The sequence below is a fragment of the Scytonema sp. NUACC21 genome (assembly GCF_054684315.1).
In genome coordinates this window covers 173,015-230,685 of the sequence record NZ_BAAFZH010000101.1, presented here as the reverse complement: position 1 = coordinate 230,685, position 57,671 = coordinate 173,015, and the positions used below count along the sequence as shown (strand labels likewise).

Genomic DNA, 57,671 nt, shown 5'->3' with positions numbered 1-57,671 from the left:
CAAACCTAATAATAAAAAAATTGCTATGGCGACTACTGGTGTTTGGGTGAGTGCAACGCCAATAGCTGTTGCCATAAATGGTGCTGTGCAAGGTGTAGCAACGACTGTGGCAAAAACCCCAGTGAAAAATTCGCCCACATAACCGTGACTTGCAGCCAAACCTTGCCCCAATCCCATTAAGGAGGCACCAAAAACAAAGACCCCTGACAAACTTAAGCCGACGGCAAACAGTAAATATGCTAATAACGTCACAAACACGGGTGACTGAAGTTGGAAGCCCCAACCAATTTGCTGTCCTAAACTACGTAGTATTAGGAGTATTGCCGCAAGGACTGTAAAACTTACGAGTACACCCGCTGTAAATACAAGCCCTCTCAGGCGGACTTCTTGTTTGCTAAAATTCGATTTTTGAAGAATATTTAATGCCTTGAGCGATAACACGGGAAAAACGCAAGGCATGAGGTTGAGGACAATTCCACCTAGTAATGCCAACCCCAAGACTTGCCACAATGCTAGGGAAGTTGTGGTAGCCGTTTGTACCGTTGCGGATACACCTACTTGGGTTGCGATTGCAAATGCTTGATTTGCAATTTGTCCATCCAAGACTTCTTGCAGGACGAGGACACCACTGACTTGGTTGACATCACTGCGATTTCCTCGTTCTAATTGGATAGTTAAACCATCTTTGTCAAAACTAGCCCTCTGGGGGGCATAGTTACTAATAATACCATCTTCATAAGGGAAAAACGCAACTTCTTTGATTTGATTTGCTTGCAGTTGCCCTGCATTCACCCTGAGTATCAAAGTTTCTCCATCGATCCGAGCATGGCTTTGCCACGGAGAATCTTGAGGTAGAGAAGCCCGCGTCTTCTCAAAAACCTTTGCCCATTGGGTATTAGTGACAGGCGTATCTGTTGTTACTTTTAAGTTGAGATTAAAATTCCCATTTTCTGGAATACATTCTTGTTCGCATACCAGCCAATCAGCTTTAGCACTGAGTTGAATGGAATTGTTGGTACTGAGATTTGCCGGAGTTGTAATTTTGCTCAACAGCATGACCTCATTTTTGTAACCAAAATTCATCAACCCACTAGCAGGTAGCCTCTCTGGATAGGGATACACCAGTTCTCCCGCCGAAAATCCCGGTGGTAAAGCCCAGGCAATACTGGGTGCAGCACCAGAGTCACCTGGATTTTTCCAATAAGTATGCCATCCTTGCTTGATTTGGAAATGCAATCCCACCCAAAAAGGTTTCCCTGGTTGAATACCGCTAACTTCACTCACCAATTGTGCTTGCACGTGTTCCGTCTTTACTGGATTCGCCCAAGCCGTCAGAGGGACGAGAGTGAGGAAACAGAGGACGAATGTAATTATTTTGATGACTATTTGTGTCAGTTTAGGCATATATTTCGCCCAGATCTGAGTTTAAGTTTAGTAGAGAAATGTGACAAAAAAATGTCATTGTATCAAATCCCAGTCATGAAGTTATCCTTCGCGATCGCCAATTAGTACAAAAAGTTACATTTCTAGTGCGTAAACTCTCGAAATCAGAGTCCAAGCGGTATAGATGCTATAAGACTATTATGACAATTTCACAAACTATACCGACAAAGAAGTAAGTACATGTTTCAACAAGAAAATAATATATCTTCACTAGGTTGGTCGCTAGAAGAGCGAGACCCAAAATTTATTGAGTCACTAATGCCAATATGGGAGTGGTTTTATCGGTACTACTTTCGAGTGAAAACTGATGGGTGGCACCACATTCCAGCGCAAAAGAAGGTATTGCTGGTCGGTTCCCACAATGGTGGGATAGCTTCTCCCGATCTACACATGATGGCCTATGATTGGTTCCGCCGATTTGGAACTGAACGTTTGGTATATGGTTTAATGCATCCATACGCTTGGAAGGTAATGCCTGACATAGCCAAACTAGCTCAAAAGGCTGGAGCTATTATAGCTCATCCAAAAATGGCTAACGCAGCCTTTGATACAAATGCTAGTGTTTTGGTTTATCCGGGAGCGCAATATGATATGTTTCGTCCTCACAGTCTGCGGTATAAAATTCTCTTAGCTGGTCATAAAGGTTTTGTCAAACTGGCTTTAAAAAAAGAGGTTCCAATTATTCCCGTTATATCTGTGGGGGCTCATGATACTTTAATTATTTTAGATGATTGGTATGATTTGGCAAAACAGTTAAATCAGTGGGGATTCCCGTGGTTGTTGGGCATAGACCCAAAGGTGTTTCCCATATACTTGGGTTTACCTTGGGGTTTGTCTGTCGGTCCTTTACCTAATTTTCCTTTACCCGTACAAATTCATACTCGCATCTGTGCCCCGATTATTTTTAAACAGTATGGTAAAGAAGCGGCTAAAAATCGTGATTATGTGGATGAGTGTTATAATTTGGTTCACACGCAAATGCAGCAAGAATTGGATAATTTAGTTAAGGACGCCAAAGTTGACGTGACACGATCGTCTCTGCACTAAACTGTCGATCGCCTGAATTAACACCACGGGTTCCACAGGTTTGGAAATATGCATTTGAAACCCAGCAGCTTGCGCTCGCTGCTGGTCATATTCTCCAGCATAAGCTGTCAGGGCAATTGCAGGTATCTGTCTTCCTTGTTCTGATAACACAATACGCACCTGACGCATGAGCATATATCCATCTGTATTTGGCATACCAATATCAGAAAGCAGAATATCTGGCACCTGTTGCCGCAAAACTGCAAGTGCCTCAGTAGCTGATTTCGTTACAGTAACATTAGCTCCTAAATCCTCTAATAAGCGGGCTAACAATTCCCGCATATCTGCTTCATCGTCTACAACTAAAACACGCACCCCGCTAAAATTCACTCGTGTCTTAGGTTTTTCTTCTTGGCTAATTACAGCAGATTCTGCAAGGTGCAAAGGCAACCTCACTGTAAATGTTGCCCCTAAGTTGTCTCCCGGACTTTCTGCATATACGGAACCATCATGTAGCTTTATCAAATGGCGAACAATAGATAGTCCCAGCCCCAATCCGCCAAACTCCCTAGTAGTAGACCTACTTTCTTGACGGAAGCGTTCAAAAACGTGGGGAAGAAAATCTTTGCTGATGCCTTTTCCTGTATCGCTGACTTGAATTTGGGCATAAGAGTCAAAGTACTCTAGCTTGACAGTAACCTGTCCTCCAGATGGAGTAAACTTAATCGCGTTTGAGAGCAAATTCCAAACCACTTGTTGTAAACGGGTTGAATCTCCTTTTATTTGCAATGGTGTGGAATCCAATATCGTTTGAATTTGAATTGCTTTGGATTGGGCTGCTACACGAATTGTTTCAACTGCACTCTTAATAACGAAAACTAAATTGACGGATTTCACATTCAAAATCAGCTTGCCTTGGAGGATACGAGACATATCTAGTAAGTCTTCGATCAGTTGAGTCTGTAATTTAGCATTCCGCTCAATGGCTTCTAAAGCACGATCCGTCGTTGCAGGATCGTATTTCCGCGATCGCAAAAGCTGTGCCCAAGCTAGAATTGGATTCAGTGGAGATCGGAGTTCGTGAGAAAGAATTGCCAAAAAATCGTCCTTTATGCGGCTTGCTGTTTCTGCTGCTTCTTTAGCCTGCTGCAATGCCAATTCTGTCTGTTTGCGATCGGTGATATCCATTGATGTTCCAATCAGTTTTATCACTTGTCCCGCCTCATTGAACAGAGGTTCTCCACGAGAATCGAGATATCGAATTGAACCATCAGGTCGTAAAATCCTCAGGTCGAAAGCGTAAGGAACTCCCTCGACAATTACTCGTTCCACAGCTTGGCGCAAAAGCTCTCGATCGTCCGGATAAACCCTCTCAAGTAGTTCCCCATAACTCGGTTCAAGTTGAGTTGGGTCGATGCCCCAATGGTTGAACGTAGTCTCTGACCAGATAATTTTTTGCTTTTCTAAATCAAATTCCCAACTACCGACTTGGGCAACCCGTTGAGCCATTGCTAAATGAGCTTCATTCTGGCGCAGCGCATCCTCTACGTGCTTGATGGCAGTAATATCCAACACTGCACCTACCATGCGAATGGGTTTGCCATTCTCATCTCGATAAGCACGTCCCCTGGATGCCACCCAATGAACTGTTCCGTCTGGCCAGAGGGTTCGGAATTCCATTTTGTAGTCATTCCCACCTGTAATTACCAGCTGCACCGAACGATCGACCCGTTCGCGATCGCTCGGATGCAGGGCATTGAGAAAAAGCTCATAGGTTATGGTATCATCGGATACTGCCCCAAACATGGCTTTACAGCGCTCAGACCATACGAGATCCCCCGATTGCAGGTCATAATCCCACATTCCCAAGTCCGATCCTTCAACAGCCAAACGCAATCGCTCTTCACTTTCAAGCAATAATACTTCCATACGCTTGCGATCGCTAATATCTCGTAAAAAGATATTCAACCCATCTTCTGATGGATAAGCATGGATTTCCAACCAAATATCAAGGGGATCGTAGAAAATTTCCAAATGGACTGCAACTTGCTCGGTAACCGCACGGCGAAATTCTCTTTCTACTTCCGTACCTATCAACCAGGGCCACTGCTCCCAGATCCTTTTGCCAACGAGATGGTCAAGTGGTTGCCTGCTTGTCCTAGCAACCTTTTGATTCACATAGCAAATTCGCCAATCTTTGTCTAATGCTATGAAGGCATCTGTAATGCTTTCCAGGATAGTGCGAAGCTTGCCATGTGCCCTTTCGCTGACCATCCTTAACTGTTGCTCATAATTTTCCTCCATCAGACGGTGGGTATCCCCCACCGTTTTGGTATCACTGCCTCTGACTGCCAAATTCTGTATTGTGTTCGGGCGACGTTGCCTAATGACAGTTTGTATTGTCTCGGTACAGGCAACAAAAATACCTACCACTCTTGCATTTTCATCACGGATAGCACTGTAGGAGAAAGTCATGTAAATCTCCTCCAGATATCCATTGCGGTTCACAAACAATTGTATATCTTTCGATTCAGCAGGTTCACCAGTTTCCATAACTGATTGAAGCACGGGTTCGGTAATAGACCAAAGTTCTGGCAAAACTTGGGGCATACTTTGCCCGAGGGCTTGGGGATGTTTTTCTGTGAGGATGGGTATATAAGCATCATTGTAAAACTGGATGAACTTGAACCCCCAAAAAATGGCAGTGGGATATGGGGAGTTGAGTAGAATACTAACGGCTGTACGCAAGCTTTGAGACCAGGTTTCCACAGAACCAAGGGGGGTACTTGCCCAATCAAAGCAACGCATCAAAGTCCCCATCTGTCCACCACCAGCAAATATACCCTCAAGGGAATTCGCTTGCTTCTGGCTCATCTCAAACACTCCTAATTAAGAAATCCGTAAGAGGAAGACTGTTAGCGCCATTTTTTTCCTGGTGTGATATAATGACCATTCTCTTTCTTGCCCAACCTGAAAAACTAACGTACCCGTTTTCCCTTTTCTAACATACGTTAGAAAATTTACAGCAATGAAAGCAGAAAAGCCACAAAGTATTATTCATGAATTCGTAATTCATGAATTTTTCATTTTTAACCGGACTTAATATCACGTGCTATTTCAAGGGTTGGCGTAGTGGAGAAAGTTAGGAGGGATGAGGTAGAAACTTCGTCTCCATTCCCCGCGTCATTGCGTTTTCCCATCTCTGCGTTTTTCTCCTCTACTCCCCCTAATTCAGCCAACCTCTGCACTGTTTGGAGAGTGTCAATTTCTTCAGAAGGTTTATCGTTTCTTATTCTGAGAATGCGGGGAAAGCGTAGGGCGTAACCACTGTTGTGCCTTTCTGATGGTTGTATTCGGTCAAAAGTCACTTCCAACACAATTTTTGGTTCTACCAGACATACCCTACCATGCTCTAATTCTTGCAAGGTATGGGCGCGAAACCATTGACTGAGTTCGGTGACTTCCGCATCGGTTAGCCCTGAGTATGCTTTACCCACATTTAAAAGTGTTGGGTCATTTTCACTCTTGCGTACTGCAAAGGTAAAATCAGAAAGAAAACGACTGCGTTTGCCAGTACCGACTTCCGCTGCTGTAACAACAACATCAAGGGTTGCGATCGCACGTTTCACTTTCAGCCATTCACGTCCCCGACGACCTGGTTTATAAGTGGAATTGAGGTCTTTCACCATCAATCCCTCATTTCCCCGCCTGCGAGCTGCTGTAAATTCTTCATCTAAGTTGGAAATAAAAGTAATCACCCAACAATGCTGCTTTTTCTGTGCGCTTTGAAGTGGCAGCAATCCTCTGTGCAACTTCAGCAAAATGGGTTAGTGAATTCATCTGTAGAGTTGAGTTGTTGCTAGCAGTTATTTTTTCAGACACAGCATATTTAGCTTGTAGAATACTTTATAATAGGTGCTACTACAAGTGTAGTTCATCTCTCTAAAAGAGTAAGCAAGCGATCGCTGGTTGCATGAGTAGTGATATCAACATTTGCTAATTACGGCATACCCAACCAATTGCTCAATGTATCTGAGATATTCTGAGGTGTTGAGAGATTAAAAACTTAAATGACTTTAAAACTCTCCGAGTCTCCTCAATCAAGCCTAACACTTCAACCAGATGCCCTTCGTCGGTTACTGAACATTAAAGAGATTTATTACGAACCCCATGTTAAGGACTACGCCCGAGGACAAGAAATCTTAGCACAGTATCCTGATGCCAAGTTAATTGAAGTAGCAACTCATTGGAAGATTCCAGAACTACACGGCAATTCTGAATCAGTGGAAGACTGGAACCGCATTAAGCGTAACGTTTTGGTGTTGGGCGTGAAGAAGTCCATCCAAAGCCGTCCTAACTGTCGTAGTTCAGATTTCGTTGCTCCTTCCCACGCCAACGGCTGTGCAATGGCTTGCGCGTACTGCTTTGTTGCTCGTCGCAAAGGATACGCAAACCCTATCACCACCTTTGTGAACATTGAGCAAATTACCCGATACCTAGAACGACACGCCACTAAACAGGGCATAAAACAAGAGGCAAATCAGGTAGACCCAAAATACTGGGTGTATGAAATAGGAGAGAATAGCGATTGCTCTGTGGATGCTGCTGTTTGCAACAACGTCAAAGACCTAATTGCACTGTTTCAACGTCTACCTAATGCTAAAGCAACCTTCGCAACCAAAAGGGTCAATCGAGATTTGCTTAACTACGATCCGCAAGGTAAGACGCGTATTCGCTTTAGTCTAATGCCTCACTCAATGGCTCAAGTTGTAGATATTCGGACTTCGGGTATTTCAGAACGCATTGCGGCAGTGAATGATTTTGTTGAGGCAGGATATGAAGTTCACCTCAATTTTGCGCCTGTCATCTATTACGACGGATGGTTAGCAGAATACGAACAGCTTTTTAAAGAGGTTGATGGTACCCTTTCACCTAAAACCAAGCAGCAACTACAAGCAGAGGTTATTTTTCTAACACACAATGAGGAGCTACATCAAGTGAATATGGGTTGGCATCCTCAAGGGGAGGAGATTTTGTGGCGACCCGAAGTACAAGAGGAAAAGTATTCCCAAACAGGGGGTAAAAATGTACGTTACAAACGCGGTCTTAAAGGGAAATTAGTTGAGCAATTTTGCCATCAACTGGGACAGCAGTTACCCTATTGCAACATCCGCTATGCTTTTTAATATGGCGACACAATAGGAACATATGGCTTCTTGTTTGCTAACGAAGGTGAAAACAACATGGATGCAGATGAACTGAAGCGGCGTTACGCAGCTGGGGAGAGAGATTTTCCCACAGTTAAGCTTGCTGGAGCTAATTTTATTGGAAGTCATTTAGTTGGAGTCAATTTATTTGCAGCAGACTTAACTGCAGCTAACTTCGCTAAAGCCAAGTTATGGGGAGCAAACCTAGGAGGAGCAAATTTAGCCAAAGCAAATTTAACGAGAGCGAACCTAAGTGGAGCAAACTTGAGCGAAGCAAATCTCAGGGGCGCTAGGTTAAATTATGCAAAGCTTTATGGAGCAAATTTAACTGGGGCTTGCTATGATGATAGCACTCGCTTTTCTAAAGGTTTTGACCCTATTAGTAGAAATATGCGAAAAATGTAATTTCGTTATTATTGCCAGTCGTTTAAGCATAATAGAAATGCGTTGTGGAACTAGCTCATGCGATCGTATGACAGATATTAGCGGTACTTGGCTTGGAACCTACTGGCAACAAGGTATTCCTACGCGTTTTGAAGTCACACTCATACAGAGTGGCAATACTTTGACTGGTAGTGTTTTGGATGATAATTCTTTAGGCGAAGCCCAGCTTACTGGTGAGGTAGTTGGGCGTCGTATCACTTTTATCAAGCGCTATCTCACCACTTCACCCGACCCAGTGACTTATGTTGGGACAATTTCAGAGAAGGAAGATTATATGCAAGGGCAGTGGAGCATAAAACTTTGGGATTTCGGTCCTTGGGAAGCCCGACGTAGTGGGGAATCGCTGGTAGCAGATTTACAAAATCTTCTGGAAAAACGGGTTTCCTTGACCAAAGGATGATACAAATCGGTAATGCCCAGACGCGCTGTTTGAAGCGTCTGGACAGAATTTAAATGTATTGCAATTAAAGTTTTATATCAAGTCCGGTTAATTAGTTATGATTAAACAATCTGTACAAAAACCAGAAAACTCGCTCCCCCTCTCCCTCTCCCCCCCTCTCCCCCTCTGCCTTAATGATAAGTCTTTACCCGGACATGATATTAGATGGTGTCCAATAATCTAAGTTGGCTGGTTACAGCATTTAAATATCCTCCATCGCTCAGAGCATTGGGTGACACTTTACCCGCAGTAATGCCAGCCTTGACCAAAGATTCAGCACTGATGTTACCAAAACTATAATTGGAAAGCAGCAGACTGTAGCCTGGAATGCCTTGCTGCTCAAGTGACCCTCTATAAGCAAAATGGACGAGTTCAAAAGGTGTAAAACTGCGGATTGAAGTGGCAGTTACCATTGTTTGTTGAGAGGGCGCGGCAGAATTGAGTGTTTCAGCACGAACGCTGCTAGCAGCACTGGTGTAGAAAAGTACGAGAGATAAGCTACCAACAATTAGACGTTTCATTACATCAACTCCTGAAAAAATCAGTTTCACCGTTCATAACGAATAGGATGCAACCAAGACCTGAGGTATGTCTGAGGACTGAGTAATAAGGAGTTGAAAAATTCATGAGTGTTCTGAAATCGAAATGAGAATTAGATGAAAAGGCTTGATTTTCCTTTCTTCATGATGGTTTCCGTGCAAGAAATGCTGCACGAGCTGGAGGCAAATCATATTCCCCATAACTTCGCATTATTTGAACCTCAAAGCCCACTTCTGTGAGTTCTCTTGCAACGTCTTTAGCCTTATATAATTGCAGACAGTGGATTTCATCATCCCGCCTGTAATGTTCCCCTATTTTGCGAAAGGTAATAATCCGACGCGTCAACGTCTCTTGCTCTGGATCTTCCTCCTTTTCGACTAGCACAACCCAATCCTCTGTTTCTGTAAAGCCCTTAGTTATGGTTCCTGGCGTAACCTGTCCTGGCTCTGCAATATCGAAGATGAATGCACCCCCTGGAGTTAAGGCATTATATATGCGATGGAAGAGATGAACCAACATTTTTCTATTGTTGTCTGGGTCAAACAGATAGTTGAGGCATTCACCGATAGATGTGACCGCATTGCAAGGTGGGATATCGGTTTTAAAGAGCGAACCAACTCGAAATTCGGCATTTGGTACTCTCGCTCGCGCAATATCGATCGCAGACGCAGAGATATCAATTCCAAGGACGTGATAATTTGCTTTGACAAACTCTTGTGCCGATAATCCGCCTCCGCAACCCAAATCCACGATGAGACCTTGAGTTATTTGGCATTGCTCCAAAATTCCCAAGATGCCAGGTGCAGATTTGAGAGCAAAGTCACTAAAACCGACATCGTGAATAAACGCTAGGTCTTCTTTGTACCACATCTTGCAATCAAGCCCTCAAAACATCAATTCACCACGCATAACAGTCAGTGCCTGTCCTGATAAATAAACACGAGAACCTCCGTCATAGCGAATCTTCAATACTCCCCCGCGACTTGATGCTTGATATGCCAAAAACTCATTTTTATCCAAGCGATCGCGCCAGAAGGGAGCAAGGCAACAATGAGCAGCACCAGTTACGGGATCTTCATTAATTCCCAATCCTGGTGCAAAGAAGCGAGAAATAAAATCGTATTCCGAACCTGCATTTGCCGAGCTAGTTACAATAATCTTGGCAATAGGTAAAGTTTTCAATAGCTCAAAATTAGGCTGTAGCTGCCGCACTGATTCTTCCAATTCTAACTCTACCAGATAACCTAAGGAATTTTGCATCACTGTTTTGAGGGGAACCCCCAAAGCTTCCTGCAGTTCTTTTGGGGCAGTTGTCATTTCTGAAGGATTTGCTGGAAAATCTAATTCAATCCAATTTCCCAACTTTTTGGCAATTAACAGTCCACTTTTTGTATGAAAACGAGCCACTTCATCCGGTAACAGATGGGCTTCTGACCAAAGAACATGAGCGCTTGCTAAGGTTGCATGACCGCACAACGGGACTTCTGTTGTAGGTGTAAACCAACGCAGATGAAAACCGTCTTCTTGCCTAACCAAAAATGCTGTCTCAGATAAATTCATTTCCTGCGCCACCTTTTGCATCCAGTCTTCCGACTGGGGTGCGGGCAAAACGCAGACAGCCGCAGGATTACCTGCAAACGGTGTGTTGGTGAATGCGTCTACTTGAGTAATAATCTGTCCCATATGTTGAATGAGTTATTGAGTTAGAATTTATCTTTTGATACAAATTACGATTCCAGCATTATATTCAAATCTAATGCCTCTATTTATGAGTTATCAGTAAATTTTCGTAAATAATAAGTAGTTGACTGTTAATAAATCACTTTTAATTCGTAGTTTTGCTGTTTGTGCTGACGCAGGAGGCACAGCACAATGACAGGCTAATTTCAAGAATTTTACATTTCTTCATTTTACAAAGGAATCGGGTTTTTGGGATGAGTGTACCGATGCTCGCTAATTTCTTGAGCGTGTAAAGGTTTGTATATTTTCGCTATTATGTACTAGTATAAATGCAGATAAATTTATTCAAATTGCTCTTGAGTTTATACTAAAAAACTTAAAACAAAGGGTTTGTTTGAATTCATAAATTATTGTTATGCGAATGCGTACCTCCTAGCTCTATGAATCTATGAATCGGCAGAAGCCAAAACGGAGTCGTGGCGTTATACTTACACTTAAAGGCTGGGAAAAATTTCAGAAGGCAAAACTCGAATCAGAATTTCGAGAAAATTCTGGTTCTAGGTACACTCTGGAAGAAATCAGTGAACGCGCTGGATTAGCTCCAAATACAGTCGCGAAAATACTCGTTCGCGAAGAAGGGGTTGACAAACAGACGCTTGTTCGTTTGTTTGTAGCATTTAAATTAGAATTAAACAAAAGCGACTATTCAAAAAGCAATCCGAATTTGGAGCGTCTTGAAGGCTTAAACACCCCCAAGCGCATTGATTCAGAAGAAGTTTGTCTCTCAATTTTTTATGGACGCACAACAGAACTGGGTGTGTTGGAGCAATGGCTCACTCAGGAGCACTGCCGAGTTGTAGCCCTATTGGGTACGCCCCACCTGCGGGAACTGCGTGTTCGTCAGCTTTGGAGATGACTACAGAACCGAGTTGGCGCAATTCTTCATGCAATAGCCCCGTCGCACGGTCAGTTGCCATTGCCCCAAAGGAATTACTACAGACTAATTCCGCCAAATGTTCGGTATGGTGGGCACCACTGATGAGTTTTGGGCGCATTTCCCAAAGAATGACTGGTATCCCCGCTTGGGCTATTTGCCAAGCTGCTTCTGTTCCAGCTAGCCCACCTCCAATAACTTGAATCGGTTGCTTTTCCATATTCACCCAAACTACGACAAATTGCGGGAATCTATACACCCATATCAATGATACCGCGAGCAACTAAAGCGCTAGCAACTGAATCTCTTCTCTTGACAAAGATTAGTTACTTATTGCGATCGCGATATATACGCAGCACAAAAGCTCCTGCTAAAGTTTCACGAAATTCCTTAATTTCAGACAACATTTTAGTTGGTAGTTGCTCTAAGCCCTCGCGTCTTTTTGGATGTTCGGGCGGCATCACTGTAGGAGCAGCAAGTGCTGCAAAGGTGAGGTCAGCAGCCGAAAATTTATCTCCCACTAAATAATTGCGTCCATCAGCAAGCAATTCATTCACTTTCTCAAAAATACTCTTAATTTGTTCGTATGCCTGTGTACTAGAATCAGGTGTAATATTCAGACTTTGTTGAGCAATTGGGCGAAATATAGGAAAAACAATTGGAAATGATAACTGCTCAAGCACGGGCACTCCATTACACCAACTGCGTTTCATTAAATGATGGTCGTTCATCACATGAAAATAACCCCAACGACGTGTTGCAACACCAAGCTGTTTGTTAAATAAGTCTTCTAGTTCTTCTACCTGTTGGCGTAACTCAGGGTTAATGGGGTAAAGTTTAGCATCACTAGGCACAATTTTGTCTAAATAATGCAGGATATCAGTTGAATCAGTAAAAACGCCTGTTTCCGCTATCAAAACCGGAGTTGTTTTCCCACCAACTCGACCAGTTGCAAATCTATGAAACGGTGGCATATGAGATTCTTCAACATAAGGAACTTTTAGCCTTGTTAGAGCCCATCTTGCTTTTTCACAATAATGACTGATAGGAATTGTAATCAGACGTAAGGGTTTTTTTTGGCTGGAAAAATAACTGTTCATGTGGATTTTGGATTGTAGGTTATTGGAGTGTTACAGCATTTTTTAAGTAAATAAAATACACCAGTAGGGGCGAACGGTTGTTCGCCCTTACAACAATCTGTGCTTCATTCACCTGCTCTTCCTTGGCACCATCAAGAATGCCCGAATCTCGCTCAGCATACTGTAAATTCGGAGCGACGAGGGCACCTAAATTACTCATAATTTAACTTTTCTGGAAATAATACCATTTTCATAGTAGTTACTTTAGCTGTAACTGAGACAAGCTTGAGATAGTCATGAAAGTCTTCCTAGAAACAGAAAGATTAATTTTGCGTCAATTGACGACAGAAGATGCTGAAAACCTCTTTAAACTAGATAGCGATCCTCAGGTTATGCGTTTTATTAATGGGGGAAAGCCCACAGAATACAACGTTATCACAGAAGATACCTTGCCTAGATTGTTAGGATACTATCAGAAATACGATCGCTTTGGATTTTGGGCAACTGTTGAAAAATCAACTAATGATTTTCTTGGATGGTTTCATGTCTATCCTGCTATTGAAAATAAATTTGCTGCTGAATTACAAATAGTTCAAAACCATGAAATTGCTCTTGGTTACCGATTGCGTCAATCAAGCTGGGGCAAGGGATATGCAACTGAAGTTTCCAAAGTGTTGGTGAATAAGGGCTTTAGGGAATGGAACGTTCAACGAGTTGTTGCATGGGCATTGGCAGTAAACAAAGCATCAATTCGGGTTATGGAAAAAGTAGGTTTGAAGTTAGAAAAAGAGTTTACCTGTACAGAAGCTCAGCTTCCAGGTCTGGAATCGTCGGAACGCAAGATAGCTTTTTATGCTTTAGATAAGAATGAGTTTTCAGTTAAATAAAATTGTACTTTTATGGGTAAGGTCAATAGCAATTCTGTTCCTTGCCCAGTTTTTATGCGATCGCTTTCTCATTCTTGAAATATACCTTCGGTAGTTTTATCTACTGAAATTGTAATTTTCATTGACAAAACAATGCTTTTCTGATATTAGTTCTCCAAATATCAAAGAATTTTTCAGCTCTCGCAAAGCCAGCGCAATCAAAAAGTCAGTTTTTTGAAACAACTCTGTATCGGAAGATAGCTGATAGGAGATTATGCTCAAATACACACAAAAAAGCTCATTCCAAAAAATCAATCACTTACCTCAACATACTTTGCTGTTGGAAGCCAAAACAGTGGAGGCATCTGAAAACAGTGTTTGTTACTTTCCCCTTGAAAAAGGACGATACGAAGTCAAGCCCGGTTTTATTCCTCTAGGCGCGTCCTTGGGTAATGGTGAGGCTGACAAACGAGTTTTTCAATTTGACGGAAATTTTACTCACTACCGTCATATCAAGCTTCTATGTCGTGCAGAACGATTGGGCAAATATTACCAAACCTGCAATTATTCTAATGCTGTAGCAGGTGCGATCGCCCGTCTCATTGTTGAGCGACTCTCTCAAGAATACCCCCACTGGTTCTGTTGTCAAACTACGATTAATGGCACAGCCTTCCACAACCAACTTACTGGAGAAACTCTTTATCTAGACTCAAACTGGCAGTTAGAAAAAGTTCAAACTCAAGGCGAACCAGTCTTTCCTCCTTACATCTCGACCCTTGATGCTTTAGCTACACAAGTTCAGGAAGACATGACTGTAATGAGTCGTAGTGTGGATGGTCGTCACTGGTTGAGTGCGGTTCATCTGTGTTACCCGAATCACTGGTCGGCTGAAGAGAAAATTGGTCAGGATTTCACCACAATTCATGCACCTGTAGCAGGTATGGAGAAAATCAATCATCGGGCAAATGCGATCGTCAACACAATGATTGTCCGCAAACCAATGATACGTTTTGCATGGGGCTTAAGTACCGACACCCGCCTCAATCACCATCCCGAACCACCTCTGGGTGTACCACTAGATGAATGGCATGGCAGAAGCTTTAATCGAAATAATCCCCAATTGCTTCTGAGAATAGAACGGCAGGTGATTTGGGGGTTGCCAGAACATGACGCTTCACTATTTACCATCCGCACCTATTTTAGGGATTGTACTGTTATTAAACAAGACCCTATGTTGCGATCGAAGCTATCCGCTGCTCTTGGGTCTATGACACCAGAGTCTCTGTTATATAAAGGTTTGGCAGAGAGTAGGGAGGAAATTCTTGCATGGTTAGAAGAAGATTGAGGTATCAAATATATCTAATGACCTCTCCCTTCTAAAAGGGCGAGACGCCCGGATCACAAGAAATAATTAATCACTGTAAAGCGGCTAGGCAGCAAAGATGAGCACTCAATAATCTGGCAAACTATTTCATTCTATGCGGTAATCAATAACTTTCCGGAAATTGCTTGCCACAATCTTTGCAGATATAACGTTGTTTGCCATAACCGTGACCGTTTTTAGATACGGCGCTTGAATTGCAATGGGGGCATTTCATTACTATCATTACCTTCATAGCCTATGGAGGCTTTGAGCCAAAAATTCCAGTCATGACGAATGACTAAGTCCACTCGCTTACTAGACATTCATAATATGTCAAGTGAAGCGGTGGACAAATATAATTTAGGTTACTTTGACACAAGTTCAGGAGTTACTAAGGGTTCTATTCCTGCTTGATCGACTAAGGAGACAACTTTAATGACTTGACCTTGTGGATCTGTGAGTATTATTTCTCCGTTAGAGTAGTAACCAATTTCAATGTCTTCTGTGAATTCCTTAGTAAGTGGAAGCCCAGCAGCTGACATAACGGAGTTAATAGGAAGAGCCCAAAAATGGTGATCCCTGTAGGGTGGATCGTAATTAACAGCAGTAACTCCTAGTAGAGATGCTTTGTAAACTATTCTGACCTTCATACTACCCCTGCTTGCTGAAAGTGCCGCCCGCACGGATTGCCCAGGTTGCAAAGTAACTTCGACTCCTGAACTGGAGCCAACCGTAACGCTTAGACTTTTAGTCTCATTTTGACCCCATGACAATCCATAAGAAAAACTTGTTGTTCCACCACCACCAGTTCCTAGAAACCCGATTTGATATTCTATTTCTTGACCAACAGTGATTGTGTGTTGCACATTCCATTGATGCTCTACGGTATTGGTCACTTGTTCAGTAATATCAACCTTAAATATAGCTTCAACACTACTATTATTTGTGAAAGTCCTAGTAGATACATTTGAAGGTTGTGAGGTAATCCCTGTTATTGTGGCACTTTTAACAGCCAATACTGTTTGAACTTGTTCCCAACCATATGTTTTGTACAGGTCATTCCACGGCGTAGGGCTATGAAGAAAAGCATCATTAGGTTTTCTTCCAAAATACTTTTCAACAGCATTTTTGAGACCATAATCTTCAATACCAAATGTCTTTTTTTCTGCATCAGTTATGATATGTTGAATACTTCCATACGCTGACACACGTGAAGTTGCTTCATTTTGTCCAGCTACAACATTAATTGTTATTCCCATTTTTTCCTTACCTTTTTGAACACGATCTGTAGATAACCTAGATAAACAAAAAAGTTTTGAAAATCCACGCGATTATAAAGGTGCCAGCCGTTGTTTTTGTGGCTGGAAAGAGTGAGCACTTGCAATCGCTTGTACTAATTGAGCTTTTGGGAAAACTTTTTAGTCTGTGTTAATTATTATCAATATCACCGTATCAAAAAAAAGTAAGAGTTTTGTGAATTTTATATAAATATATATTAATATTTAATGAATTTTCTATGAAGATTATGTAATTTTACATCCACGAAGCAAGGTAGAACATTTGTATACCCTCTTCCGTGCCCCAACTGTCACAAACGGTAATTGCTTACCTGTTAAAAACAGTCGTGACCAAGTGATAATTGTGGAAGTCATGGGCAGAAATGTCGGTCATTTAGCTTTACACCCAGGTGTTGCAGGTGGGGCAGATGTTATCTTGATTCCGGAAATCCCTTATTTTGTTAAGAGTATTTGCAAGCATATCAATCAATTACGCTATAGCTTCGCTCCTGCCCGCAGGGCAGATCGCTGAATAATCTTGCTATGTCATTCTATACACTAATTAATAAGTTTCCGGGAATTGCTTGCCACAATCTTTGCAGATATAACGCTGCTTGCCATGACGGTGACCGTTTTTAGATACGGCGCTTGAATTGCAATGTGAACATTTCATTACTTTCATTACCTTCATGACCTTGTTTGAAGATACGTCATCCCCTACATAAGGGCGTAAGTAAGCAGCTAACAACTCCTGGATTTGTTCAAACATCCGGTCGCGATAAGTTTCATTACTGCGTAGTGCCACAAGTACGAGAGCATTACCAGCATGGACGCAAACTTCTGCTATGGTGTGGCATTGTTCGGAAATTAATGCTGGATTGCGCTGTTGCAGTAGTTTTGCCGTGAAATCAATTGCTTCCTGAGTAAAACTTTCATCAATGTTTTGAAATATTGCTGGGGATGTAAAATATTGCATAAAGACAATGCGGCAAGTAGGCTCCTCAAACAGTTCCTTATAAAATGTGCCTATAGTCCGGATAAATGCTTCAAAAGGTAGTTTAATAACTTCTGCCTTACTTAACTTTGCCCATGCAGCATAGACTTTTTCTCTATGACGCAGTTCCAATGCATGGAAAATTGCCAATTTATCTGGAAAAAATTGATATAGAGAACCTATAGCTGTCTGGGCACGAGTTGCGATCGCATGAGTTGTTGCTGCCTCAAAACCCACTTCATCAAAAACCTCAGCTGCTGCATCGAGAATGCGTTCAACGCGTTGCTGGCTGCGTCTTTGCTTTGGTTGACGGCGCATGGATAAGGGAGTGGGTTGTAAGTCAGCCATAAGAATAATTCTCTTGACAAATGTGAATAATATGTCACAATTCTTAAATAAGACATGAGTTATTCGTCACAATTTTACAGAAAACCAAGGGCTGATACCAGGAACTCAGCCCTGTCATAAGTTGCAATTCATTAGGAGGAAAACATGAAACCCATCCTACCAGGAGCTCCGTGGCTGATTGCTCACAAATCCATGTTGGGTGTGAACAAACCTGTAAAAATTACGCTCAACGGTAATGATTATGCCTTATGGCAAAACCAAAAAGGCGAAGTCTTTGCTCTTGATAATGTCTGTCCCCACATGCAAGCTCCTTTATCAAATGGATGGATTTGTAAAGAGAGAAACACAATTGCCTGTCCGTTTCACGCATTAGAGTTTGATGGAGAAGGCAGACTGTACCGAGAAGGAAAAGCCAACGGTCAAGCTATCGCCAAACCTTTAGAACTGATTATTGTAGATGATTGTATCTGGACATATGGAGGTTTCGAGCCAAAAATTCCAGTCCCCGATTTAATTTCCAAACAAAAAGCAGGGCTCAATTTTCTGGGAGTTGCTGGAATTAAGAGTATAAAAGGCAGCTTTTTAGACAATCTTTTAATAAACTATGATTACAACCACCAAAATGGCACCCATCGCGAGTTATTTAGAATCAAAGCCAACCATATTCCTAGCTTTGAACATTATGGCTATTGGGCGAGGGTTGTACAAGAACTCTATCGAGATGACAATACATTAGGCGAAATTTTGAGTAATCCAGGTTTACTCATTGTACCTAAAATATACAAAAGCGTTCTAGAATACGCTTTTCCTGCCATTACCACTTTTCAAGCTCAGCTGCCAGTTATGCAACTGCTACAAACTCACGTGCTTTATCCCGAAACAGAGAACAGTACCAAAACTTTTGTTCTTATCTATACTAAAGAGAACTTACCCGGATTGAACTTTTTATTAAAAAACTCAATTCTTAAAGCTGTAGATACTGTAGTTGAACAAGATACAACAGCAGTTGAAAACTTATACCCCAGACAAAAATCTAAAATTAAACTCCCGAACGAAGAGATTATGTTCCATGCGGAAAAACTTTATCGGGATTGGTGAAGATTCAAGTCAGAAGTCTGAAGTATGAAGGATAAAAAAATAAGTCCGCGTAGGTTGGATTGAGGAACGAAACCCAACAGATAATCAAGTCAGAAGTCTGAAGTATGAAGGATAAAAAAACAAGTCCGCGTAGGTTGGGTTGAAAAACAAAATCCAATATTATTAAAGCATCTTTTTCAACATCAGTAAAAATACTATAGTAGTTCCCAGCAATAATGTGTATATTATTATCAGCAATCTCTTTTCAATCTAAACACTAAATTGATGCAAAAATTTGAATTGACACCTATTGTAGATAGAGATGAAGAACGACTAGAAATTAACATATTAGATTCTTTTATAGTTATTTTCTGGCAATTATTTAATCATTGGGAAGAAATTCCTGAAAATCTCAAAATCGAAATAACTAACTTGATAACTTCAAAATTCACCGATATTTTTTCCCAATACTATAAATACGATAGAAAAATCTTCAAGACAGTAAAAATAAATAATTTAGAAGAATTCTGGTTTGGAGATTCTTGGCAAAAATCTTCAACTTTAAGTAAAGCCCTCAGTTTAGGTGTAATAAAAACCTCTATAGCTATTGGGATTCAAGAAATTACATCACCTATTGCCACTTTAATATTTGGCTGTAACAATACACAAGTTAAGGTAAAACAATTTAGCAAGGAAATTGCTAATTATGTGACAAGTGAGGATGTTATTTCTAGCTTAAGTAAACAGATAGATAAGCCAAAGAGGCGTGAAACTAAAGAACAATTTGTAGAAAGAGCAAGCAGAGTACTCGTAGGGATTTTACAAGAAAAGTTATTGAGTCTTTAAAACTTCCGACCAATAAATTATCTCAAGTCGTCTCAAAAACTTGTTAAGAGGTAAGGTTAACATAGGTAGTGAAAAGCAAAAATTAACTGATAGCTGACAATGAAACGGCTTTTTCAGCTTGTACTAGTTGCTAGCTTAGGGCTGATTTTCAGCCTTGGCGTCCAAGTACTACCCCAAGTTACGGCAAAGCAACTTATCTCAACTCAAGAGTCTGCATTGACTTTGGTGCAAACAGGTAAAAAATACTACGATGCAGGAAATTTCTCAAACGCCATGCAGCGATTGCAACAGGCGGCACAAATTTATAAATCTAAAGGGAATGTACTCCAGCAAGCACAGACGCTGAGTCTGATATCGTTGGCTTATCAGCAACTGGGACTTTGGCAGGAGGCAGAAGCGGCAATTAACGCTAGTCTGTCTTTAATAGATACATTACAAAAGGGCAGTACGTGGAGAGTCCGCGCTCAGATTTTGAACAATCAAGGTCGTTTGCAATTGGCAAAGGGAAAAACCCAAGAAGCTTTGGTAAGCTTTCAAGAAAGCGAGTTACTCTATACTAAAGCTGCCGATAAAGTTGGTGTCATCGGCAGTCAGATTAATCAAGCCGAGGCTCTGCAAACTTTGGGGTTATATCGTCGCGCATATAATATACTTACTGAGGTAGAACGAAAGCTGAAGACACAGCCAGACTCTATTAAGGTAGCAGGCTTATATAATCTCGGTAATACCCTACAGCAAAGAGGAGATTTAGAGCGTTCTCAAGAAATTTTAGAGCAGTGTTTAGCTGTAGTAAGAAGATTAGATGCTGCTCGGCAATCTCTACAAGAATCTTCCCAAGAAGAAAGTAAAATCTTGCTCAGTTTGGGTAATACTAAGCAAGCTTTAGCCTCAAGAGCACAAGAGTTAAAAAATACGGAAGACGCAAAGCAGTATACTGAAGAGGCTTTAAGTTACTATCAAAAAGCAGGAGAAACGCCACATAGCATTATTCAGGTTCAAGCACAGCTAAATCTATTAAGTCTTTTCATTACAACCGAACAGTTTACATCTGCTCAAACTTTATTACCTAAAGTCTCTGAATTATTGAAGGAACTGCCAGCCAGTCGTGCATCTGTTTACGCTCATGTGAACTTAGCAGAAAGTCTGATGAAATTGTCATTAATAAGTGACCAAGAACAAAGGACAAATGACAACGGACAAATAACGCTGGATATTACTCAAATCTTGGATACGGCTGTTCGACAAGCAAGAAGTTTGGCAGATAAAAGAGCAGAATCTTACGCTCTCGGTACTCTTGGTAAGTTGTATGAAAAGGTTGAAGACACATCAACAGCTATACAGTTTACTCAGTCTGCACTCGCGATCGCTGAAACAATTATTGCACCAGAAATTGTTTATCAATGGCAATGGCAAATGGGACGAATTCTGCAAACTCAAGCGGAAAAAAAACTGCACAAGCAGGATGCTTTCCCTGAGGCAATAGCTTATTATACCCATGCATTTAACATTCTTAATAAACTACGTAGTGATTTGGTTGCCCTTAATCCAGAAGTTCAGTTTTCCTTCCGCGAGAGTGTAGAACCTGTATACAGGCAGTTAGTTGATTTGTTGTTACGTTCTCCTGTACCTAGTAAAGATAACTTAATAAAAGCTCGTGATGTCATTGAAGCACTTCAGCTAGCAGAATTAGATAATTTCTTCCGAGATGCCTGTGCTCAACCGAAACCGGCTAACATTGACAATTTAGATCCTAACGCAGCGGTTATTTATCCAATTGTCTTAGAAAATCGTCTGGAAGTTATACTCAAATTGCCAGGTTCAAATAACCTGCGTCGCTATACAAATAGAGGTATATCTGAAACTCAAGTTGATGAAGCTGTCAAAAAGATGCAAGATGATTTGAGGAAGAGAAGTACAGCTTTGAGTGAAATTAAACAATTCTCCAAACAACTCTATGACTGGTTAATTAAACCTTTTGAAAATGATTTAGAAATTGGAATAAATCAAGAGAAGAATCAAATAAAAACATTGGTATTTGTGCTAGATAAATTTTTACAAAATGTTCCTGTATCGGTTTTATATGATGGCAAAAAATATCTGATAGAAAGATATGCTGTTGCTGTCACTCCTGGATTACAGTTATTAGCTCCCGAACCTTTACTAAAAGAACATTTAAATGCTTTGCTTGCTGGAGCAACTAGTGCTCCTAGTTTTGAAAGAGAAAGGTTGAGCCCATTAGAAAATGTTAAAGTAGAATTGTCTGGAATTGGTAAGGAAGTTAACCACGTTCAGAAGCTAGAAGGTAAACATTTTCTTCAAGAAAATCTTCAAAACCAGATAAATTCACTTTCGTTTAACGTTGTTCATATAGCAACCCACGCGAAGTTTAGTTCTAATCCACAGCAAACCTTCATTTTAGATTGGAATAAACGCATCACTGTTAAAGATTGGGATACTTTTTTACGGGTGAAAAACCAAAAAATCGTGAGCCCTGTCAAGTTATTAGTTCTTAGTGCGTGTGAGACAGCCATAGGAGATAAACGAGCAGCTTTGGGACTAGCAGGAGTTGCGGTTCGCGCTGGTGCAAGCAGTACTCTGGCTACTCTTTGGCAGGTTAACGATGCTTCAACAGCTCGATTCATGATTCAGTTTTATCAACAACTTCAGAACCCACAAATTACAAAAGCGGAAGCGCTACGAAATGTTCAACTCGCTTTTCTAAATGAAGATTCAGATAAGGACTACAATCGTCCTTATCACTGGGCACCTTTTATTTTGGTAGGGAACTGGTTGTAATATCTCCGATAATCGGCTCTTGAGCAATCTTTTCTAAACCAACTTGAGGCTGGCTTAGTAACTCAATCCAAGCCTTACTATAAGTATCATTTTGAGGTTCTTTCAGTCTCAGTTGTGCTAGCTCCGTCAGAGTCTCAAACCAAATATTATATTTGGCATAAATGTTAACACGCTCTAGAGGAGTTTTTGCTGCCTTTAAGTCAGTCTCCAGTGCTAAAGATGGAGCCACCCTCTGTACCAGCCCTGTTAGGGAAGCAGGTGTTGCCAATTCCCCAAGTGCTTTAGAACTGGAACAGTTGATGTCAAAATACCATCGATATTTTTTACCTGCGACCAAAGGTGGGGCTGTAGACGGCAGACTTATACTAATAATTCCTGGTGTTGGAGGTAATTGAAAGCGAGTCCGATAGACTTCATTGTCTCCATCCTGTAAGGAAAACTCTCCTGACGGGGCGTCTTGTCGAGTGTAAGGTACATACGCCCATATACTGGGGTGCTGATTGACTGTTAATTTTAGGCGATCGCTACCTACCAAGCGAGTGAGTGGTGATTTATTTTGCTTGTCAAAACAGCCGCCTCGGCTTCCCGTTCCTTCATTGGCTGGAGGAGTTCCTCTGTCAGGGGGATCTGGTTTCGTTGATGTTGACTGTAATTTTCCCTGGTGAAAGCTATTTCTTGCGGGATTGTTAGATTGCGCCAGTACAAGTATGGGAGAACTTACCAAAATACTAACACCTAAAGTGACGAAAAATGTTCTTCTGAGTTGAAATAGCAGTAATTTTGACCCGTGTAACTGCATTTATTTTTTCCTCAGTAAGTTGCTAGACGGACATAAACAAAACTATGTTAACAAATCTAAAAGCGCCTGAAACTCTTACCAATGACCACCTGACTAGTACAAGTCGGCGTAAATAAGGCGACTATTGTAAATCGCTCCATAGCTTATAGTGTAAGCCTTTTAATTTCATCCTTTATCCTTCATACTTCAGCCTTTCTGTACTAGTTCATTCTGCTTATGACGACTTACTTCTTTCTCCTGAATTAACCTGAATTAACCTGAATTTAAATAAATTTTGTATTCCTGATTTTAACTCAACTGTTACACGAGATTATTTAACACACTTTTAATAGAAAGCAACAAGAATTTTCTCTTTGTAGAAATTAAAAGAAAAAACTTTGAAAGTTTGTAAATAGCCAAACAAGGAGTAAGAACCAATGGTTGTAAACAACATTTCCGCAAATATAGACTCAATTTTTGCAAATATAAACTCAACTCTTGCAAACATAGGTCTAAATCCAGCAAACATAGGTCCAAATCCAGCAAACATAGGCCCAAATCCAGCAAACATAGGCCCAAACGGTAATGCTATTTTTGGTAATCCCAACGGCACGACTTTGACAGGTACTGCTGGTAATGATTCTCTATTTGCTGATGCTGATGATACCGTTTTGACTGGTGATGCTGGAAATGATACCCTATTTGGTGATGTTGCTACTATTCGCATTGAAGGAGGCGATGGGAATGATACTGTCTTCGGTGAAGACACGAGCGCGACTTTAATTGGTGGTGCTGGACAAGATATCATCTTTGGTGGCTCTAGTGCCGATCGCCTTGAGGGAGGTGATGGTGATGATTTGTTACTTGGCGGCGGGGGTAATGACATTCTAGTCGGTGGTTTAGGTGCCGATCGCTTTGGATTCTCTAACCCAAACGAGGGGATCGACCAAATCCTTGATTTTAATGTAGCTGAGGATAAAATTGAGATTCAACAACCAGTTATTAACACTCAACAGTTATCAGTTTCTGGAAATGCAGTAGTCTCGATTGGCAACAATGTTGCTAACAACGCTTTTGCCAGCGCCGGACTCACTCCAAACGCTATAATTAGCCCCGATCAATTCTACATTGGTGCGGGCGCAGGAGATGGAAGCGATCGCTTTATCTATAACAATATGACAGGTGGTTTCTTCTTTGATATAGATGGCATAGGTCCAAGTGCTCAAATTCAACTAGCCACCCTTTCACCCGGACTCGCCCTGACAAATTCCAATATTGTTATATCTTGAAAAGAGGGAGTAGGAAGTGGGGAGTAGGGAAGAGGAATTTCTTATCTCCACCAATTAACTCTTTGTATTATAAACTGTGGTGAACACAGAAATCACCGATCTAGGAGTGATGCTCCCTCTGGGAGCCGCCTTGTCAAACGCTCGCAAGTCCAAGGCTTGTTGGGAGTATGTCATGTCTAAAATCATCGGCAGTAGGCAAGCACAGTACTTGTACTTGGTGTTGCTGAATTTTGCGATCGCACTAGGGATATTTACTAGCACTACAGACCGCGGGATAGCCCAAATCGCTCCCGACAGCACTCTACCCAATAATTCCACAGTCAATTTAGAAGAGAACACCAGTGTTATTACAGGTGGAACCTCCAGAGGAAGCAACTTATTCCATAGTTTTCAAGAATTCTCTGTTCCCACAGGAGCGACAGCGTACTTCAACAACGCCACGGACATTCAAAACATTATTAGTCGGGTAACAGGTGGCTCAATCTCCAACATAGATGGTTTAATTCGCGCCAATGGCAATGCCAACCTGTTTTTAATAAATCCCAATGGAATTATATTTGGTCCAAATGCCACCTTGAACATAGGTGGCTCATTTTTTGCTACCACAGCCGGCGGTGTCAGATTTGCAGACGGGTTTGAATTTAGTGCAAACACATTCTCTGAGACACCTCTATTGACGATCGCTGTTCCAATTGGCTTGCAATTTGGCAAAAATCCCCTAACAATTCAAGTACAAGGCAATGGTCAGGGTTTGAGGACAACATCCGAACTGATAGACACCACAGTTGGGTTGCGAGTCCAACCAAATCAAACATTAGCTATAGTTGGTGGTGATATCAGCTTAGAAGGGGCAACGCTGAAAACAGCAGGGGGACGGATAGAATTGGGTAGCGTTGCTCAAGAAAGTTTAGTGAGCCTGACTCCAATTGACAAAGGATTTTCCTTGGGGTATGATAGTGTGCAAAATTTTGGAAACCTTCAACTGTCCCAGCAAGCAACAGTGGATGCGAGTGGGGAAGGTGGCGGCGATGTGCAACTGATGGGTAGGCATATTACCGTCAACGGTGGTTCCCGCGTAGAGGCGAGTACTTTGGGGTCAAAACCAGGAGGAGCAGTAGTTGTCAATGCTTTAGAGTCAGTGGAGTTAATTGGTGTCTCTTCCTCTGATAGTCAAATTCCCAGTGTTTTAGTATCTGGTGTCTACTTAGGAGCTACAGGAACTGGTGGAGAGGTGAAAATTAATACTAGTGTACTTCAAGTTACGGATGGGGCACGAGTTGTTGTTAGCACTAGTGGTGCTGAGAAGGGCAGAAATTTGACGGTGAATGCTTCCGAGAAAGTGCAACTATTTGGCACAAGAGCCGATTTTTCAAGCGGCTTGTATAATATTTCTGAACTGGGCGCAACTGGGACAGGGGGAGACCTGATAATTAACACTAGTGATTTGCTAATTCAGGATGAAGCGCAAGTGGGTGCTGCCACTCTTGGTTCAGGCAAGGGAGGTTCTTTGACGGTAAATGCGACCAACTCTGTGCAACTAATTGATACAAGAGCTAATGGTCTAACGCTTCCTACGGTCTTGTCCACAACACCTCTGCTAAATGCAACAGGAGCGGCGGGAAACCTAGTGATTAACACTGGTGAATTGCTAGTTCAAGGTGGAGCACAAATTCGTACTGGCACTGATAGTGCAGGGAACGGCGGCGATTTAGTAGTCAATGCTTCCAAAAGGGTGCAACTGATTAGCACAAGAGCTAATGGTAGTCTTAGTAGCTTGTTTAGTGGTGTTAGTTCAAATGCAACAGGGGCAGGAGGAAACCTAACGATTAACACCAGTGAATTGTTAGTTCAGGATGGATCGCAGGTCAGCGCCAGCACTTTTGGTGCAGGGAACGGCGGCAATTTAACAGTAAATGCTTCCGAGAAAGTGCAACTGATTGATATTCCTTCTGCTAATGGTGCCAACAATCAAAATGCCAGTAATGGCTTATTTACTATATCCACATCAAGTGCAACAGGAAGGGCGGGAGACCTGACGATTAATACCAGTGAATTGCTAGTTCAAGGTGGGTCGCAGATTCGTAGTGACACTCAAGGTGCAGGGAACAGTGGTAATTTAGTGGTAAATGCTTCCAAAAGGGTGCAATTGGATGCCACAAGAGCTGATGGTAGTGCTAGTGTCTTGTTTAGTGGTGTTGGTCAAAATGCAACAGGGGCAGGAGGAAACCTAACAATTAATACCACTGAATTGCTAGTTCAAGGTGGAGCAGAAGTAGGTGCTGGCACTTTTGGTGCAGGTAAAGGAGGTTCTTTGGCGGTAAATGCTCCAGGTAGAGTGGAGTTGATTGGTATCACTGGTGATGAGGGATTTAGCACTGGCTTATTTTCTTCAGCTTTCCTAGATTCAACAGGAGCAGCCGGAGACATCACGATTAACACTGGTAAATTGGTAATTCGGGATCGAGCAGTAGTAGCTGTTCAAGGTCTGGGAAAAGGAAATGCAGGCAACCTTGAGGTGAATGCTCGCTCTATCCGTTTAGAAAACTTTGGTATCCTCTCCGCCAACACCAATACCACCAATGCTGACTCCAATCAGCAGGCAACTATCAATCTACGCTCACAAGATTTAGTCTTGCTTGGTAACAGTAGAATTGCTACTGATGCTAGGGGCGAAAATGTCATCGGTGGCAATATCAACATTAATACAGGCGTCTTAGCAGCATTTCAAAATAGCGATATCACTGCCAACTCTGATGATTTCCGTGGCGGAAGAGTGCAAATCAATGCTCAAGGCGTTTTCGGCACACAGCCAAGAAATTTACGCACTCTCCAAAGTGACATTACTGCGACTGGGGCTTCTCCACAGTTGAGTGGCACAATCGAACTCAACGTACTTGAGACTAACCCCACACAAGAATTAGTGGAATTACCACAAAATATTATTGATGTTTCGCAACTGATGGAACAAAATCTGTGTGCCGCTTCTGAAGAGAATGAATTTATTATCACTGGTCGCGGCGGTTTACCCAATTCTCCACAGCAAGCCCTGCAAGCTGATGCAGGTTGGGAAGATTGGCGAATATTACATGAATCGAGGTCTGACAATGAACAACAAACCGTGTTTTTAGCTCCCCCAAACAGAAATCATGAATCCAAAATCAAGAACAATCAACAACAGGAAATTGTTGAAGCGCAAGGCTGGATCGTAGACGATCGTGGGGATGTGGTACTGGTGGTAAATCCTGTGGTCGTTACACCTGATAGTTTTTGGTCGCGCTCACAAAATTGCCAAACGTGAAGTACCTTTAATCCACCCATCTAGAACTTGAGTGTAAGTAAAAGATTTGAAACAAGATTCTGACTTGAACCGAGGTTTGCCACTCCGCTTACCATTTTTATCACCTTTAATATAACGAGCAAAAGCTAGATGGACTCGTTTAACAGTATCCTGTAAAACTTGAGAGTAAACACTACTAAGGTCTAGCAATTCTCCAGACCACTCAACTAGAATTAAATCTTCTTTAAGCAAGGGTAATAAGTCTTGATGAGTCTTGTAGTTAGGATTAACTCTGTTGTCTGGTCGGGGACAAGAGATGATTGAGCAGCTATCGACTAGGCAACGATTATTTTCCCACCAATCTAATTTATCTCCCAACATTCTGTTATAGAGATACTGACATAATCTCCGCACATGGTTTAGCTTATGCTTTTGTTCGGTGTTGGGCTTTTAGTCATTACTCCCTTCTTGGTATAAGATTACCGATCTTCTTTTCCTCTTTCTTCGTGCCCTTCGCGTCTTCGCGGTTCATTTAAATAACTCATCTTATAGCGGGAAAGGAGTAACAGCTTATTTATCCTGAATTTAGCTGAAATTTTTATAATTTTTGAGGTCGATTTATTTTTTGAATTCCTGATTTTAACTCAACTATTAATTTTTGGATTAGAGCACAATAGAAGTAACAATTTTCATTGATATTAAACAGGATCGATGAAAATTTTCTTAAGCCTTCCTAATTTTGTAAATTTAAACCATGAATCGTGACTTGGAAAAGCCATATATGGTTTCTAGAATGATAATTTTCTAAAGACGACTTTACAGCAGTTTTTACCTACATGAACAACACAATATGTAAGGGCGCAAGGTCGCCGCGCCCTACGACTGTGGTCTAATAACCTGAAAATGACTGTAAGAAAAAATGTCTGAAAATGAATAGAAACGAATTCTAAAACCAAAATTTTCAACAAGAAATTAAGGCTTCTAAATTGTACGAGTTGCAAGCAATCGATTTTAAAGCAAGTCCAAAATGAAGGAAATCTCTCGAATGAATATCAAGACAACTGCAAAGAAAATTAGCACTATGACGATATCTGTTTTGCAAAAGGTGAACTTTCTTCACCTTGCGTCTACTAGTGTGTCTGTTTTGATATCTGCGGTAAGCGTGTTTACTACCGTTGAAATTAGCGATCGCGCAGAAGCCATTGTTGTTACAGGAGAGCCCGATGATTATATAGTTCAGCCTGGTACTGGTTATGATGGCGTTGTTCAATTAGGAATTCAGCGTGTTGATTTACCTGAAGATAGGATAAATGCTTGCACGGGTTCACTATTACCTACAGGCTTGCACATTCTTACCGCAGCCCATTGTTTTACTCAAGCCACTAAAGATTTAGAGGGTGTAATATCAGAAAACTTTGTTACCAACAATGCGATAGTAACTTTTGAATCACCTACACTTTCTCAGATATTCGCCTCTGAATTTTATATTCATCCTGATTGGAACGGCAAAGCTTTTGATGCCGATATTGCAATTGTTAAACTTGCTAAGGCAGCTCCATTAGAAGCAGATAGATATGATATTTACCGCAACACAGATGAAATTGGTCAAGTTACCACACTAGTTGGATATGGGAACACTGGTAATGGTAACACTGGCGAAGCCATTCCTGGAAACTTTCCAGGAACTAAACTTTATGGTCAAAATATCTACGAAGATTTTTTAAGTAATCTTTTAGAAAAGGCTCAGCAAACCACCCCAGACATCATTTCTGAAGTAGCTCCTGATAACGTCTTAGCTTACGACTTTGATAACGGATTGACAGTTAATGATGCCTTTGGTTATTTCGGCTTTCCTAATCTAGGTTTGGGGCTAAACGAGGTTAATACCGCTCGAGGTGATTCTGGTGGTCCAATATTCATAAATGGGTTAATTGCTGGTGTTACATCCTTTGGTCTTTCGAGTAGTTCTTTTGGCATATCCTCTGATATCGACAGCGAAGTCAATAGTAGTTTCGGAGAGTTTAGCTTTGATACCCGCGTGTCATATTATGCCAGTTATATAGATGATGTTTTAGCGGGGAAAATAGTAACCACTTACAAGATTCCCGAACGTTCTACTCTAGTTGGCAGCGTGTTCGCTCTTGGTGCTTTAGCTTTGAATTCTCGTTTCGAGGGCAAAGCAAAACAAAAGTCAAAGAGTAAAGTTTTCAGGTAAGTTTATACTTGATATTGGTTCTTGTTCAGATAATATTGCCCAAGCGCATCTGAAAATATTGACGATATAAATGGCACCGAGGCTCTACTGTATTGCCAGACAATTTCACTAAACCCATACTATGTAACTGATAAGCTAGTATGGGTTCTAATTGTACGGGGCTTGTGGAAATAACCACCTTTTTGAAAGCCTCAGCTAGTTCAGAACGCTCTTGCAAATTTAACCAGTATTCTCGCAAATGGTGATTGTAAATTCCCGCTTCTGTATTCGCCTCTATCAAAAGTTGGTCAAGGGTTATGTCAGGATGACTTTTGAGGTGAACGAAAGCCAACTCTAACAGATAAGGATGCCCTCCCACAATTTTCATGAGTTGTTCAACCCTATCTGCGTCTATTTCTAATCCATGCTGCACGGCAAAGTCTTGAGCTTGCGTACTGGTAAATTCTGATAATTCAATTGGTAATCCTACGTTAAATGGAGATTGATTAATATTCAGTCGAATATAAACATCTGTGGAGTGGACAATGATTAATCGTAGCTTTTTCCAAATCTTACGGCTTCTTGCCTTCTCATACCACGAACGCAATAGTCCAAAAAAGTCCTCATGAATTTGGGGATAGGGAAAGAGTAAATCCACGTCATCCAAGCATAAAACCAGAGGACTATCTGCTTGAGCTAGCAAATATTCTTCAAAGTAGGTCGTGCAGCTGACTTTAGAACCTATGCCTTCCTCATCCCAGTATTCATCCAACTCATTAGGCAATCCTAGCTCTCGACTCAGGTTAGTACAAAACCAACGCAAAAATTTATTGAGATTAACGAAATGTATATTGCGTTCCGCTAGCTTAAAGCTCAAACAAACAGTGCGATAATTCTTTTGTTGTGCAACCTGAGTCAGTACTCTAGTAACGAGATATGTCTTTCCCATTAAACTCGGACTTTTTATCCTAATAAGAGAACCTGGTTGCAAAAGTGTTTCATAACACACAACTTCAATAGGAGGGCGCTCTACATAAATATCAAATGCCAGAGTTTCTTCGTTTTTCTGAAGGTCTGTTAGTTGAATTTCATTCTCATCTTTTACTAAAGGAAAGTCTGTTGCTGGTATATTTGAGGAAATACTTTGAGAAAAATTCAGATTTTTTATAGTCCTATCTGAATCATTTACAGATACATATTGTTGTATCCAAGCTCTTTTTAAAGCTTCTTTAAAATTACTTTTTCTGACCTTTTCACCTAAGGACTCCGTTAGGATTTTCCAAAGTTTTGGGGCAATGTCTTGACTCAGATAACTTGTAGCGTATTGATGTTGAGCTGCTATTTCATCATACTCTTGTCTGTTCCATGCTCCCTTAAGAATTAAAATCTCAACGTCTGTTAAGTTTCTCTTCAACTTAAAATAGACTAATTGATTGGCAATTTTGATTGCCTTATCTAAGTTAAAATCCATAATTTTGGCTTGTAGATGACCAAATAAAGGATGAGATTAAGGATGAAGGATGAAGGATAAAGGATGAAACATAGGTTGATGGTTGGGTAAATTTAAAAGGATGAAGGATGAAGGATAAAGGATGAAACATAGGTTGATAAAATAAAAGTTCAGGACACTGTTTTAAGCGGGGGAAGAAAGCCAAAGCACTAGCACCTCCATTTATTGATAGGGTTTACTTTATACTTCATACTTCATCATTCATCCTTCAGCTAACTTTCAACCGCTTGAACATTGCGTCCCTTGCTTGCATCGCCAAAGTATCATCCAGAGGTGAGAGTGTAATGGGTTGTTGATATTTGAGCCGCAGGGCTGTTTGAATCAGCCAGTCAGCGACAAAGGGGTTTTTCGGTAACAGGGGACCGTGGGAATAGGTTGCGATCGCGTTCTGATAAAATGCTCCCTCTGTCCCATCCTCACCATTATTACCCAAACCACAAACAACCCGTCCCAGTGCTTCCACCTTTCCTAGCTTGGTGCGACCACCGTGATTTTCAAAACCAATCAGATAGGGCTTGCTACCCATCATTTCTTCCAAATCACTCGCCAGACGAGTTGCTGTGACTTCGATCGCCAAATTACCGATACAGCGACGGACGTTTTCCCCAGGATGCACGGACACCATGTCTAATATGCCCAAGCCTTCAATCCGCTGTCCAAACCCAGGTTCATAGTAATGCCCCAATAACTGGGGCGAACCACAGGTAAACACTCCGGGAGTCCCGTTATCAATTTTCTCCCGCATTGCTTCTGCTTTTTCACCTTGCAAATCGCGCATGACAATTTCTTGTTGGCGGTCTTGTGCTCCACCACCGACAATTACATCGACTGAACTGATATCAGATGCGCTGGCATTTTGGTCTAATGGTAATACTTTGACGCTGTACCCCCGCCACTGACAACGGCGTTCTATACAGATAACATTACCGCGATCGCCATAGGTGCTCATTAGCTTTGGATACAGCCAACCAATTGTTAATTCATACTGTTGATTACTCATAATTTCAATTCCTTAAAGTATTTTTCTTCCAGTCAGGACTTCTCGAACTTCGAGCATGGCAGAGTAGGTAGGCAGGATGTGTAATGTTTCATTATCTGGAGTGTGTTGCAGCGCCGTAGCTATTGCTTGCCGCAAATCTTCTTCTACAATTAATTTGAAATGACTGTGAGGGGTCTTTTCGCTGTAGCGCAGGCGAAGTGCCATATCATAGACACGGTCTCCACTTACGACTAAAGTACCTCCTCGTTCTATAAATTTCTCTGTATCTACATCCCAAATCCAAGATACATCCGTACCATCAGGCGTGCGATCGTTCAACACGAGCAGTGTGGTTTTGTCGCTGCTTTGAGTCACAACCCGAATTGTTTCATTTGTGCCTACAGGATTTTTTGACAGTAGAATTCGTACCCGCTTTCCGTCAATTTCCAATTCTTCAGCGCGACCAAAGGCTGCTTGGAAGTTATTGACTGTATCGCGGATAGTCGCTTCATCTACTCCTAATTCGATAGCAGCAGTAGCCGCAGCTAGTGTGTTGTATTTGTTGTACAACCCAACAAGAATCTGCGACCATTCATTGCTATTGAGTTTGGGCTGACTTTTCTTAAAGCCACATTTGGGACACTCAAAATCCCCTAAGTGAGACAAGTAAACACCTTTGTAGTCGAGGGAGTGACCGCAGCTAGGACAAAAGATAGAATCCACAGCGTGAGGAATTTCCTCTAGATAATGCTCTGGCTCATTCAAACCAAAGAATAACACTTTCTGAGGTAATTGCTGACCGAGGAGGGATAATGTTGGATCGTCAGCGTTGGGTATGACGACTGTTTCTGGAGGTAAGGTAGAAATTACTTTTGTCCACCGCTTGCTAATTGTGTCTACCTCTCCATACCTGTCGAGTTGGTCGCGGAATAAGTTTAAGCAGAGAATAATCCTAGGCTGAAGCGGTTTTAAGACCTTCGGTATAATATTCTCGTCTACTTCTAGGATGGCGTAATCAACGTCTAATTTACCTACTAGGTTGGTATCTTCCAACATCGCAGTCATTAAACCGTTTTCTAAATTAGCTCCCGTTGAGTTGTGAGCAACGCGATACCCTTTACGTTCCAATATTGTGCGTAAAAGCAGTGATGTCGTGGTTTTGCCATTTGTACCGGCAATCAGAATAACCCCGTTTTTGACTTGCTGACTCAATAATTGTAGTAACCGGGGTTCGATGCGACGGGCTATTGAGCCCGGTAAAACGCTAGCCGCACCCAATCGCAGCGATCGCACCAGAAAAGTGACACTTTTTGCGACTGACACAGCCAGACCCAGTTTTAGTCTATCTATAAGTTTAATTTTGTTTTCCACATCAGTACCCTAGTTTGTCGGCAGTTGATCGTTTATAACCTTAAAGTTGAAATTTAATTTTGTGAGTTTAGCGAATCCTTGTAAAAAAAACCAGCCTTTAAGACGAGGTGGGGAGACAAGGAAAAGGGGGTAGACAAGGAAGAAAGCTGCACCTTGTTTCCGTTGTCCTCTCATTCCCCAAAGGCGTTATCCTAAAACTTGGTGGCAGGTGTCATTATATTTCCACCCCAGTTTGCTACCTTCAGCAAAAACTCGGGAAAAAACAGAAGTTAGAAGGTTTCTTTTGATGAATGGCATAAAGTGGCAAATTTTAAGCAATATTATTCCAGACTGGCGGCGTCTTTTGTCAGTATTCCTGCTGCTATCCTGTTTGTTAGTGGTTAATACACAGTCAGCATTTGCAGGTCTCAAGGATGACAGATACGATGGCAATATTTATGTGGTTTATGCTGGGAATGGCTCACTAGTCCCCCCAAAAACAAACCTCGCTCAAGCGTTGTCAGAGCAGAAACCCGCCGTGCTGGTCTACTATGTGGATGACAGCAGCGACTGCAAACAATACGCCATTGTAGTTTCAACCATACAGGAATTTTATGGTCGGGCAACAGAAATTATCCCTGTCAATGTGGATGCCATGCCGATTAAAGAAACTTACAGTCCTACAGAGACGGGTTATTACTATTCTGGAGCGGTTCCCCAAGTGGTGCTATTCGATCGCTCTGGGCAAATCGTTCTGAATAAGAAGGGTCAAGTCCCCTATGAGGAAATAGACGACCAATTGCGGAAAGTGTTTGATTTATTACCTCGTTCTGAATCTGTGGAGTTGAAGCGGCGTTCTTTTAACGAGCTGAACAGCGAGCTAACAACTCAGTAACTTTTGGGGCGGGCAAAGTTTGTCCGCCCTCTCTTTTAGTGATATTTGATACTATATAAAATGAGTTCTCAGGGATAGTATATAAAAACAATATTTAAATAATTATTGAGAACTGAGGAGGTGGGAAAAAAGCAGTAAATAACTAATAGGTAATGGCAGAAATTCAGCGAACAGCGAACAGCATCGCTTACCACCAATGAGTGAGTGGCGAGTGCCTCTAACCGAACGTTGAAAACTGTCGATCGCGACCAATGACTAACGACTAGTAGAGTGTGTTCTGATGTCAAAGGTTTACACTACGGAAGATCTCATCCAGATTCTGCGGTCTGAACGCCAAGCTTGTCTTGAGGGAAAGCGTCTGAAATTAGCAGTCACTGTCTCTGGCAATCCTGTCATAGACCAGTTTATTAGAACTGATGGACTGCAAAAGTTTACTGCGTATGAGGATTTCAAAGCCGCCATCCACGATTACCAAAGGGAACATCAGGTTTCAGGTATTGTCTGGCGTGAGATAACTGTCAAAGGGAAAACCTTGCGTTATCCAGAAGTAGATGCACAGTTAATAGCTTTACCCAGTGACATAAAGGTGTTAAAAGCTGCAAAGAATTCCATCCTGGAATTCTGGAACGATGTCACTTTAGGCTTGGATCTGTATTTGAGTTTTAATAATAGCAAAGAATATCAACAGATAGTCATATCTGATGTGGATCGAATTGCTCAAAGAACAGAATGGGCAAGCCTGTGCAAGTGGCAAAATTCCAACTTTTTGGAAATCATCTTACAGTTGGGATGGGGTAAGCCAGAAGACGCTTCTTATAAGCGAGGATTTCCAGCATCAGGTAGCGAGTATATTCATGCTGTCAATCCGGGGAACCGTCCAATTGGTTGATTGATACGTAGGGTGAGCACTGCTCACCAAATACAATCTCTAACTGAGATTGCCTTCCATAAAATCATCAAATGTTGGGTCTTAACAAATATGCCCGCATATTTCATCTGAGGTCTGCTTTCATTCTTCTGTTCATCTATATTCACCATTTGCTAGTTGTGCCTACAAGGCAGATTTTTGCTTTAAAACTGATTAGCGATCGCCTTCTACTGTATTTTACTTCTCACGGTATCTAGCAAGCCTGATACATTGAGAGATTGGTTTTGATAACTTAGGACTAGCGGTAGATAGGGCAACGTACTTAATGCACCAAGTTGTGGATTTACCTCGGTGAATGTAAATCTAACTTTATCAACCATGTGTCGTTGCTTTTTCCTCTACCAATGCCTTTGCTAAAACAGCAGCAGCCTCAAAAGAATCGTGTAAGCCTTGACTAGCTATTCTGTCCTGAGTGTCCAATGAGGTTAAACCTGATTCCTTCAATAATTCAGTTACCAAGAAATGTAGTAGCAGAAGCTTATCAGAGTTAGATAATTCCTTAAGAAGGGGCATAAGTTCAGTGAGAGGCATAAGGTGTTTAATCAATTGGGATTGCAACTATTATAACGTTGCTATCAAAAACATCTTTGTAAGATTAACTTACAGACCTACGGGCTTGCTTGTCGCCTCCTCAACTGCAACTCTTTACTTTCAAACCTCTAGCTTTAACAGCATTTCCTATCTGCAGGAGGAACAGAACCAGTAAATTTGTTGATGGCGAATGTGGCGTAATAACTGGTTAGAGCAGCAAGGGCATAAATTCATCATATTTTTTATCTTTCATCCTTTATCTTTTATCTTTTATCTTTTATCCTTCATCCTTCATCCTTCATCCTTCATCCGGTTTTGTTGGGTTTCGTTCCTCAACCCAACCTACGGGTATTGGATGTAAGGGATCGGGGCTATATCAAAGCCAGTTTCCCACCAAAACAAAAGGTGACCAGTAATAAGGATGCTTGTACTGGGATGAGTGTAATAAAGACACCTGTGCTTGACGCAAAGCCTCTGCTTTAGTCACCTTTTTTTGAGTGAGAATGCGGTAAAATTCAGATATGAGTTGAGCCGTTGATTTATCCTGTACTGACCAAAGTGTTGCTAGAGTACTCCTCGCCCCAGAGCGCACTGCAACACCAGCTAAACCTAAAGCAGCTCTATTGTCCCCTTTAGCAGTTTGGCACGCACTCAAAACCAAAAGTTCAATCGGTTTTTGTTCATCTCGTATTTTTAGCAGTCTATCCAAATCTTTAACCTGAATGCGGTCATCCCAAGTGAGAAGAAAAGTATCTTCAGCTTTTGAGCTAAACTGACCGTGGGTTGCTAAATGGACTATAGAAAAAGGTGTAGTTTCTACTCGCTTTTGGAGGTTGGAACGAGTAAAGTCCCGATTTAGCAAAACTTTAGCTGAGAACTTATTCAAGATTCTTTGAATTTCTGTTTCAACACCCGGTAAAGCAGAAAAACCTTGTCGTGCTTCAGTCAATCCTGCTGCTAAGGTTTTGAGTTTCTGTAGAGAAAGTGTTAGCGAAGCTTGTTTAAAGGAGGATGGCGATTCTAAAAGTTGCAATCCTGGAGTCAGTGCAATGTCGTACTTTTCTACTAAATACTGCTTGCCATCATGAAGCACTGACATTGGAACATTGCGTAAGAATCCATCAAGGACAAACACTAAAGTTTTAATTTCTTGTCGTTCTAACTCTGCTTGAACAGGGCGAAGCAACCAATTATAAACTTTTTGCGCGGTAGGTAGTATCTCAGAAGGTAAGAAAACTGGGTTCAAATACTGGCGAAGTTCCTCAAACACCTTTGTTGCTTCTTCTTGTGAAAGGGGAGTTCCATAATGCTGTAAGGGTTGTCCGGGTAGGGAAAGAACTACCTCTAAACGTTGGTCTAAAACGATAGGATAAATGACGGCTGCTTTGCGATCGATCTGCTCAATGGGTTTAGATTTGTAAGTTAAGCAAGCTTCCCGAAAAAAGTTGTCTAACTCCGCTATCTGTAGCGTTTCAATAAGTTCCCGAGAACGTTGGAGGTGTTTTTGCTTGGTCGTTTCCGGTAGGCTGTTTGCAGTTTGTAAGAGCAATTGCACTAACTGACGGTACACTGGCTCAACTCGATCGCGGAAGGAAAACTGCACTTCAGAATTCACTCCTACTAGATCCTGACGCAAAGATTGTAATTTATCAACTGCTTGGTTGTAAACTGCGATCGCTTCCGTTATGTTTTCTTGAGCTTTCAAAATTCTCCCTTGCTGCCAGTACCAAGTTGGTGTAATGTCTGTTGCTCCTGTACCTTGTGCTATGGAAATTGCCTGTTGTGTGAGTGCAAGTGCTTCCGACCATTGTTGTCTTTGTTCGTATAAATGCCCCAATTCTCCTAACGCGTATGATTCTGCTCTTGAATCTTTCAAGTCTCTCGCTTGTCCTACTGCTTTGGTTAAAAGTCGGGCAATATCTAGTGTCATTTGTCCAGTGTCATTTGTCTGGTTTTTTTCATCGCTTTCTAAAAACCAACCTTTTATGACACTAGATAAGTCCATCAGATTTTTTGCAAAATTCACTTGGGCATAGACAACAGCCCGACTTGCAGGCATATTTGCTATATTTGATTGGATTTGGGGGAGCAGTGCAAGTGCCGATTTTATTTGCTTGATTTTAATCAAGATGCTCAGTTGGTTCAGTTGGGCTTCGAGTTGAGTGTGGGGAGAGGTTGCTGTATCCTTTGCTTGTTGGTAGAGATTTAATGCAGTTTCAAAGTCCGCCCGCGCCTTAGCAGTATTCCCCAATCTAAAAAGGGTTTCCCCAATATCTGATGGAGAATTCAGCTTTTTGGCAATAGCTAAACTTTCAGATAAAACGGTTTGGGACAACTGCAATTCTCCTATCACTTGCAGGGTGACCCCCAAACTGTACAATCCCCTAGCCTTGAGAAGGGAGTCGGGCAAAACAGCAAGGTCTTGATTCACTTGCTCTAGAGTGGTTCGCGATCGCCTGTACAACCCCAAAGTTTGCAAAGCTTGGGCTTGGTTAATTTTGCTGAGAATAATTCCTGTAAGGTCTTGAATGGAACGATAGCGAGCTTCCGTCAATTTCCAAGTTTCCAGAGCCCTTTCTATCTGACCGATTTTAAATTGAAGATTACCCAAAGTATTTAAGGCTTGAGCATAAACAAAAGAGTCTTTAATCTTTTTTAGCAAATTAAAAGCTTTGTTGAGAGCTTTTTGCGATGCGTCCCACATTCCCAAGTCTTGATACACAATAGCGAGATAGTTGTAACTTTTGGCTTGATTGCTGAAATCTCTCCGTTGAGCAAATACAGAGGCTGCTTGTTCCCAAACTTGTGCAGCTTCTGCGTATCGTCCTGCATCATAAAGTTGCTTGCCTTGTTCAATTTGGGAAACTTTCGAGTCGGTTATCAGCGGTGAGGAGTTGCCCACAACCCTAGCGTAGCCTGCAAAATATGGTAGAACAATTATTACAAGCAACAAAGTTAGTAATAGCAGAACTAAGTTAATCTTTATCTTCACAGCAGTTTCAAATTGTAATAAAAACTTCTTGCCAATTTATCTAAACCCTTGCTTATGCAACACTATCCTTTGCATATGTAAACTTGGTTTAACAGCTTCTAAATGTGAAGGTATGGAAAATTCTGCAATTTTCTTTTTTTAATTAAACATATGTAGAGACTTCTCTATTTATATTTAGCCTCTATATCATTTGTAGTGCTGTATGTGATTCAAATAAGAAACAAAATAATTCGTTGATTGCCAATTTCAAAGTATTGTATCCAGCTATAAAATCCTACTTGATTTTTGAAACACACGTAGGGTGAGTTCTACCCCAGCAATTGAACAATGATGGACAGTGCCCACCCTACTAGACTCTACATAATTTATGATGCTGTCTTTAAAAACGCAATAGCTTATCTTGGTAAATGCAATACTTTTTGAGAAATAAAACCCCTTTCATTTAAAGTAGAACGGGCACTCACGCAATCGCGACCTTGCCTTTTCGCCTGAAACAATGCTTCCTCCGCAGCATTTATTAGTAAATCTGGCGAACTTTGAGGGCTAGGTATGACAGATGCAACTCCAACACTGATAGTCAGGACTTCAGCAGGCAATCCATCAACCCCAGACAAATTATATGGAATTTCTAGCAATTTGACATTTTTCCGCGTATTTTCTGCAATTTGTACCCCTTCATTAAGGTTGACTTGAGGCAATATAGCTGCAAACTTTATACCCCCGTAACGTACCACGAGGGATACTTTGTGATTCATGCACTCAGCTATGGCAAGGGAAATCTTTTGCAAAGCAGCATCTCCAGACCCATAACCATGTGCGTCGTTATACCAATTAAAATAATCAACTTCACACACAACGAGTGACAAGGGCAAAAACTCTTTTCCCAACTGTTGCCAAAACGTTTCTAGATACTGTTTGATGTAGGTACGACTGACAGTTTGAAAGAGTTGCCCAACTTTGGGAAAAGGTTGGGTTTGTGGTTTTTCTTGAGTTGATTGTTGCAGTTGAGCATCTAGAGGTTTTTCTGCCAATTGTTGGCTAAAATAAAGGCGATACAGGTGACAGCTTGGTTTTGCCAAATTACCATCCAGTTGTATCAGACCCATACTTTCTAATTTAAAGGCTGCAAGTGCGTCTAATTGGACACTCGTATCAGCAGTTACCACTTGTAGTAGTGCTGATGCTAGTTCTGGTTGTTCTCGAAGCATCGTCAGATGATGGCGCAAGTGGTGACTGTAGATACCTGCTGCTGTAGGTGATGTTTCCAACAACTCCTGTAGTGTCATCTCCCCACGATGCAAGTGATAGAGGGCGAGGTTGATCAGATAAGGGTGCCCTCCCACCATTGCCATTAGCTGCTGACTTTGATTGTCATCAATCCAATTGAATCCATAACGAGACGCCAAATCTTGTACTTCCTCTAAGGTAAATTGAGGAAGCTTAATTGATAGCCCCACGTTAAAGGGGGATTGATGGATTTTGAGAGGTATGTGTATTTCTGTGGAATGAACTATGACCAAACGCAGATTCTGCCAAATTTCTACTGTCCGTGCCACTTCATGCCAAAATCGCAACATCGCCAGAAAATCATTGGCTATTTGGAGATGCTCAAAAAGTCTGTTGACTTCATTTAAAGCCAAGACGATGGGACCATTTACCCGATCTAGTACGTACTCCTCAAAATAAATTTTGCAGCTCACCTTACTGCCCATGTCCTCATCCCAGTAATCATCAAGCTTGTAGTTGAGGTTCAACTGTCTGCTGACATTGGCACAAAACCAGCGCAAAAATTTGTCGAGGGAAGTAAAAACAGTTTCGTCAGTCTCCTGGAAATCTATATAAGCAATTTTGTACCCAGAATTTTGAGCGCAAGTTATCATCCGGTTGAGCAAAGAACTTTTGCCCATTTTTCTTGGGGCTTTGATGCGGATGAGGCACCCCGGTTTGTCTAGTTCCTTGTACGCTAGTTCTTCTACTCGCAAGCGATTGATGTAGAGGGGAGAGTTAAGCGGTACGGGTCCTCCAGGATACTCTATGTCTGTTTTTATTTTCTCTACCTTAGGTATAGTATGCAAATGAATTTGTTTATGAGATTCTGTGATAGTGTCTCCTGGTTCTTGCTTTTCGATACCTTGTTGTGCCTGTAGGTGATTCGCTCCTTCAATTTGCTGATACTGCGCTAAAACAAGATGCAAATTTTTTTTTGTTACCCTTTGTCCAATTGCTTCCGAAAGGTCATGCCACAATTGAGACCCTACCTCTTTAAAGTAGTTGCTACCGTAGCCAGAATCTCGCGCCATTTCACCATAGCCTTTTCCGAGCCACGATTGATGCAAGATCAATCGTTCAATGGGGCTAAGCTGTCTAGATAGCAAGACTTGCTCCACAACATCTAGAACTAGATCACCATTCATTTATTATAGTTAGCGTATTCCTATGTAAGATTTTATTCTAAAATATTACGGCAACTTCATCATTTAACGCAAGGGATACGATCGCTAGGTCAATGCGATCGTATCCCTTGCATCTCCTAGAATTTATAAAATTTATTTTTTCTCTTCATTACATAAATTTATCTGATTAAGTGCCCAAGCAAGCCCGGTTTGCTTCACAATTCACAGACAATTCATGTTTAAAATTTAACACTTATTTAAGTATTATTTTCAGATTGGTTGTTACGAAGTTTTATACAGTTTTTACAATAAGCCTAAGTCATATTAAGTCCGGTTAATTAGTTATTATTAAACAATCTGTGTAAAAACCGGAAAACCCTCTCCCCATCTCCCCCTCTCCCCATCTCCCCATCTGCCTTAATGATAAGTCTTTACCCGGACATGATATTAGTTAGGGCTGGGAGTGGTTAGTAGGCTGGAGAGTATCTCAATCTTTGTTGACATAGCTAAGTTTTTTTGCACCCACCTACTTAGCTTTCAAAATAGTTATATTTAATTCTGCTCACCTACTTATTACAATTCAAAAAATGTTTGGAATAGATACTAGGTAGGAGCAATCCTGCTTTGCACCCCGATAAACCATCGTTTTTTCCATCCAATTGTTATTCAAACTAATATAAAGTAAGATGCAGTCTATCTAAAACTAATACAGTTATTTCGATCCTGAGGTAAAAACATGAGAGTTTGGTTGGCTTGCTTTTTTGTACTATTTGCTTTAGCTGAGTTTTTTGACTGGCTCAAGGAATTTCAGTTGCCTTTACCCATTTATATATTGGGTGGGGCATTTTTAGCTGTTGCTTCCAACTATGACAAACTCTTTGGTTCCTATTTTAATAATGCTGCGATCGCTGAAGCGAGTTTGGAGCAATCTCAGTTAAATTCATCACTTGAATACCCTTATCCTTATTCGATCCCCGCCGCCAATTCTCCGGCACTTAAAGATACTCAAAAATCTGAAATAGAAAGTTAAGTAAGTCGGCATAAATAAACACAATTAGGAGTTAGGGCTGTTAGTGGTTAGTGGTTAGTAGTTAGTAGTGACTGGGTTTTCAAGCTTTTTACAGCAGAAAATGATTTTTTCATTGTATCAATATTTTATAGTTCTCTGTTTGTCGGTTAAATTTAATAATGTGCCCTTCTTGGAGAGGGCCGCTTTTTAGCTTAGGTGCGGGTTTGCTTCTTCCGCACCTTTTCTCATACTCCATTGCACTGATACTACTCTAGGTTCTGCAAACCGATCGCAATCTTACTGTGCTTTTCAATCTGCCCCATAACTTGTCTTGCACGTTGAATGACTACCTTTGGTAATCCTGCCAATCTTCCTGCTTCAATACCATAGGATTTATCTGCACCTCCCGGTTGAACTTGGTGCAAAAAGATAATTTGCTCGGGTAGCTCCTTAACAGTAACTTGATAATTGGCAATATTTGGTAATAATGAAGCCAATTCATTCAATTCATGGTAGTGGGTTGCAAAAATTGTGCGCGATCGGATTTCTGTTGCTAAATACTCCGCTACCGCCCAAGCAATAGAAAGACCATCAAAAGTTGCCGTTCCTCGACCGATTTCATCCAGCAACACCAGTGACTTTGACGTGGCATGATTTAAAATATTTGCTGTTTCATTCATCTCCACCATAAAAGTAGATTGACCTGTTGCTAGGTCATCCACTGCACCTACACGGGTGAAAATGCGATCGCACACTCCCAACTTTGCTTCCCTCGCTGGTACAAAACTCCCGATTTGTGCCATAAGTTGAATCAACCCCACCTGCCTGAGATAACAACTCTTACCACTAGCATTAGGTCCGGTAAGGATAATTAAATCAGGATTGTTATTTGTAATTTGTCCTTGGTCATTTACAAATGACTCTTGACCCAGATACGTAGAATTTGGTACAAAAAACCCAGCTGGCAAAGACTGTTCTACAACAGGATGACGCCCATCGACAATTGTAATTCCTCGCCCTTCAACCATAACAGGACGACAGTAACCCTGGTATATTGCCAACTCAGCCAGCCCGCACAAGACATCTGCTGCTGCTACTGCACGGGAAATATTGCGAATAGCCTCTGCTTGTAAGCCCACTTCCTCTCTTAACGCGACAAAAAGTTCATATTCCAACTGGTTTAAATCATCTCGCGCTGTGAGAATCCGTGCTTCTCGTTCCTTCAACTCTGGTGTAATGTAGCGTTCTTCATTAACTAGAGTTTGTTTGCGTATGTAATTAGATGGCACTTGGTCAGCTTTTGCACGGGAAATACTAATGTAGTAACCAAAAGTTTTGTTAAATCCTACCTTCAGGTTCGGGATTCCCGTTCTTGCTCGTTCATCAACTTCCAAATTAGCAATCCATTTCTGGTCATCTTCAACAGTGGCGCGTCTTTCATCTAACTGAGCATCGACACCAGAACGAATCAAACCACCTTCCTTAATATGTATGGGTGGCGACTCCACTATGTAAGCACGAATTTTCCCTGCTAACTCCTCCATAACTGGTGGTACCTTTTGCAAAGCTTTCAAGAAAGGAGAACGAGCATCTGAAACCAAATTCGCTATTTGCGGCAAACGAGTGAGGGAATCGGCTAAAGCTAGCAAATCTTTAGCATTAGCTGTTCCAGAACCAGTACGCCCTGTCAGTCGTTCTATATCATAAATTTCACGTAATAATTGCCGTAATTCCTGACGCAGGGTATTATTCTCTACAAGTTCTTGAATCGTGTCTTGTCGAGCACGAATTCCTTTAATTTCAAGGAGTGGTTGCAACAACCATCGGCGTAAAGCACGACTCCCCATTGCTGTAGAGGTTTTATCTAATGCCCAAAGCAGAGAGCCAACAAAGGTGCCATCACGGACAGTTTGAGTGATTTCTAGGTTGCGGCGAGTTTGATGGTCAATAATGAGAAAGTCAGTGAGAGTGTAACTGCGTAGTAGTTGTAGTGGAATAGAATTTTCTTTTTGAGTATCTTCCAAATATTCCAGCAACCCACCTGCAGCACGGACAGCAAGAGGAAGGTGTTCGCAACCCAATCCTTCCAAGGAACGTACTTTAAACTTTTGCAACAATCTCGTTCTGGCTTCGCCTTGAGAGAAGGGAAGTTGCGATCGCAAGCTATAACAAAAAGATGGAGGCAAACATTCCGGCAAATGTTCCGATTTTTCGCCGGGGCGCAGTAGACTCCGTAAATCGGGGGCATTAGTAGGAACCAATACCTCCGCAGGTTGCAAGCGCATCAGTTCCTGGGTTAAATGTTCTAGATTACTGCCTTGAGTCGTTAAAAATTCCCCTGTAGAAATATCTGCATAAGCCAAACCCCAATGATCCCCGGCGATGACGACAGCAGCCAAATAGTTATTCCGGCTTGACTTGAGCATTCCTTCTTCCAACAACGTACCTGGAGTTAGAATGCGTGTTACCTCACGGCGAACTAAACCTACAGCCTCCGAGGCATCTTCTACCTGATCGCAAATGACAACAGCGTAGCCTTTTTCTACCAACTGAGTCGTATACCTTTCCCACGCATGGTGCGGTACACCAGTCATGCGTACCCTACCTACTTCGCCCCCATGCTTGCTAGTCAGAACCAGTTCCAGTTCTCGGGCGACAACAATGGCATCTTGAAAAAATGTTTCAAAAAAATCCCCAACTCGATACAAAAGTAGGGCGTGAGGATACTTTTCCTTCACCTCCACGTAGTGCTGATACATCTTGCTGAGTTTACTGCGGTCAACTGTACGGTAATCAGCGATAGGTTCATTGGGGTTATTGGGTTCCGTTGTTTGGAATGGGGAGTGAGAAGCGGTCATGAGTCCTACCAATACACAAGGCTACCTGCCAATATCCGATGATAACCCGATCTGAGTTATACCTGTAGATTGTTCAAGGTTTGTTAACGCTTATGTGCCTCACTTGCTACTTTCAGTAGAAATGTTTATCATTTGAGTAAGTGTTGTAAACAAGCGATCGCAGTGAAAAGAAGCGCTTCGTATCTTCTCTGTCTTTAACATTTCTAAGAGCTTAGAAGCATGTTTTATTTTTTGATACTCACCCTTAGTGGTATTGCCAGTCGCAATCTTAAGGCATGGTTCCAAGCTGTCCTTGTCAATAGTTTCTACATTTGGATTTTTAGGAATTGCATTTTCCTTAAATCCCTGCCCATAAAATTTTTTTAGAGTATCAATGTCAGCAATAAACCATGCCTCCATCGATTGAACCATTAAATGGCAATGACTATCATCAATTTCTGGCACATCCCAATTATCCCTCGTGCTTAAATGCTGCCAAGGAGACTTTTTAACAGGGGCTTCTGCATCAACAAGCAACACATTAAAGGCATCTGGGTGAGATTCCAAAGCATTCTTAAAATCACGGAATGCATTATTACGTGAACCACAGACAGTCATTGCCCATTTTATTTTTTTACTGCGTGCCAGTTCAACAATTTCTTGTAAAAATTTGCTAAATCCTTCCCGAATTAAAGCTTTTGTATTTTTCCCGTCTCCACCACCTTCAAGATAAATACGAATCTCCTTTACCATCGGATGCCTCCTATTTCACCCATTCGCCATAGGTCTCCCAAAGTATAATTTTCCAGCCAACTTTTTAATTTTTCTGGTTCAAGGCGACGTAAATGGCTTCCTTTTTCGTCTCGTTCACATATTAGGACTGATTCAGGTGGGATTGCAGAAACTAAAGCATCGGAATGAGTTGTTACAATAAGTTGTGTTCTTTGTGATGCTTCGATAAGCATTTCAGCAATTGTAGGTAGAATATCTGGATGTAAACCAATTTCTGGTTCTTCAATACATATGAGCGGTGGTGGGGTGGGGTCGAGGAGTAAAGCCATTAAAAATAAATACCGCAATGTGCCATCAGATAAACGATTTGCAGGAATTGGCTTGGTAAGACCTTCTTCCCGAATAAATATCTGTACTGTACCGCCGTATATTTTTATATTTATCTCTTCAGCTAGATTATAAAAAATTTTAATTTTATCTATAATTTGTCTATTTCCTAGCTGATATTGTAAGTTGTTTAAAAAAAGTCCAAGATTACTTCCATCTTCCAATAGAGGATGCTCTACTAAGTCAGTCTTTTGAGGTTTTCTGACTTCTGATTTGTGTCCTACGTACCATTCTCTATAGATTCCAATATTTGAAAAATTGTTACCTAAATATGAAAGTTCTGGATACAAATCTGGATCTTTTCTTTGCGATAAAATTGACTGCTCCAGAATTAACTGTTCTGGTACTATAGAGCGTCGTATTTGTTGTAAATTACTATCCGTCTTTATTTTTAAAACTGGATGACCACTTTGATATCGATAGTAGAAATCAATGTTAGTTTCACCACTATACGGATACTCATTTTCTACTTCTTCTTCTAATAGCTCTAGTCTTTGACCAACTACTGTGAACATTAACCTATAACGTAAACGCTGATTGGGGTAATCAACAGTAAGTTTTACTTCAGCTACTGGAACACCTTTGTCACCTTTCCACAAAAACTCACTCACACCTCCTCCTTGACGAAAGGGCACGAGTAAGTCTGTAGGTGCAGCCTTTAAAATAGTGAGAGCTTCAATTAAATTCGATTTGCCAGATGCATTTGCACCAATTAATACGTTGAGCGGTTGCAACTCGATTTCTTCTCCTTCACTCCCATAGGAAAGGAAGTTTTCCAATCGTAAATTGCGGATAAATCTTTTGCCTTCCACCTAATTCTCCTATTTTGATAATCATTTAAATTATCGTTCTAAAACCACATTGATACTTTCCCCGGAGGCAACACCATCACTTGAAATCTTCTCACCGGGTGGGACTTGAAACCCCCCTGCACGCCAACTATCTGTGACATCTTTGATAAAGCTAGCTATAGGTATAGCAACTAATAAACCTAACAATCCTCCTAATTTGGCTCCTACCAGCAAGGAAATAACTACCCAGACAGGATTTAAACCAGTCAAATTACCCAAAAGACGAGGAGCAACAAAATTAGTATTTATTTGGTCAATGATAACAGCAACAGTTAAAACTTCTATTGCCAACCAAAAATTTTGCAATCCTATTAATAGACTGACTATTGCGATCCCTATGCCCGTGCCAAAGGGAAACAGAGAGAAAAATCCAATACCAATACCAAAAAGTAAAGCTAGGGGCACGCGAAGAGCTAAAAATACCAAAATTAGGATAAATGCAAGCAATGCACCTAAAGTTGCTTGACCGATAAAATAATTTTGGAAGTCTTCTCGTAACAATTGTCGCACTTGTGAGCTAATGTGAGGCGGAAGCCACTGAAAAATACCATCCCAAAGTTGCTCTCCATTTAGTATTAGGTAAATTGTTAATACTACTGTCAGCAATACATTAACCAAACTACCAATGGTATCTACGGCAAAACCAAGAATTTGCCCTGTTAAGGATTGAAGTTGGTTGGAAAACCTATCTAACAATTGAGTCACTAAGCTACTTAAATTAACAGGAAATTCTTGGGTAGCAGCCTGGGTAGCAACCCAGTTTTGAAAAGCTTGAATTTGTAGTGTTCCGGAATCAATCCACTTGGGCAAAAAATTCACCAATTCATTCAATTGTTCCAGAATCAAGGGAACCAAAGTGATAGCTAAAGCTGCAACAATTACTACGGCTAACAGCAACACACTGACAATAGCCAAGTTGCGATTTACCCCTTGTCGCTGCAAAAACCGAATTGGATAGTCTAGAACAAAAGCTAGTAACAGGGCGGCAACTAAAATACTTACTAAAGGTTGGAAATACTGCACAACCTGAAGCAATACCCAACCATTGAGTATGGCGAGGGGAAAGGCCAAACTTAGGCTCAACCATCGTGGTAGTTTGTTTGTAGTCATTAAAAAAAGGATAAAGGATAAAGGATGAAGGATAAAGGATGAAGGGTAAAGGATAAAGGTTGAAGAGTGAAGGATAAAGGATGAAAAACGGGTTGATAGTATAGGTACAAGTCTCTAAATTAAGTGATAGACTTACTTTATATGACCTATTTCATCCTTCATACTTTATACTTCATACTTCATTTCATCCTTCATCCTTCATCCGACCTACTTCAGTTGACTCTCCATAAAATCTAACAAAATACGTTGATGCATTGCTCCCATCGGTCTAACTTCTCCTGCTACTGCTGAATAACAGCTTCCTTGGTGAATAGATTCTGGTGTTACTAAGCCCATATCCCAGCCTTCGTTGAGCACTAATCGATCTAATTCCAATAAAAGGGGTGCATGGAAGACGTGACGAAAAACTCTTTCATCGGAATAACAGCCAAATTTGGAGAATGTTGGCGGTAAATTATAACATATTTCTTCTAAAATTTCTCGCTGTACTGTCTCTTCTGGGGTTTCTCCCGGTTCCATATGTCCGCCAAACAGCGCCCAATGACCGGGGTAGAGAAGATTGGGTTTGTTATCCCTTAACTGCATGAGAAACTTATTTTCTCGGTAAAGAATTGCGATCGCAACTTGCACCTGCATAGTTAGTAGATAGTAGTTTTTGGTCAAGAATACTACTATCTACTAACCAACAACCAATAACTCTTCTGAAACTCATTCCTCCTCTAAATAAACCTCTCCGTATTCTTTCCCAGCTAATGGAATACTTTTGTAACGAATTTTGCCTTTAATTGCGACTGTATCCCCCTCTTTCAAACCAGTTTGATTGGTAATCACCCACATTTTCCCGGTAGAGTCCTTAATTTGGTATGCTTGCTGCTTTAAGAGTGGAACTTTTTTTTCAACCTGTCCTTGTATGTAGACTGTAACGTCATCCTCCCTTGGTGGCTTTATTTCCCGAATCGGGGTAATATTGGTTCCTATGGCATTCCATCCATATCGTTCCATGGAACAACTCAGCAGCCCCGTAACAAGGAGAACCACCAATCCCAAACGTATAGATAAAATGGTGCCGCGTTTGTACGAAAACAATATCTTTAAGTTTTTCATGTTTTGCATATGGCTTACCTCTACTTGCCAATTTTGGCATCAGTACTCCAAGGGTGACAATTTGTATTTGTGAAGTACCAAGAATTGTGAAGGAATGACGTTCTTTTCTTTGAGCGAAACAAACTCTCAACAGATACAACCAATCTGAGAAGATAGTAGACGTGGTATTTGCTACGAATGCGAATTGAGCATATGGCAACGCCACGGCGTAGCGTTGTTCTGGGACTTCTGATGGATACAAAAACAGCCAAACTTCTTGATGGTAAAGCTAAGGCAGGAAAAATTCAGCAAGAGCTTTCTGATACCATTAAAGAGCTACAACCCGAAATAGGACGCCCGCCCGGTTTAGCAGTGTTGATGGTGGGTGATAACCCGGCATCAGCAGCTTATGTGCGTGGAAAGGAACGAGCTTGCGAAAAGATTGGTATTGCGTCTTTTGGTAAACATTTTCCCACAGAGACTACCTCAGCAGAATTGGAAACCGTTATTGCTGCACTCAACAAAGATGAACGAGTAGATGGTATTCTTATACAATTGCCTCTCCCGAATCACTTGGATGCTGTGGCGCTGTTGCATCAAATCGCTCCAGATAAAGATGCAGACGGATTGCACCCCGTAAACATGGGACGACTGGTAAGGGGAGAGACCGGTTTACGCAGCTGTACCCCAGCTGGGATAATGAGTCTGTTAGAAGAATACGAGATCCCTTTGAAAGGAAAGCAAGCAGTGGTTGTGGGACGCAGTATTCTAGTGGGTAAACCACTGGCTCTGATGCTACTGGAAGCAGATGCTACTGTGACTGTAGCTCATTCGCGATCGCAAGACTTACAGTCGATAGCTAAAAGCGCCGATCTTCTGGTAGCAGCAGTTGGTCGTCCAGAATTCATTACTGCTGACATGGTCAAACAGGGCGCTGTTGTGGTAGATGTGGGGATAAACCGCGTGACAGACTCAAGTGGCAATAGTCGCTTAGTAGGCGATGTTGACTTTGACTCTGTCGCTGGAGTCACCGAATTTATCACTCCAGTCCCTGGCGGTGTTGGTCCAATGACTGTAGCGATGTTGATGCAAAATACTGTAAATAGCTATAGACAACGCTCAAAAAATTAGGAATTGTTCGGTGTCTTTTGTCCTTAGTCCATTGCCTAGTGTCCTGATATTTAATACAAATGACTAATGACAAATGACTCTTTCCCGTAAAATTGTTACGTATATAACGGAACTTCAAGGAAATTCAGGATGGTAGCAGCAGATAATCTTCAGACAACTTCAAAAGAAGTAAAATTTGACCTGTTAGCCTATCTCAAAGAGAAACAGCAACTTTGTGACGCAGCTCTGGATAAGTCTATTCCCATAGGTTATCCAGAAACGATATATGAAGCAATGCGCTATTCCCTCCTAGCGGGTGGGAAGCGTTTGCGCCCCATTCTATGTTTGACGACCTGTGAAATGCTTGGCGGTACGGTAGAAATGGCTATGCCCACTGCTATCGCTGTGGAGATGCTCCATACAATGTCGTTGATTCACGATGATTTGCCCGCAATGGATAATGATGACTATCGTCGCGGCAAGTTGACAAATCACAAAGTTTATGGTGACGCTATTGCCATTCTCGCTGGGGACGGCTTACTTGCTTACGCATTTGAGTATGTAGCAACCCAGACTAAAAACGTTCCTGCAGACCGAATCTTGAAGGTTATTGCTCGTCTGGGTCATGCAACTGGTGCGACTGGATTAGTAGGTGGTCAAGTCCTCGATTTAGAATCGGAAGGAAAAACTGATATCTCTGTAGAAACATTGCATTTTATTCACACCCACAAAACAGGTGCTCTTTTGGAAGCTTGTGTGGTATGTGGTGGTATTTTGGCAGGAGCATCATTAGAAAATGAGCAACGGCTGTGTCGCTACTCTCAAAATATCGGGCTTGCCTTTCAAATTGTTGATGACATTCTAGATATCACCGCTACCGCAGAGCAATTAGGCAAAACTGCAGGCAAAGACCAAAAAGCAAACAAAGTCACCTACCCCAGCCTTTGGGGAATCGAAGCATCTCGTTCTAAAGCTCAACAACTTATTGAAGATGCTTGTGCTGAACTTGAACCTTTTGGAGAAAAAGCACAGCCACTGATTGCGATCGCGAATTTTATCACAAGCCGCAATCACTAGGGAATGAAAAATGAATGATGAAAACTTGGCTAGTTTACGAGTCATAATTTATCATTCATAATTCATATCCCTTTTGATATTTCATTTCACAATCATTCTAACTCAAGCAAAATAGCATGCAGAACATAGGCGACATCTTAGAAAACCGAGTGCTTTTCGTAGCACTGGTAGCTAGTTTGATTGCTCAAGGGCTCAAGCTGGTTATTGAGCTGGTGAAAAATCGTAAACTTAACGTGAATGTTCTGGTAGCAACTGGAGGAATGCCCAGTGCTCATTCAGCTTTAGTGACAGCTTTAGCAGCTGGGATTGGACAAACTCTTGGTTGGGCGTCTTCTGAGTTCGCTGTTGCTGTTGTGTTTGCCATTATTGTCATGTACGATGCAGCAGGAGTTCGGCAAGCTGCGGGTAAACAAGCTCGCATCCTCAATCAAATGATTGATGAACTCTTTCACGAACATCCAAATTTTAATGGCGATCGACTCAAAGAACTGCTAGGACACACACCCGTTCAGGTCATAGCTGGTTCGGCTTTGGGCATAACCATATCATGGTTAGCTAAATCTACAGGTGTACTGGTTGTCAGCCCATAGTTCAGCTTTTTTAATTTTTATTGCAAGCGCACAGAGGAACGCAATAGCAATACTTTACGGCTATCAACGAGTACGGCAGAAAAGCCTTGCTCGCTTAGTTTTTGCAATGTACTATATGCATCTTTTTGATTATTTGTATAAACTGCTAGCAGGTAGGGACGTTGTCCGTAGGTAGCAAAACCCACATCTCCTCCCACAACCTCCCGCACTTGATTGGCAACTTCTGGACGATTATAATAATCAACCAATACAGCGTAACCTTCTCCCAACCGCTCGGGTTTATAGTTGACAGCCTGAGATTGTGGTTTATCCGTGGGTCGGGTTGTGATGATAGCAGACAATCCAACAACATGGCTGACGTACCTTGCCCAGCGGTTGGCATCGTCTATATTGCGAAACCCACCTATCCGTGTCACCGTGTCTTTAAGATATCTGCAAGTTACCGTCTTAAGTTCACTAGGTAAAGCGCGACGTAACTGACTTTGATTACCAGGTGTCGGACTAATGACCAATAAAAGATACTCACCTGCACTAGGGGGTTGACAAACGGGAACGTTTTGTTCTTGGGCTAGGGTGAAATTGCTACCTGCCACTAACCCTGTCAATGCTAACAATAAACCACTGACTAAAGATTTTGGTAAACTCTGAAATCTCTGGACAATAGTTTGATACATGATTTTATGAAACTTTTTTCTAAAAAGATCTTATTGAGTCAACGGTCAACGGTCAATGGTCAATAGACAATAGCAAAACTTAATAATACTATTGTAGAGACGCGCCATGGCGCGTCTACCTTAACATCAAGATACGGTAGCCATAGATGCCAAAGCATCCGGGATTTCCGCTGAAGGAGCTTCAAATTCCCCTGTCAAGACGTATTCCAATCGCAATTTCAACCAGGTAATAAATTGGGAATTGGTAGAAACAATTGCCACTGCTGGTTGAGGACACTTCGCCTTGACTTTTGCCATTTGAGGTGCTTCTAGAAAAGCTGGTTGCTTAACCACCCAAAAATCAATTTCTTTTTCTTGCTCGTGATAATGACGAGTGCGCTCTTTCAGCACTTCCTCCATTGGTTCTTCTTGTAGTAAAAACCGTTCACTTGCCAAAACGTAATAGTATTTTTGCATTTTCGTCCTTGATTGATGAAAGATGAAAGGACACAGCGCTACTGACAGTGTCCCACAAAATTACTTAGCATAAAGTACTTAATTCTTGCATGAAAGCGATCGCCACCAACCAGTCACTCCTAACTCTTAACACCCCTCATAGCTGTCAGCTTTTTAAGGAACTGACTGTTGTCAAAGTAGTGTTCCACAGACAGGATTTTTAAATCATCAGTGACACGTGCCACACTCATACCGACGATTTCCACTGTCTCTCCTGTTGGCGCACAGTCTTTGTAAGCACCGCTAAAAGTGCCCCAATGCCGCCATTTAAACGTAACAGTTGGGGGACCAGAGAAAACCTCCAAAACTTCCCAAAGAAATCCTTTAGGAAATGCCGTGCGGAACAGTTTTCCTGATGATTCAAAAGTTTCAACAGAAGCCTTGTAATCTTCAGTATCGGGCATAAACAGATTGTAAGTTCCTGCTTTTGATACATCTGATGCCATGTACGCCGCGCCCCCATTACTGCTCATGCGAAACTGTTCGTTCACAACAGACAGCCACTGAGAAGGGTTAGTTTTGAAAGACGCTTCCATCTCAAAGGTTCTAACCAAATTTTGCACGATCGCTTCGAGTGAACCTTCAAGGTGTTTGCACTGACTTTCTTTTGCAAGACCTTCTTTAGACTCAGAATAATCAGGAGGAGTTTGGTATCTCCACTCCGCACCGCCACTGTTGGCGATGACTGTATCTCTGTCCTGTACCCAAAGAGGAAGGTTGTTCGACTGTTCTGCTTTCATAGAAGCCTCTAGTTCAGCTTTGACTTGTGAAATAAAGACAAGTTTTCGGATTTTCGCAGTAACAACCCCTCTATTTCAGTTAAGCATTAACTGTTCACAGTTCTCCCCTTATAGCCAATTTCATTTCGCGGACTGCTCTTTCCATACCCACCAATACCGCCCGACTGACAATAGTATGCCCGATGTTCAGTTCTTCCATGCCAGTGAGGCAAGCTACGGGGTGGACATTCCAGTAAGTCAACCCGTGACCGGCATTCACGCGCAATCCAGCTTGTATGGCTTGCTCGCACCCAGAAGCTAGTAAGGCTAGTTCCTGTTGGCGACTTGTTTCATCTTTTGCTTCAGCATATCGCCCCGTATGGAGTTCAATAAACTTGGCTTGAACCTTGACAGAAGCTTCAATTTGTGCTTTCTCTGCATCGATAAACAAACTAACTGGAATACCAGCGCCTTGCAATTTATCGACTATTGCTCCTATTCTATCAATTTGACCGACGATATCTAGCCCACCTTCTGTAGTGACTTCCTCCCGCTTTTCGGGAACCAAAGTGACGTAATCGGGCTTAACGTCTAAAGCTATGGCAACCATTTCATCAGTCGCTGCCATCTCCAAATTCAGATGGGTTCTCACAGTTTGGCGCAGTAAGCGGACATCTCGTTCTTGGATGTGCCGTCTGTCCTCCCGTAAATGCACGGTAATACCATCTGCACCTCCTATTTCTGCCAATACCGCCGCAGCCACGGGGTCCGGTTCCACTGTCCGTCGCGCTTGCCGAACAGTAGCGATATGGTCTATGTTTACACCAAGCGTAGGCAACCCTAGTCTCCCTATTTACAATCCTCAGGTCTTGATTTTACCGGAAATCTACGACGTGAGTTGGGCACCACTCCCTAATTGGCAAAGTTAAATTATATTTAGATGCAATAAAATAAAGAGGAGCAATCTATATTATTCTTTGTCTCTAACTAAAAACTTGAGCCATTCCGATAAACTAACCAGTCACAGTCAATGCTTGATTGAAATTCTTCAACAAGCATCAGAAAACTTGCTATTTATAAGCGAGTCAGAATATCCTTTTAAGGTTTTTCTTTGGCAATGTGAGGAACAACAAGATATTACGCCTGAATTCGTTCTTCAAAAAACAGGGCATCCTTTAGATACACCTGTTGCAGTTGTTGATATGGATGATTTTTTTGAAGTCGCGATCGCAGAACAAGATTGGCACAGTCCAGAAGAAAAAGCCGCCGCTAAAAAGTATCAAAACCTTGTCAAAGTCCTGAAAGCCAATCTCTCTGATATCAGAGTGATAAGAATTGGGAAAATTAATATTAATGTTTATATTATAGGAACAACTTCAGATGGTAACTTAGCTGGGCTCTCCACTCAAGTAGTAGAAACTTAAGCGTTGTTCATATAAACGACATAAGGTAAAGATTTACACCTTAGCTTTTTCCGTATAAAGAGTAGGGAACTGTATAGTAGTTTTTATATGCGTGAAGTACACCTAATTGTAAGGGCGAACGCGAGTGCGTGCCGACACAGGAGACATACGACCGAGAGCCCCTACTTTATTTACCTGCAAAATGCTGTAACAAATGACAAATTTAACTTAGCTATTTCTTACGATATCTCCTTGATTTAACATCAGTAACTTGCTCAACTTTAGCTTCTATAATCTGCTGAACAGATGGTTTAGCATTAGAAAGAAAATCATAACCCGTCTTTTGTTCAATAGCATCAACACTCGTTATAAACTCAGACCAGTCAGCATCCCGATTCCCGTCTGTATTGGGAGTATCCACAGCAATGATTCTTGTGGATTCATTAATGCTATTTGCATCTTGATTGGGTGCTGTCACAACAATAATCTTAAAAATTCGGGCAGGAACAGAAACCTTTCCTTGAGCAATAGTTCCTTTTTCACCGTAACCTCCAGCTATAATATGCAATTCATTACCATTAGAAGCTAAAGTTCTAGCATAATCTTCCAGGCGTGCCCAATAACCTTGATTGTTGTCAGGTGCTTGGGGAATGATATTTGTCATGACAAATGTAGCAGCATTATTTTCAGGAGTATTGCTGCGGTCTGCAGAAGGAACCATATGCCCTTTGTCGTAACCGCTTCTCGTATAATCACTAGGAGTCACACGGTACCAGCTTTCTGGAAGGGTACCATCGGGTCGGAAATTATTAGATCTTGGTGCGTCACCCAACCAAGACTGATTTAATTCCCAACTGACCCAGTTTGGAATTCCTTTATCTCTATTGTATGAAAGTACGTATTGAGGTTTTTCTATGAGATAGTTATTTGGCTCAGCCTTACTAGCGTTACTTGGGTTGCCAAATGCTAAGTGAGGATTTGTGGCAGCCTGCTTTGGAAAAAGAATTGTGCATCCACCAATAGTCAGTGTAAGCAGAAGTACCGTTAGTAAAATAAGAAGTTTTTTAGGTGCGAACATAGTAAGTAGGTCGGTAAGAAAAAAAGTAACTGGTGAGGGTCGTCCTTAGTCATTTGTCATTGGTCATTAGTAAGGGTTTTCAATGCATTTATATTTTGTAACATATTTGTGTTTATTTACGCCGACTTACTTACTTATTTAATAAAACTAGTAACTTATGAAGAGACCTATTTGATTGAGACAGGTTTAGAACAAGATGCAACTCTACTAAAGACTAAAACACTATAACAGTCATTTCAATGAGTAGGTTGGGTTGAGGAACAAAACCCAACTGTAACAGTCATTTCAATGAGTAGGTTGGGTTGAGAAACGAAACCCAACATATAATCGAATTGTTGGGTAGGACGAAGTGATACCAACCTACAAAATACATCTGGCGATTTAAGAATCCCTCTCCGGCTACGTTGCAAAGAATGACCAAGCAGTCATGAAAAATTTACTACAACAATCAAAAATGAGAACTACTATAAGAAAAGTAACTTTCTCTCAATCAGTTCCAAGTTCTCATGGACCTCTCGACTTACTTCATGCACCTAGTTGGTTCTGGTGTCAGCGCCTACTACTTAGCTGCTCAAATCCGTGACCCTAAAACTCGCCCTAATGTTCTTGCAGGGTTCCAGTTGGCAGAATCTGGCTCTGTTCCGGTTTTGACTGCACTGAGCGATCGCGCAGCAGCAGAAGGTGATACATGGCTTGCCGAAAAACTGGCAAAACACGCATCAGATGAAACAAGGCACGGTCAAATTTTTGCCCACGCTTTAAAACAACTTAACAAACAAGTTATAGATTTTAAAAATTTGCCAAAAAATCCTCAGGAAAATAAATCGCAAGAAAGGCGCAGCCCTTTCTTTGCCGCTTTCTTCAAAGGGTACTCTCAAGAACAACTCAAACCAGAAGTCATTGATTGGGATGTATTTATGGGTAGCACTTACATCCTAGAGTTAGATGCGAGTAGAGACTTTGTCCGCATGGCAAATGTCTTACCTGACAACGACCCAACCACCCGCAACTTGAAATTGGGAATGTTGAGCATTGCCAAGG

50 protein-coding genes and 4 pseudogenes (2 of these 54 running past the window's edge) are annotated in these 57,671 nt (G+C 41.5%); 22 read left to right on the top strand and 32 right to left on the bottom strand.

The window, feature by feature from the left end; genetic code table 11:
• Positions 1-1,404 carry the 5' portion of a protein-disulfide reductase DsbD family protein gene (locus ACYRY3_RS33435; RefSeq protein WP_460205962.1) on the bottom strand. The gene continues 717 nt to the left of window position 1, outside the view, so only the first 1,404 of its 2,121 coding nucleotides appear in the window; its start codon is at positions 1,402-1,404; the stop codon falls past the left edge of the window.
• A 219-nt stretch (positions 1,405-1,623) separates the two neighbouring features.
• Between ACYRY3_RS33435 and ACYRY3_RS33430 the strand changes: the two genes are divergently transcribed.
• Positions 1,624-2,490 carry a lysophospholipid acyltransferase family protein gene (locus ACYRY3_RS33430; protein ID WP_460205961.1) on the top strand — a complete coding sequence of 289 codons (867 nt, stop codon included), beginning with the start codon at positions 1,624-1,626 and terminating at the stop codon, positions 2,488-2,490.
• Here ACYRY3_RS33430 and ACYRY3_RS33425 read toward each other — a convergent pair.
• A complete protein-coding gene (locus tag ACYRY3_RS33425) occupies positions 2,443-5,343 on the bottom strand; it encodes a PAS domain-containing hybrid sensor histidine kinase/response regulator (RefSeq protein ID WP_460205960.1) in 2,901 nt (966 codons plus the stop codon). The genes ACYRY3_RS33430 and ACYRY3_RS33425 overlap by 48 nt on opposite strands.
• A gap of 215 nt (positions 5,344-5,558) precedes the next feature.
• Complete coding sequence (locus ACYRY3_RS33420; protein ID WP_460205959.1) at positions 5,559-6,290, bottom strand: ATP dependent DNA ligase; 732 nt, start codon at positions 6,288-6,290, stop codon at positions 5,559-5,561.
• A 249-nt stretch (positions 6,291-6,539) separates the two neighbouring features.
• Between ACYRY3_RS33420 and ACYRY3_RS33415 the strand changes: the two genes are divergently transcribed.
• From ACYRY3_RS33415 to ACYRY3_RS33405, 3 genes are all read left to right on the top strand, one after another.
• Complete coding sequence (locus ACYRY3_RS33415) at positions 6,540-7,655, top strand: spore photoproduct lyase family protein (protein WP_460205958.1); 1,116 nt, start codon at positions 6,540-6,542, stop codon at positions 7,653-7,655.
• A gap of 57 nt (positions 7,656-7,712) precedes the next feature.
• Complete coding sequence (locus ACYRY3_RS33410) at positions 7,713-8,081, top strand: pentapeptide repeat-containing protein (RefSeq protein ID WP_460205980.1); 369 nt, start codon at positions 7,713-7,715, stop codon at positions 8,079-8,081.
• Positions 8,082-8,148: 67 nt separating this feature from the next.
• Positions 8,149-8,520, top strand: coding sequence for a hypothetical protein (locus tag ACYRY3_RS33405; RefSeq protein ID WP_460205979.1), 372 nt, complete (start codon positions 8,149-8,151; stop codon positions 8,518-8,520).
• 200 nt (positions 8,521-8,720) lie between these two features.
• On the opposite strand, the gene ACYRY3_RS33400 is transcribed toward ACYRY3_RS33405, so the two are convergent.
• From ACYRY3_RS33400 to ACYRY3_RS33390, 3 genes are all read right to left on the bottom strand, one after another.
• On the bottom strand, positions 8,721-9,080 hold the full coding sequence (locus ACYRY3_RS33400) for a hypothetical protein (RefSeq protein WP_460205957.1): 360 nt from the start codon (positions 9,078-9,080) through the stop codon (positions 8,721-8,723).
• A gap of 160 nt (positions 9,081-9,240) precedes the next feature.
• The gene (locus ACYRY3_RS33395) at positions 9,241-9,969 is read right to left on the bottom strand and encodes a class I SAM-dependent methyltransferase (RefSeq protein WP_460205956.1); all 729 of its coding nucleotides are present in this window, start codon (positions 9,967-9,969) and stop codon (positions 9,241-9,243) included.
• A gap of 15 nt (positions 9,970-9,984) precedes the next feature.
• On the bottom strand, positions 9,985-10,782 hold the full coding sequence (locus ACYRY3_RS33390; RefSeq protein WP_460205955.1) for a PhzF family phenazine biosynthesis protein: 798 nt from the start codon (positions 10,780-10,782) through the stop codon (positions 9,985-9,987).
• Between the two features lie 445 nt (positions 10,783-11,227).
• Between ACYRY3_RS33390 and ACYRY3_RS33385 the strand changes: the two genes are divergently transcribed.
• Entirely contained in the window at positions 11,228-11,695 is a 468-nt protein-coding gene (locus tag ACYRY3_RS33385; RefSeq protein ID WP_460205954.1) for a hypothetical protein, read from the top strand.
• Here ACYRY3_RS33385 and ACYRY3_RS33380 read toward each other — a convergent pair.
• The 3 genes and pseudogenes from ACYRY3_RS33380 to ACYRY3_RS33370 form a co-directional block, all read right to left on the bottom strand.
• Positions 11,643-11,933: pseudogene (locus tag ACYRY3_RS33380) on the bottom strand (FAD-dependent oxidoreductase); the annotation flags it as partial. The gene ACYRY3_RS33385 and the pseudogene ACYRY3_RS33380 overlap by 53 nt on opposite strands.
• A gap of 106 nt (positions 11,934-12,039) precedes the next feature.
• Positions 12,040-12,813: a glutathione S-transferase family protein gene (locus ACYRY3_RS33375; protein ID WP_460205953.1), complete on the bottom strand. Its 774-nt coding sequence runs from the start codon at positions 12,811-12,813 to the stop codon at positions 12,040-12,042.
• 19 nt (positions 12,814-12,832) lie between these two features.
• Positions 12,833-13,012 carry a hypothetical protein gene (locus tag ACYRY3_RS33370; RefSeq protein WP_460205952.1) on the bottom strand — a complete coding sequence of 60 codons (180 nt, stop codon included), beginning with the start codon at positions 13,010-13,012 and terminating at the stop codon, positions 12,833-12,835.
• A 76-nt stretch (positions 13,013-13,088) separates the two neighbouring features.
• Between ACYRY3_RS33370 and ACYRY3_RS33365 the strand changes: the two genes are divergently transcribed.
• Together ACYRY3_RS33365 and ACYRY3_RS33360 are read left to right on the top strand one after the other, a co-directional pair.
• On the top strand, positions 13,089-13,679 hold the full coding sequence (locus ACYRY3_RS33365) for a GNAT family N-acetyltransferase (protein ID WP_460205951.1): 591 nt from the start codon (positions 13,089-13,091) through the stop codon (positions 13,677-13,679).
• A 253-nt stretch (positions 13,680-13,932) separates the two neighbouring features.
• A complete protein-coding gene (locus tag ACYRY3_RS33360; RefSeq protein ID WP_460205950.1) occupies positions 13,933-15,003 on the top strand; it encodes a heme-dependent oxidative N-demethylase family protein in 1,071 nt (356 codons plus the stop codon).
• 151 nt (positions 15,004-15,154) lie between these two features.
• Here ACYRY3_RS33360 and ACYRY3_RS33355 read toward each other — a convergent pair.
• From ACYRY3_RS33355 to ACYRY3_RS33345, 3 genes and pseudogenes are all read right to left on the bottom strand, one after another.
• Positions 15,155-15,250: pseudogene (locus ACYRY3_RS33355) on the bottom strand (IS1/IS1595 family N-terminal zinc-binding domain-containing protein); the annotation flags it as partial.
• A complete protein-coding gene (locus ACYRY3_RS33350) occupies positions 15,219-15,344 on the bottom strand; it encodes a hypothetical protein (RefSeq protein ID WP_460205982.1) in 126 nt (41 codons plus the stop codon). The pseudogene ACYRY3_RS33355 and the gene ACYRY3_RS33350, both read right to left, overlap by 32 nt.
• Before the next feature lie 42 nt (positions 15,345-15,386).
• Complete coding sequence (locus tag ACYRY3_RS33345) at positions 15,387-16,280, bottom strand: hypothetical protein (protein ID WP_460205949.1); 894 nt, start codon at positions 16,278-16,280, stop codon at positions 15,387-15,389.
• 361 nt (positions 16,281-16,641) lie between these two features.
• Between ACYRY3_RS33345 and ACYRY3_RS33340 the strand changes: the two are divergent.
• Positions 16,642-16,794 (top strand): annotated as a pseudogene (locus tag ACYRY3_RS33340) (6-phosphofructokinase); the annotation flags it as partial.
• A gap of 66 nt (positions 16,795-16,860) precedes the next feature.
• Here ACYRY3_RS33340 and ACYRY3_RS33335 read toward each other — a convergent pair.
• Positions 16,861-17,640, bottom strand: coding sequence for a TetR family transcriptional regulator (locus ACYRY3_RS33335; protein ID WP_460205948.1), 780 nt, complete (start codon positions 17,638-17,640; stop codon positions 16,861-16,863).
• A gap of 144 nt (positions 17,641-17,784) precedes the next feature.
• On the opposite strand from ACYRY3_RS33335, the gene ACYRY3_RS33330 reads away from it, so the two are divergent.
• From ACYRY3_RS33330 to ACYRY3_RS33320, 3 genes are all read left to right on the top strand, one after another.
• On the top strand, positions 17,785-18,738 hold the full coding sequence (locus ACYRY3_RS33330) for a Rieske 2Fe-2S domain-containing protein (RefSeq protein WP_460205947.1): 954 nt from the start codon (positions 17,785-17,787) through the stop codon (positions 18,736-18,738).
• Between the two features lie 264 nt (positions 18,739-19,002).
• Complete coding sequence (locus ACYRY3_RS33325) at positions 19,003-19,563, top strand: hypothetical protein (RefSeq protein ID WP_460205946.1); 561 nt, start codon at positions 19,003-19,005, stop codon at positions 19,561-19,563.
• Positions 19,564-19,662: 99 nt separating this feature from the next.
• On the top strand, positions 19,663-22,359 hold the full coding sequence (locus ACYRY3_RS33320) for a CHAT domain-containing protein (RefSeq protein WP_460205945.1): 2,697 nt from the start codon (positions 19,663-19,665) through the stop codon (positions 22,357-22,359).
• On the opposite strand, the gene ACYRY3_RS33315 is transcribed toward ACYRY3_RS33320, so the two are convergent.
• Positions 22,334-23,158: a DUF928 domain-containing protein gene (locus ACYRY3_RS33315; RefSeq protein WP_460205944.1), complete on the bottom strand. Its 825-nt coding sequence runs from the start codon at positions 23,156-23,158 to the stop codon at positions 22,334-22,336. The genes ACYRY3_RS33320 and ACYRY3_RS33315 overlap by 26 nt on opposite strands.
• Before the next feature lie 416 nt (positions 23,159-23,574).
• Between ACYRY3_RS33315 and ACYRY3_RS33310 the strand changes: the two genes are divergently transcribed.
• Together ACYRY3_RS33310 and ACYRY3_RS33305 are read left to right on the top strand one after the other, a co-directional pair.
• Complete coding sequence (locus ACYRY3_RS33310; RefSeq protein WP_460205943.1) at positions 23,575-24,426, top strand: calcium-binding protein; 852 nt, start codon at positions 23,575-23,577, stop codon at positions 24,424-24,426.
• Positions 24,427-24,502: 76 nt separating this feature from the next.
• Positions 24,503-27,724, top strand: a complete 3,222-nt coding sequence (locus tag ACYRY3_RS33305; protein ID WP_460205942.1) for a two-partner secretion domain-containing protein — start codon at positions 24,503-24,505, stop codon at positions 27,722-27,724.
• On the opposite strand, the pseudogene ACYRY3_RS33300 reads toward ACYRY3_RS33305, so the two are convergent.
• Positions 27,704-28,141, bottom strand: a pseudogene (locus ACYRY3_RS33300) (RNA-guided endonuclease TnpB family protein); the annotation flags it as partial. The gene ACYRY3_RS33305 and the pseudogene ACYRY3_RS33300 sit on opposite strands and share 21 nt — an antisense overlap.
• Before the next feature lie 643 nt (positions 28,142-28,784).
• Between ACYRY3_RS33300 and ACYRY3_RS33295 the strand changes: the two are divergent.
• Positions 28,785-29,918: a trypsin-like serine protease gene (locus ACYRY3_RS33295; RefSeq protein WP_460205941.1), complete on the top strand. Its 1,134-nt coding sequence runs from the start codon at positions 28,785-28,787 to the stop codon at positions 29,916-29,918.
• A gap of 25 nt (positions 29,919-29,943) precedes the next feature.
• On the opposite strand, the gene ACYRY3_RS33290 is transcribed toward ACYRY3_RS33295, so the two are convergent.
• The 3 genes from ACYRY3_RS33290 to ACYRY3_RS33280 form a co-directional block, all read right to left on the bottom strand.
• The gene (locus ACYRY3_RS33290; protein ID WP_460205940.1) at positions 29,944-31,368 is read right to left on the bottom strand and encodes an AAA-like domain-containing protein; all 1,425 of its coding nucleotides are present in this window, start codon (positions 31,366-31,368) and stop codon (positions 29,944-29,946) included.
• A 247-nt stretch (positions 31,369-31,615) separates the two neighbouring features.
• Positions 31,616-32,407, bottom strand: coding sequence for a type 1 glutamine amidotransferase (locus ACYRY3_RS33285; RefSeq protein WP_460205939.1), 792 nt, complete (start codon positions 32,405-32,407; stop codon positions 31,616-31,618).
• A 12-nt stretch (positions 32,408-32,419) separates the two neighbouring features.
• Positions 32,420-33,757, bottom strand: coding sequence for a MurT ligase domain-containing protein (locus ACYRY3_RS33280; protein WP_460205938.1), 1,338 nt, complete (start codon positions 33,755-33,757; stop codon positions 32,420-32,422).
• Positions 33,758-34,043: 286 nt separating this feature from the next.
• Here ACYRY3_RS33280 and ACYRY3_RS33275 point away from each other — a divergent pair, with 286 nt between their 5' ends.
• Both ACYRY3_RS33275 and ACYRY3_RS33270 read left to right on the top strand, forming a co-directional pair.
• Positions 34,044-34,631 (top strand): thylakoid membrane photosystem I accumulation factor, encoded by a 588-nt coding sequence (locus tag ACYRY3_RS33275; RefSeq protein WP_460205937.1) that lies wholly within the window; start codon positions 34,044-34,046, stop codon positions 34,629-34,631.
• A 280-nt stretch (positions 34,632-34,911) separates the two neighbouring features.
• Positions 34,912-35,520, top strand: coding sequence for a hypothetical protein (locus ACYRY3_RS33270; RefSeq protein WP_460205936.1), 609 nt, complete (start codon positions 34,912-34,914; stop codon positions 35,518-35,520).
• 351 nt (positions 35,521-35,871) lie between these two features.
• Here the strand turns inward: ACYRY3_RS33270 and ACYRY3_RS33265 are convergent, their stop codons facing one another.
• From ACYRY3_RS33265 to ACYRY3_RS33255, 3 genes are all read right to left on the bottom strand, one after another.
• Positions 35,872-36,090, bottom strand: coding sequence for a hypothetical protein (locus ACYRY3_RS33265; protein WP_460205935.1), 219 nt, complete (start codon positions 36,088-36,090; stop codon positions 35,872-35,874).
• A 376-nt stretch (positions 36,091-36,466) separates the two neighbouring features.
• Positions 36,467-39,082 (bottom strand): CHAT domain-containing protein, encoded by a 2,616-nt coding sequence (locus ACYRY3_RS33260; protein WP_460205934.1) that lies wholly within the window; start codon positions 39,080-39,082, stop codon positions 36,467-36,469.
• Positions 39,083-39,477: 395 nt separating this feature from the next.
• A complete protein-coding gene (locus ACYRY3_RS33255; protein WP_460205933.1) occupies positions 39,478-41,496 on the bottom strand; it encodes an AAA-like domain-containing protein in 2,019 nt (672 codons plus the stop codon).
• 715 nt (positions 41,497-42,211) lie between these two features.
• On the opposite strand from ACYRY3_RS33255, the gene ACYRY3_RS33250 reads away from it, so the two are divergent.
• The gene (locus ACYRY3_RS33250) at positions 42,212-42,505 is read left to right on the top strand and encodes a hypothetical protein (protein WP_460205932.1); all 294 of its coding nucleotides are present in this window, start codon (positions 42,212-42,214) and stop codon (positions 42,503-42,505) included.
• Positions 42,506-42,750: 245 nt separating this feature from the next.
• Here ACYRY3_RS33250 and mutS read toward each other — a convergent pair whose 3' ends face one another.
• The 6 genes from mutS to ACYRY3_RS33220 form a co-directional block, all read right to left on the bottom strand.
• Positions 42,751-45,342 (bottom strand): DNA mismatch repair protein MutS, encoded by a 2,592-nt coding sequence (mutS, locus tag ACYRY3_RS33245; RefSeq protein WP_460205931.1) that lies wholly within the window; start codon positions 45,340-45,342, stop codon positions 42,751-42,753.
• A 99-nt stretch (positions 45,343-45,441) separates the two neighbouring features.
• Entirely contained in the window at positions 45,442-46,074 is a 633-nt protein-coding gene (locus tag ACYRY3_RS33240) for a DUF4276 family protein (protein ID WP_460205930.1), read from the bottom strand.
• Positions 46,068-47,252 (bottom strand): AAA family ATPase, encoded by a 1,185-nt coding sequence (locus ACYRY3_RS33235; protein WP_460205929.1) that lies wholly within the window; start codon positions 47,250-47,252, stop codon positions 46,068-46,070. Before ACYRY3_RS33235 ends, ACYRY3_RS33240 begins: the two co-directional genes overlap by 7 nt.
• 30 nt (positions 47,253-47,282) lie before the next feature.
• Entirely contained in the window at positions 47,283-48,401 is a 1,119-nt protein-coding gene (locus ACYRY3_RS33230; RefSeq protein ID WP_460205928.1) for an AI-2E family transporter, read from the bottom strand.
• Positions 48,402-48,608: 207 nt separating this feature from the next.
• Positions 48,609-49,037: an NUDIX hydrolase gene (locus tag ACYRY3_RS33225; RefSeq protein ID WP_460205926.1), complete on the bottom strand. Its 429-nt coding sequence runs from the start codon at positions 49,035-49,037 to the stop codon at positions 48,609-48,611.
• Positions 49,038-49,109: 72 nt separating this feature from the next.
• A complete protein-coding gene (locus tag ACYRY3_RS33220) occupies positions 49,110-49,514 on the bottom strand; it encodes a hypothetical protein (RefSeq protein ID WP_460205925.1) in 405 nt (134 codons plus the stop codon).
• A 222-nt stretch (positions 49,515-49,736) separates the two neighbouring features.
• Here ACYRY3_RS33220 and folD point away from each other — a divergent pair, with 222 nt between their 5' ends.
• The 3 genes from folD (at position 49,737) to ACYRY3_RS33205 (ending at position 52,261) form a co-directional block, all read left to right on the top strand.
• Entirely contained in the window at positions 49,737-50,615 is an 879-nt protein-coding gene (gene folD, locus ACYRY3_RS33215) for a bifunctional methylenetetrahydrofolate dehydrogenase/methenyltetrahydrofolate cyclohydrolase FolD (RefSeq protein ID WP_460205978.1), read from the top strand.
• Positions 50,616-50,744: 129 nt separating this feature from the next.
• Complete coding sequence (crtE, locus tag ACYRY3_RS33210) at positions 50,745-51,671, top strand: geranylgeranyl diphosphate synthase CrtE (protein WP_460205924.1); 927 nt, start codon at positions 50,745-50,747, stop codon at positions 51,669-51,671.
• 116 nt (positions 51,672-51,787) lie between these two features.
• Positions 51,788-52,261 carry a divergent PAP2 family protein gene (locus tag ACYRY3_RS33205; protein WP_460205923.1) on the top strand — a complete coding sequence of 158 codons (474 nt, stop codon included), beginning with the start codon at positions 51,788-51,790 and terminating at the stop codon, positions 52,259-52,261.
• Positions 52,262-52,278: 17 nt separating this feature from the next.
• On the opposite strand, the gene ACYRY3_RS33200 is transcribed toward ACYRY3_RS33205, so the two are convergent.
• The 4 genes from ACYRY3_RS33200 to ACYRY3_RS33185 form a co-directional block, all read right to left on the bottom strand.
• Entirely contained in the window at positions 52,279-52,935 is a 657-nt protein-coding gene (locus ACYRY3_RS33200) for a hypothetical protein (RefSeq protein ID WP_460205922.1), read from the bottom strand.
• Positions 52,936-53,061: 126 nt separating this feature from the next.
• Positions 53,062-53,391, bottom strand: a complete 330-nt coding sequence (locus tag ACYRY3_RS33195; protein ID WP_460205921.1) for an MgPME-cyclase complex family protein — start codon at positions 53,389-53,391, stop codon at positions 53,062-53,064.
• A 119-nt stretch (positions 53,392-53,510) separates the two neighbouring features.
• Positions 53,511-54,170: an ester cyclase gene (locus ACYRY3_RS33190; protein ID WP_460205920.1), complete on the bottom strand. Its 660-nt coding sequence runs from the start codon at positions 54,168-54,170 to the stop codon at positions 53,511-53,513.
• A gap of 94 nt (positions 54,171-54,264) precedes the next feature.
• Positions 54,265-54,987, bottom strand: a complete 723-nt coding sequence (locus ACYRY3_RS33185) for a pyridoxine 5'-phosphate synthase (protein ID WP_460205919.1) — start codon at positions 54,985-54,987, stop codon at positions 54,265-54,267.
• Between the two features lie 139 nt (positions 54,988-55,126).
• Between ACYRY3_RS33185 and ACYRY3_RS33180 the strand changes: the two genes are divergently transcribed.
• A complete protein-coding gene (locus ACYRY3_RS33180) occupies positions 55,127-55,573 on the top strand; it encodes a nuclease A inhibitor family protein (RefSeq protein ID WP_460205918.1) in 447 nt (148 codons plus the stop codon).
• 211 nt (positions 55,574-55,784) lie between these two features.
• On the opposite strand, the gene ACYRY3_RS33175 is transcribed toward ACYRY3_RS33180, so the two are convergent.
• Positions 55,785-56,630, bottom strand: a complete 846-nt coding sequence (locus ACYRY3_RS33175) for a DNA/RNA non-specific endonuclease (RefSeq protein WP_460205917.1) — start codon at positions 56,628-56,630, stop codon at positions 55,785-55,787.
• Positions 56,631-57,136: 506 nt separating this feature from the next.
• On the opposite strand from ACYRY3_RS33175, the gene ACYRY3_RS33170 reads away from it, so the two are divergent.
• Positions 57,137-57,671 carry the 5' portion of a ferritin-like domain-containing protein gene (locus tag ACYRY3_RS33170; protein WP_460205916.1) on the top strand. 212 nt of this gene lie beyond the right edge of the window, so 535 of the gene's 747 nt are visible here — the first part of the coding sequence; its start codon is at positions 57,137-57,139; the stop codon falls past the right edge of the window.

What these genes read in the sequence shown, in the direction of transcription:
- ACYRY3_RS33430 (WP_460205961.1), top strand. Translation starts at nt 1,624, where the DNA reads ATGTTTCAACAAGAAAATAATATATCTTCACTAGGTTGGTCGCTAGAA.
- ACYRY3_RS33425 (WP_460205960.1), bottom strand. Translation starts at nt 5,343, where the DNA reads ATGAGCCAGAAGCAAGCGAATTCCCTTGAGGGTATATTTGCTGGTGGT.
- ACYRY3_RS33415 (WP_460205958.1), top strand. Translation starts at nt 6,540, where the DNA reads ATGACTTTAAAACTCTCCGAGTCTCCTCAATCAAGCCTAACACTTCAA.
- ACYRY3_RS33410 (WP_460205980.1), top strand. Translation starts at nt 7,713, where the DNA reads ATGGATGCAGATGAACTGAAGCGGCGTTACGCAGCTGGGGAGAGAGAT.
- ACYRY3_RS33405 (WP_460205979.1), top strand. Translation starts at nt 8,149, where the DNA reads ATGACAGATATTAGCGGTACTTGGCTTGGAACCTACTGGCAACAAGGT.
- ACYRY3_RS33400 (WP_460205957.1), bottom strand. Translation starts at nt 9,080, where the DNA reads ATGAAACGTCTAATTGTTGGTAGCTTATCTCTCGTACTTTTCTACACC.
- ACYRY3_RS33395 (WP_460205956.1), bottom strand. Translation starts at nt 9,969, where the DNA reads ATGTGGTACAAAGAAGACCTAGCGTTTATTCACGATGTCGGTTTTAGT.
- ACYRY3_RS33390 (WP_460205955.1), bottom strand. Translation starts at nt 10,782, where the DNA reads ATGGGACAGATTATTACTCAAGTAGACGCATTCACCAACACACCGTTT.
- ACYRY3_RS33385 (WP_460205954.1), top strand. Translation starts at nt 11,228, where the DNA reads ATGAATCGGCAGAAGCCAAAACGGAGTCGTGGCGTTATACTTACACTT.
- ACYRY3_RS33375 (WP_460205953.1), bottom strand. Translation starts at nt 12,813, where the DNA reads ATGAACAGTTATTTTTCCAGCCAAAAAAAACCCTTACGTCTGATTACA.
- ACYRY3_RS33370 (WP_460205952.1), bottom strand. Translation starts at nt 13,012, where the DNA reads ATGAGTAATTTAGGTGCCCTCGTCGCTCCGAATTTACAGTATGCTGAG.
- ACYRY3_RS33365 (WP_460205951.1), top strand. Translation starts at nt 13,089, where the DNA reads ATGAAAGTCTTCCTAGAAACAGAAAGATTAATTTTGCGTCAATTGACG.
- ACYRY3_RS33360 (WP_460205950.1), top strand. Translation starts at nt 13,933, where the DNA reads ATGCTCAAATACACACAAAAAAGCTCATTCCAAAAAATCAATCACTTA.
- ACYRY3_RS33350 (WP_460205982.1), bottom strand. Translation starts at nt 15,344, where the DNA reads ATGTCTAGTAAGCGAGTGGACTTAGTCATTCGTCATGACTGGAATTTT.
- ACYRY3_RS33345 (WP_460205949.1), bottom strand. Translation starts at nt 16,280, where the DNA reads ATGGGAATAACAATTAATGTTGTAGCTGGACAAAATGAAGCAACTTCA.
- ACYRY3_RS33335 (WP_460205948.1), bottom strand. Translation starts at nt 17,640, where the DNA reads ATGGCTGACTTACAACCCACTCCCTTATCCATGCGCCGTCAACCAAAG.
- ACYRY3_RS33330 (WP_460205947.1), top strand. Translation starts at nt 17,785, where the DNA reads ATGAAACCCATCCTACCAGGAGCTCCGTGGCTGATTGCTCACAAATCC.
- ACYRY3_RS33325 (WP_460205946.1), top strand. Translation starts at nt 19,003, where the DNA reads ATGCAAAAATTTGAATTGACACCTATTGTAGATAGAGATGAAGAACGA.
- ACYRY3_RS33320 (WP_460205945.1), top strand. Translation starts at nt 19,663, where the DNA reads ATGAAACGGCTTTTTCAGCTTGTACTAGTTGCTAGCTTAGGGCTGATT.
- ACYRY3_RS33315 (WP_460205944.1), bottom strand. Translation starts at nt 23,158, where the DNA reads ATGCAGTTACACGGGTCAAAATTACTGCTATTTCAACTCAGAAGAACA.
- ACYRY3_RS33310 (WP_460205943.1), top strand. Translation starts at nt 23,575, where the DNA reads ATGGTTGTAAACAACATTTCCGCAAATATAGACTCAATTTTTGCAAAT.
- ACYRY3_RS33295 (WP_460205941.1), top strand. Translation starts at nt 28,785, where the DNA reads ATGACGATATCTGTTTTGCAAAAGGTGAACTTTCTTCACCTTGCGTCT.
- ACYRY3_RS33290 (WP_460205940.1), bottom strand. Translation starts at nt 31,368, where the DNA reads ATGGATTTTAACTTAGATAAGGCAATCAAAATTGCCAATCAATTAGTC.
- ACYRY3_RS33285 (WP_460205939.1), bottom strand. Translation starts at nt 32,407, where the DNA reads ATGAGTAATCAACAGTATGAATTAACAATTGGTTGGCTGTATCCAAAG.
- ACYRY3_RS33275 (WP_460205937.1), top strand. Translation starts at nt 34,044, where the DNA reads ATGAATGGCATAAAGTGGCAAATTTTAAGCAATATTATTCCAGACTGG.
- ACYRY3_RS33270 (WP_460205936.1), top strand. Translation starts at nt 34,912, where the DNA reads ATGTCAAAGGTTTACACTACGGAAGATCTCATCCAGATTCTGCGGTCT.
- ACYRY3_RS33265 (WP_460205935.1), bottom strand. Translation starts at nt 36,090, where the DNA reads ATGCCTCTCACTGAACTTATGCCCCTTCTTAAGGAATTATCTAACTCT.
- ACYRY3_RS33255 (WP_460205933.1), bottom strand. Translation starts at nt 41,496, where the DNA reads ATGAATGGTGATCTAGTTCTAGATGTTGTGGAGCAAGTCTTGCTATCT.
- ACYRY3_RS33250 (WP_460205932.1), top strand. Translation starts at nt 42,212, where the DNA reads ATGAGAGTTTGGTTGGCTTGCTTTTTTGTACTATTTGCTTTAGCTGAG.
- mutS (WP_460205931.1), bottom strand. Translation starts at nt 45,342, where the DNA reads ATGACCGCTTCTCACTCCCCATTCCAAACAACGGAACCCAATAACCCC.
- ACYRY3_RS33240 (WP_460205930.1), bottom strand. Translation starts at nt 46,074, where the DNA reads ATGGTAAAGGAGATTCGTATTTATCTTGAAGGTGGTGGAGACGGGAAA.
- ACYRY3_RS33230 (WP_460205928.1), bottom strand. Translation starts at nt 48,401, where the DNA reads ATGACTACAAACAAACTACCACGATGGTTGAGCCTAAGTTTGGCCTTT.
- ACYRY3_RS33225 (WP_460205926.1), bottom strand. Translation starts at nt 49,037, where the DNA reads ATGCAGGTGCAAGTTGCGATCGCAATTCTTTACCGAGAAAATAAGTTT.
- ACYRY3_RS33220 (WP_460205925.1), bottom strand. Translation starts at nt 49,514, where the DNA reads ATGCAAAACATGAAAAACTTAAAGATATTGTTTTCGTACAAACGCGGC.
- folD (WP_460205978.1), top strand. Translation starts at nt 49,737, where the DNA reads ATGGATACAAAAACAGCCAAACTTCTTGATGGTAAAGCTAAGGCAGGA.
- crtE (WP_460205924.1), top strand. Translation starts at nt 50,745, where the DNA reads ATGGTAGCAGCAGATAATCTTCAGACAACTTCAAAAGAAGTAAAATTT.
- ACYRY3_RS33205 (WP_460205923.1), top strand. Translation starts at nt 51,788, where the DNA reads ATGCAGAACATAGGCGACATCTTAGAAAACCGAGTGCTTTTCGTAGCA.
- ACYRY3_RS33200 (WP_460205922.1), bottom strand. Translation starts at nt 52,935, where the DNA reads ATGTATCAAACTATTGTCCAGAGATTTCAGAGTTTACCAAAATCTTTA.
- ACYRY3_RS33195 (WP_460205921.1), bottom strand. Translation starts at nt 53,391, where the DNA reads ATGCAAAAATACTATTACGTTTTGGCAAGTGAACGGTTTTTACTACAA.
- ACYRY3_RS33190 (WP_460205920.1), bottom strand. Translation starts at nt 54,170, where the DNA reads ATGAAAGCAGAACAGTCGAACAACCTTCCTCTTTGGGTACAGGACAGA.
- ACYRY3_RS33175 (WP_460205917.1), bottom strand. Translation starts at nt 56,630, where the DNA reads ATGTTCGCACCTAAAAAACTTCTTATTTTACTAACGGTACTTCTGCTT.